At 69.1% G+C, this 56708-nt stretch carries 54 protein-coding genes and 1 other RNA gene (1 of these 55 running past the window's edge); 26 read left to right on the top strand and 29 right to left on the bottom strand.

Translation table 11 applies throughout. The annotated features are described in order from the left end of the window. Together C469_RS14880 and C469_RS14875 are read left to right on the top strand one after the other, a co-directional pair. Nucleotides 1–59, top strand: partial view of an SHOCT domain-containing protein gene (locus tag C469_RS14880; RefSeq protein WP_008008070.1) — the 3' portion only. 361 nt of this gene lie to the left of the window's left edge; the window shows 59 of its 420 coding nt (coding positions 362–420); its start codon lies beyond the left edge, outside the window; the stop codon is at nt 57–59. A gap of 51 nt (nt 60–110) precedes the next feature. Beyond that, a complete protein-coding gene (locus C469_RS14875; protein WP_008008069.1) occupies nt 111–791 on the top strand; it encodes a hypothetical protein in 681 nt (226 codons plus the stop codon). Between the two features lie 782 nt (nt 792–1573). Here the strand turns inward: C469_RS14875 and C469_RS14870 are convergent. From C469_RS14870 to C469_RS14855, 4 genes are all read right to left on the bottom strand, one after another. Continuing rightward, nucleotides 1574–2725 (bottom strand): ABC transporter ATP-binding protein, encoded by a 1152-nt coding sequence (locus tag C469_RS14870; protein WP_008008068.1) that lies wholly within the window; start codon nt 2723–2725, stop codon nt 1574–1576. Nucleotides 2726–2821: 96 nt separating this feature from the next. Beyond that, complete coding sequence (locus C469_RS14865; RefSeq protein ID WP_008008067.1) at nt 2822–3763, bottom strand: carbohydrate ABC transporter permease; 942 nt, start codon at nt 3761–3763, stop codon at nt 2822–2824. Continuing rightward, nucleotides 3760–4803, bottom strand: coding sequence for a carbohydrate ABC transporter permease (locus tag C469_RS14860; RefSeq protein WP_008008066.1), 1044 nt, complete (start codon nt 4801–4803; stop codon nt 3760–3762). Before C469_RS14860 ends, C469_RS14865 begins: the two co-directional genes overlap by 4 nt. A gap of 9 nt (nt 4804–4812) precedes the next feature. Beyond that, nucleotides 4813–5970 carry an extracellular solute-binding protein gene (locus tag C469_RS14855; RefSeq protein ID WP_049911489.1) on the bottom strand — a complete coding sequence of 386 codons (1158 nt, stop codon included), beginning with the start codon at nt 5968–5970 and terminating at the stop codon, nt 4813–4815. A 488-nt stretch (nt 5971–6458) separates the two neighbouring features. Between C469_RS14855 and C469_RS14850 the strand changes: the two genes are divergently transcribed. Then, nucleotides 6459–7508, top strand: coding sequence for an AAA family ATPase (locus C469_RS14850; protein ID WP_008008064.1), 1050 nt, complete (start codon nt 6459–6461; stop codon nt 7506–7508). Nucleotides 7509–7510: 2 nt separating this feature from the next. Next, nucleotides 7511–8143 carry a protein sorting system archaetidylserine decarboxylase gene (locus C469_RS14845; protein WP_008008063.1) on the top strand — a complete coding sequence of 211 codons (633 nt, stop codon included), beginning with the start codon at nt 7511–7513 and terminating at the stop codon, nt 8141–8143. 49 nt (nt 8144–8192) lie between these two features. Here C469_RS14845 and C469_RS14840 read toward each other — a convergent pair whose 3' ends face one another. Both C469_RS14840 and C469_RS14835 read right to left on the bottom strand, forming a co-directional pair. Continuing rightward, entirely contained in the window at nt 8193–8876 is a 684-nt protein-coding gene (locus C469_RS14840; RefSeq protein WP_008008062.1) for a haloacid dehalogenase type II, read from the bottom strand. A 58-nt stretch (nt 8877–8934) separates the two neighbouring features. After that, nucleotides 8935–9726, bottom strand: a complete 792-nt coding sequence (locus C469_RS14835; protein WP_008008061.1) for a pirin family protein — start codon at nt 9724–9726, stop codon at nt 8935–8937. Nucleotides 9727–9927: 201 nt separating this feature from the next. Between C469_RS14835 and C469_RS14830 the strand changes: the two genes are divergently transcribed. Beyond that, entirely contained in the window at nt 9928–10662 is a 735-nt protein-coding gene (locus tag C469_RS14830) for a superoxide dismutase (protein ID WP_008008060.1), read from the top strand. A 133-nt stretch (nt 10663–10795) separates the two neighbouring features. Here C469_RS14830 and C469_RS14825 read toward each other — a convergent pair whose 3' ends face one another. Then, nucleotides 10796–11758, bottom strand: coding sequence for a winged helix-turn-helix domain-containing protein (locus C469_RS14825; protein ID WP_008008059.1), 963 nt, complete (start codon nt 11756–11758; stop codon nt 10796–10798). 120 nt (nt 11759–11878) lie between these two features. Here C469_RS14825 and C469_RS14820 point away from each other — a divergent pair, with 120 nt between their 5' ends. Next, a complete protein-coding gene (locus C469_RS14820) occupies nt 11879–12298 on the top strand; it encodes a Rieske (2Fe-2S) protein (protein ID WP_049911469.1) in 420 nt (139 codons plus the stop codon). Between the two features lie 27 nt (nt 12299–12325). On the opposite strand, the gene C469_RS14815 is transcribed toward C469_RS14820, so the two are convergent. From C469_RS14815 to C469_RS14800, 4 genes are read right to left on the bottom strand one after another with little or no spacing between them, the layout of a single operon-like run. After that, nucleotides 12326–13141 (bottom strand): DUF7856 family protein, encoded by an 816-nt coding sequence (locus tag C469_RS14815; protein ID WP_008008056.1) that lies wholly within the window; start codon nt 13139–13141, stop codon nt 12326–12328. Beyond that, the gene (locus tag C469_RS14810; protein ID WP_008008054.1) at nt 13138–13476 is read right to left on the bottom strand and encodes a DUF7855 family protein; all 339 of its coding nucleotides are present in this window, start codon (nt 13474–13476) and stop codon (nt 13138–13140) included. Before C469_RS14810 ends, C469_RS14815 begins: the two co-directional genes overlap by 4 nt. A 51-nt stretch (nt 13477–13527) precedes the next feature. Further along, nucleotides 13528–13836 (bottom strand): DUF7854 family protein, encoded by a 309-nt coding sequence (locus tag C469_RS14805; RefSeq protein WP_008008053.1) that lies wholly within the window; start codon nt 13834–13836, stop codon nt 13528–13530. Continuing rightward, a complete protein-coding gene (locus tag C469_RS14800; RefSeq protein ID WP_008008051.1) occupies nt 13837–17880 on the bottom strand; it encodes an LAGLIDADG family homing endonuclease in 4044 nt (1347 codons plus the stop codon). A 222-nt stretch (nt 17881–18102) separates the two neighbouring features. On the opposite strand from C469_RS14800, the gene C469_RS14795 reads away from it, so the two are divergent. After that, entirely contained in the window at nt 18103–18348 is a 246-nt protein-coding gene (locus tag C469_RS14795) for a hypothetical protein (protein ID WP_008008050.1), read from the top strand. Between the two features lie 16 nt (nt 18349–18364). Here the strand turns inward: C469_RS14795 and C469_RS14790 are convergent, their stop codons facing one another. After that, nucleotides 18365–18727 (bottom strand): TRAM domain-containing protein, encoded by a 363-nt coding sequence (locus C469_RS14790; RefSeq protein ID WP_008008048.1) that lies wholly within the window; start codon nt 18725–18727, stop codon nt 18365–18367. 180 nt (nt 18728–18907) lie between these two features. On the opposite strand from C469_RS14790, the gene C469_RS14785 reads away from it, so the two are divergent. Beyond that, nucleotides 18908–21250, top strand: coding sequence for a DEAD/DEAH box helicase (locus tag C469_RS14785; protein ID WP_008008046.1), 2343 nt, complete (start codon nt 18908–18910; stop codon nt 21248–21250). A gap of 526 nt (nt 21251–21776) precedes the next feature. Continuing rightward, the gene (locus C469_RS14780) at nt 21777–22529 is read left to right on the top strand and encodes an endonuclease NucS domain-containing protein (protein ID WP_008008044.1); all 753 of its coding nucleotides are present in this window, start codon (nt 21777–21779) and stop codon (nt 22527–22529) included. Nucleotides 22530–22601: 72 nt separating this feature from the next. Here C469_RS14780 and C469_RS14775 read toward each other — a convergent pair whose 3' ends face one another. The 3 genes from C469_RS14775 to panB all read right to left on the bottom strand — a co-directional run bounded on the left by C469_RS14775 (nt 22602) and on the right by panB (nt 27091). Further along, a complete protein-coding gene (locus C469_RS14775) occupies nt 22602–23588 on the bottom strand; it encodes a tyrosine--tRNA ligase (protein WP_008008041.1) in 987 nt (328 codons plus the stop codon). 102 nt (nt 23589–23690) lie between these two features. Further along, nucleotides 23691–25748 (bottom strand): DUF460 domain-containing protein, encoded by a 2058-nt coding sequence (locus tag C469_RS14770; protein WP_008008040.1) that lies wholly within the window; start codon nt 25746–25748, stop codon nt 23691–23693. Between the two features lie 536 nt (nt 25749–26284). After that, the gene (gene panB / locus C469_RS14765; RefSeq protein ID WP_008008039.1) at nt 26285–27091 is read right to left on the bottom strand and encodes a 3-methyl-2-oxobutanoate hydroxymethyltransferase; all 807 of its coding nucleotides are present in this window, start codon (nt 27089–27091) and stop codon (nt 26285–26287) included. 180 nt (nt 27092–27271) lie between these two features. On the opposite strand from panB, the gene C469_RS14760 reads away from it, so the two are divergent. After that, entirely contained in the window at nt 27272–27649 is a 378-nt protein-coding gene (locus C469_RS14760; protein WP_008008036.1) for a DUF5822 domain-containing protein, read from the top strand. Nucleotides 27650–27693: 44 nt separating this feature from the next. Here the strand turns inward: C469_RS14760 and C469_RS14755 are convergent, their stop codons facing one another. The 5 genes from C469_RS14755 to rnpB all read right to left on the bottom strand — a co-directional run bounded on the left by C469_RS14755 (nt 27694) and on the right by rnpB (nt 32482). Then, nucleotides 27694–28383: an HAD family hydrolase gene (locus C469_RS14755; RefSeq protein WP_008008035.1), complete on the bottom strand. Its 690-nt coding sequence runs from the start codon at nt 28381–28383 to the stop codon at nt 27694–27696. Next, nucleotides 28380–29540, bottom strand: coding sequence for an acyl-CoA dehydrogenase family protein (locus tag C469_RS14750; RefSeq protein WP_008008033.1), 1161 nt, complete (start codon nt 29538–29540; stop codon nt 28380–28382). Before C469_RS14750 ends, C469_RS14755 begins: the two co-directional genes overlap by 4 nt. A gap of 87 nt (nt 29541–29627) precedes the next feature. Beyond that, on the bottom strand, nt 29628–30653 hold the full coding sequence (locus C469_RS14745; RefSeq protein ID WP_008008031.1) for an AIR synthase family protein: 1026 nt from the start codon (nt 30651–30653) through the stop codon (nt 29628–29630). Next, the gene (locus C469_RS14740; protein WP_008008028.1) at nt 30650–31951 is read right to left on the bottom strand and encodes an alanyl-tRNA editing protein; all 1302 of its coding nucleotides are present in this window, start codon (nt 31949–31951) and stop codon (nt 30650–30652) included. The genes C469_RS14745 and C469_RS14740 overlap by 4 nt, the downstream gene beginning before the upstream one ends. A 110-nt stretch (nt 31952–32061) precedes the next feature. After that, nucleotides 32062–32482, bottom strand: an RNA gene (gene rnpB, locus C469_RS16120) — RNase P RNA component. 162 nt (nt 32483–32644) lie between these two features. On the opposite strand from rnpB, the gene C469_RS14735 reads away from it, so the two are divergent. After that, nucleotides 32645–33247 (top strand): TIGR00296 family protein, encoded by a 603-nt coding sequence (locus C469_RS14735; RefSeq protein WP_008008027.1) that lies wholly within the window; start codon nt 32645–32647, stop codon nt 33245–33247. Between the two features lie 31 nt (nt 33248–33278). Here the strand turns inward: C469_RS14735 and C469_RS14730 are convergent, their stop codons facing one another. Both C469_RS14730 and C469_RS14725 read right to left on the bottom strand, forming a co-directional pair. After that, nucleotides 33279–34436 (bottom strand): nicotinate phosphoribosyltransferase, encoded by a 1158-nt coding sequence (locus C469_RS14730; protein WP_008008025.1) that lies wholly within the window; start codon nt 34434–34436, stop codon nt 33279–33281. A 76-nt stretch (nt 34437–34512) separates the two neighbouring features. Further along, nucleotides 34513–36306: an Hvo_1808 family surface protein gene (locus tag C469_RS14725; protein WP_008008023.1), complete on the bottom strand. Its 1794-nt coding sequence runs from the start codon at nt 36304–36306 to the stop codon at nt 34513–34515. A gap of 206 nt (nt 36307–36512) precedes the next feature. Here C469_RS14725 and C469_RS14720 point away from each other — a divergent pair, with 206 nt between their 5' ends. The 6 genes from C469_RS14720 (at nt 36513) to C469_RS14700 (ending at nt 40334) form a co-directional block, all read left to right on the top strand. Beyond that, nucleotides 36513–37091 (top strand): cysteine hydrolase family protein, encoded by a 579-nt coding sequence (locus tag C469_RS14720; protein WP_008008020.1) that lies wholly within the window; start codon nt 36513–36515, stop codon nt 37089–37091. A gap of 62 nt (nt 37092–37153) precedes the next feature. Next, the gene (locus C469_RS14715; RefSeq protein ID WP_008008018.1) at nt 37154–37993 is read left to right on the top strand and encodes an ABC transporter permease; all 840 of its coding nucleotides are present in this window, start codon (nt 37154–37156) and stop codon (nt 37991–37993) included. Between the two features lie 189 nt (nt 37994–38182). Continuing rightward, on the top strand, nt 38183–38773 hold the full coding sequence (locus tag C469_RS14710; protein ID WP_008008016.1) for a hypothetical protein: 591 nt from the start codon (nt 38183–38185) through the stop codon (nt 38771–38773). Nucleotides 38774–38929: 156 nt separating this feature from the next. Beyond that, nucleotides 38930–39019, top strand: coding sequence for an HVO_2523 family zinc finger protein (locus C469_RS17780; RefSeq protein WP_394295468.1), 90 nt, complete (start codon nt 38930–38932; stop codon nt 39017–39019). Nucleotides 39020–39146: 127 nt separating this feature from the next. Next, a complete protein-coding gene (locus tag C469_RS14705) occupies nt 39147–40112 on the top strand; it encodes a phytoene/squalene synthase family protein (protein WP_008008012.1) in 966 nt (321 codons plus the stop codon). A gap of 12 nt (nt 40113–40124) precedes the next feature. Further along, entirely contained in the window at nt 40125–40334 is a 210-nt protein-coding gene (locus tag C469_RS14700; protein ID WP_008008011.1) for a hypothetical protein, read from the top strand. Nucleotides 40335–40415: 81 nt separating this feature from the next. On the opposite strand, the gene C469_RS14695 is transcribed toward C469_RS14700, so the two are convergent. Then, a complete protein-coding gene (locus C469_RS14695; protein WP_321163697.1) occupies nt 40416–40973 on the bottom strand; it encodes a TrmB family transcriptional regulator in 558 nt (185 codons plus the stop codon). Between the two features lie 38 nt (nt 40974–41011). Then, entirely contained in the window at nt 41012–41212 is a 201-nt protein-coding gene (locus tag C469_RS17695) for a helix-turn-helix domain-containing protein (protein ID WP_321163696.1), read from the bottom strand. An 878-nt stretch (nt 41213–42090) separates the two neighbouring features. Between C469_RS17695 and hisD the strand changes: the two genes are divergently transcribed. Then, nucleotides 42091–43368, top strand: a complete 1278-nt coding sequence (hisD, locus tag C469_RS14690; protein ID WP_008008009.1) for a histidinol dehydrogenase — start codon at nt 42091–42093, stop codon at nt 43366–43368. 73 nt (nt 43369–43441) lie between these two features. After that, nucleotides 43442–44590 carry a mechanosensitive ion channel family protein gene (locus C469_RS14685; protein WP_008008007.1) on the top strand — a complete coding sequence of 383 codons (1149 nt, stop codon included), beginning with the start codon at nt 43442–43444 and terminating at the stop codon, nt 44588–44590. A gap of 7 nt (nt 44591–44597) precedes the next feature. Here C469_RS14685 and C469_RS14680 read toward each other — a convergent pair whose 3' ends face one another. The 3 genes from C469_RS14680 to C469_RS14670 form a co-directional block, all read right to left on the bottom strand. Further along, nucleotides 44598–44957, bottom strand: a complete 360-nt coding sequence (locus tag C469_RS14680) for a hypothetical protein (protein WP_008008002.1) — start codon at nt 44955–44957, stop codon at nt 44598–44600. 90 nt (nt 44958–45047) lie between these two features. Beyond that, complete coding sequence (locus C469_RS14675) at nt 45048–46025, bottom strand: hypothetical protein (RefSeq protein ID WP_008008000.1); 978 nt, start codon at nt 46023–46025, stop codon at nt 45048–45050. Further along, on the bottom strand, nt 46022–46474 hold the full coding sequence (locus tag C469_RS14670) for a hypothetical protein (RefSeq protein ID WP_008007998.1): 453 nt from the start codon (nt 46472–46474) through the stop codon (nt 46022–46024). The genes C469_RS14675 and C469_RS14670 overlap by 4 nt, the downstream gene beginning before the upstream one ends. Nucleotides 46475–46664: 190 nt before the next feature. Here C469_RS14670 and C469_RS14665 point away from each other — a divergent pair, with 190 nt between their 5' ends. Genes C469_RS14665 through C469_RS14650 form a run of 4 tightly spaced genes read left to right on the top strand, consistent with a single transcriptional unit; the run spans nt 46665 to nt 51306 of the window. Then, entirely contained in the window at nt 46665–48140 is a 1476-nt protein-coding gene (locus C469_RS14665; RefSeq protein WP_008007997.1) for an extracellular solute-binding protein, read from the top strand. A 12-nt stretch (nt 48141–48152) separates the two neighbouring features. Further along, nucleotides 48153–49160 (top strand): carbohydrate ABC transporter permease, encoded by a 1008-nt coding sequence (locus tag C469_RS14660; RefSeq protein WP_008007994.1) that lies wholly within the window; start codon nt 48153–48155, stop codon nt 49158–49160. Next, nucleotides 49157–50176, top strand: coding sequence for a carbohydrate ABC transporter permease (locus C469_RS14655; protein WP_008007992.1), 1020 nt, complete (start codon nt 49157–49159; stop codon nt 50174–50176). The genes C469_RS14660 and C469_RS14655 overlap by 4 nt, the downstream gene beginning before the upstream one ends. Before the next feature lie 2 nt (nt 50177–50178). Next, complete coding sequence (locus C469_RS14650; protein WP_049911468.1) at nt 50179–51306, top strand: ABC transporter ATP-binding protein; 1128 nt, start codon at nt 50179–50181, stop codon at nt 51304–51306. An 81-nt stretch (nt 51307–51387) separates the two neighbouring features. Here C469_RS14650 and C469_RS14645 read toward each other — a convergent pair whose 3' ends face one another. Then, nucleotides 51388–52464: a TrmB family transcriptional regulator gene (locus C469_RS14645; RefSeq protein WP_008007988.1), complete on the bottom strand. Its 1077-nt coding sequence runs from the start codon at nt 52462–52464 to the stop codon at nt 51388–51390. A gap of 266 nt (nt 52465–52730) precedes the next feature. On the opposite strand from C469_RS14645, the gene C469_RS14640 reads away from it, so the two are divergent. Together C469_RS14640 and C469_RS14635 are read left to right on the top strand one after the other, a co-directional pair. Further along, the gene (locus C469_RS14640; RefSeq protein ID WP_008007986.1) at nt 52731–54176 is read left to right on the top strand and encodes a glycoside hydrolase family 68 protein; all 1446 of its coding nucleotides are present in this window, start codon (nt 52731–52733) and stop codon (nt 54174–54176) included. A gap of 189 nt (nt 54177–54365) precedes the next feature. Then, complete coding sequence (locus C469_RS14635) at nt 54366–54872, top strand: zinc ribbon domain-containing protein (protein ID WP_008007984.1); 507 nt, start codon at nt 54366–54368, stop codon at nt 54870–54872. Here C469_RS14635 and C469_RS14630 read toward each other — a convergent pair. Beyond that, the gene (locus C469_RS14630) at nt 54869–55471 is read right to left on the bottom strand and encodes a TetR family transcriptional regulator C-terminal domain-containing protein (protein WP_008007982.1); all 603 of its coding nucleotides are present in this window, start codon (nt 55469–55471) and stop codon (nt 54869–54871) included. The genes C469_RS14635 and C469_RS14630 overlap by 4 nt on opposite strands. 302 nt (nt 55472–55773) lie before the next feature. Here C469_RS14630 and C469_RS14625 point away from each other — a divergent pair. Continuing rightward, a partial coding sequence (locus tag C469_RS14625; protein ID WP_008007980.1) for an MATE family efflux transporter occupies nt 55774–56708 on the top strand: 935 nt, incomplete at its 3' end.

Below are 56708 nucleotides of genomic sequence, written 5' to 3'. Positions count from 1 at the left end.
ACCTCGCCGAGCGCGTTCGCGACGGACTCCGGCGCGAAGTCGAGCGGGTCCGCGAGTGATCCCGGCCGCGACCGTCATCGTTTTGCGCGGCGCTGGCGAGAGCTTCTGACGTGTTCCTCGACGCGCTCCGGTACCCGCTCGCGGACCGACCGCGGCTGGACGGCACCGCGAAGAGCCTGGCGGCGCTCCTCGTCTGCGGGACGCTGGTCCGGTTCGCGGCGCGCCTCTGGCCCGATTGGTCGCTGGTGGCGCCGCTGCTGCTCGCCGCCGTTCCCCTCCTCGCGTGGCTCGGCCTCCTCGGTGGCGTCCTCGCGGGCGACGGATTTCTCCCGCTCGCGGGGACCGTCACGTGGCGGCTCGCCGGACGGCTGCTCGGCGCCGCCGCCGTCTACCTCCTCCCCGCGGCCCTCACCGTGGCCGCGGCCGGCTACGTCGTCGCGAGCGGGACGGTTCCGGACGCGCTGGGCGGCGTGACCCTCGCGGCCCTCGCGACCGTCGCGCTGCTCGTCACGGTCGTCTGCAGTTACCTCTTCCCGGCGGCGGCCGTCGTGAGCGTTCGAGACGGGCTCCGTGCCGGGCTTCGACGGGACGCCCTCCGCGGTACCGCGTCGAGCACGTACTTCCTCGCGTGGGTGGGCGCCACCGTGCTCGTCGTCGTCGCGTGGAGCGCGCTCGCCGCGACGGCCGCGCGGAGCGCCGCCGCGCTCCTCGCGCTCGGCTGGTGCGCGTACGCCCACGTCGCCGCCGCGGCGCTCGTCGCCGAGGGCGTCGATCGGACCACCTACTGGTGAGGGGGACTCCCAAATCGGAAATCGCTCCGCCGTAACGTCTTTTTCAGACGTATTCTCGCCGGAAACGCCCGGTTGCTGAGGGCCGCTTCTCGATCGACTGCGGGAGTACGTGGAGCACTGTGGCCGATCGGTTATTTATAAGCGATCAAGTGGTGTTGCTGTCGGCTGTTTATATGTGGTTGATTGTGGATCGATGGGGAACACCTCCAAAGCCCCAGCCGCGAGGACCTCCGAACGTCGTTCCTGCTCGCTTCGCTGCGCGGGCTGCGACGTTCGTGGTCCCGCTCGCGTTGCTCGCGGGACTCGCGCGGCNGGACCTCCGAACGTCGTTCCTGCTCGCTTCGCTGCGCGGGCTGCGACGTTCGTGGTCCCGCTCGCGTTGCTCGCGGGACTCGCGCGGCTCGCTGTGCTCCTCGCTCAGTCGCTACCGCTCCTTCGCTGCGGTGCTTGCATCGCCGTGCTTCGTCCTCGCGACTGCCCCTTTGAGTCCCACCCGACCGCAACCGCACCGCCGGAAGACGGTCGCCTCGCTCCGCTCGGCGCTGCGACCTCGTACGGGCTGCTCGCGCCCGATGGGCGCTCGCAGGCGCGCCGACCGCATCGTTTTTATAAACAATCGTCGCTGAAGCTTGCGATCGTTTAAATATTGAATCTCACCACCGATCTGCAACACTCACTCCCGAAATTGCTCGCCGCTGTTGCTGTACTGACCATCGTGAGTCAGAACGCATCATCTGCCGAGGTTCAACGGAGCGAGAAACCCGAAACGGCCCGCGTCCCGGTCAGGCGAGGTCGACCTGATCGGCGGCGTCCTCCATCGACCGGTTGTGGAGCGCCTCGCCGGTGAGGCCGTCGAAGATGTGGATCGCGTCCTGCGGGATCCGCGCGACAACCGAGTCGCCCTCGCTGACCCGCGTGAACCCGTCGATCGTCGCGACGAGCGTCTCGGCGGACTCGGGGTCCGCGTCGGGGTCGAAGTGCAGGTACACCGTGTTCTCGTCGCCCATCGGCTCGACGACGTCGACCGTCATCTCGAACTCGTGTGCGTCGCTCTTGCTCTCGACGAGCTTGATCGCCTCGGGTCGGATCCCGAGAACGAGGTCGGTCGCCTCGCCGAGGTCGGCCCGCACCTCGTCGTCGATGGGGTACTCGAAGACGTCACCGACGAGCCGGTCGCCGTCGAGGGCCACGTCGAAGAAGTTCATCGACGGCTCGCCGAGGAAGCTCGCGACGAACTGGTTGGCGGGCTCGTGGTAGCACTTCAGCGGCGACGCGATCTGCTGTAGCTCGCCGCCGTCGAGGATGGCGATCCGGTCGCCCATCGTCATCGCCTCGGTCTGGTCGTGCGTGACGTACACCGTCGTCACGCCGAGGTCGTTCTGGAGTCGCTGGAGCTCCGTCCGCATCTCCGCGCGGAGCTTCGCGTCGAGGTTGCTGAGCGGCTCGTCCATCAGGAACACCTCGGGGTCGCGGACGATCGCCCGGCCGAGGGCGACCCGCTGCTGTTGGCCCCCCGAGAGGTCGCTCGGCTTCCGGTCGAGTAGGTCCGAGATACCGAGCATCTCCCCCGTCTCGCTCACCATCCGGTTGATCTCGTCGTCGGGGAGGTCCGTCGACTCCTCGAGCCCGAACGACATGTTCTGTCGGACGCTCATGTGCGGGTAGAGCGCGTACGACTGGAACACCATCGCGATGTCCCGGTCCTGCGATTTCACGTGATTCACGACGCGGTTGTCGATGCTGAGCGTGCCGGAGGTGATCGTCTCCAGGCCGGCGACCATCCGGAGCGTCGTGGATTTGCCGCAGCCGGACGGACCGACGACGACGAGGAACTCGCCGTCGTCGATCGACAGCGAAACATCATCGACCGCGACGATCTCCTCGTCGCCGTCCTGGAACGTCTTCGTTATCGAGTCGAGTTCAAGCGTTGCCATATCTGTGAGTTGTGGTCGGTGTCGAGTGGTCGTTCGTGCGCCGCGCCGCGTCTTCTCTCGGGCTGTCCCCGTCGCCGGACGGGACCGGCGTGTGGGTCACGCCGCCACCCCCTCGGCGAACTCCTCGCCGAAGAAGATGTACACCGCCAGCGTCGGCAGCGCCGCGAAGAACGCCCCGGCCATCCGGAGCGCGAAGTCCTGCCCCTCCAGCGAGCTCCCGAGGCCCGCTAAGATTAACACGACGGGCGCCGCGGGGCTCGATTCGGTCGAAACGATCACGAGCGTGAAGAGGAGGTCGTTCCAGATCTGGGTGAACTGGTAGATGAGGACGACGGCGAACATCGGCCCCGAGAGCGGGAGAACGATCCGCCGGTACACCCGGCGGAGCGTCGCGCCGTCGAGGCGGGCCGACTCGATCATCTCGTCGCTCATCGTCTTGTAGTACGTCCGGAACAGGAGCGTACAGATGGGGATCCCGTAGGCGACGTGAGTGATCACCAGCTCGACGATACCGACGTAGTCGTCGTCGATCCCGAGCGCCCAGACGAACGACAGCACCTGGTCGAGCTGGGCCCACTGCGACCAGAACTGGGTCAGCGGGACCAGCACGGCCTGATACGGGATGAAGATCCCGGCGATGATGAGCATGAGCACCACCGCCTTGTACGACTTCTTCCACGTCGGAATCGTCAGCCCGTACGCGGTGATGCTCCCGACGAACGCCGAGATCACCGTCGCGGGGACGGCGTACAGCAGGCTGTTCCCCATCCCGCGCAGCAGGGTGTCGATCGCCGTCTGCCACTTCTCGAACGTGAGTCCGGACGGTCCGGGCGGCGCGAACGGCGCCGTCTGGATGATCGCGGTGCCGGTTTTGAACGACGTGACCAGCCCGGATTCGATCGGGACGAGGTAGAACGCCGCCGCGAAGACCAGGACGACGTACAGGCCGGCGCCCTCGACCGTCATCCGATCGAGGTTCCGGCGCAGCCGCCCTATCGTCGTCGCGCCGCCGTCGGTTCGAGGTTCGCTGTCGCTCATAGGTTGTCCCTCCGGTATTCGTAGACGAGGTAGGGGCCGATGACGCTGAGCGCCATCCCGAACAGGACGATGGCGATCGCCGACCCGTACGCCCAGTTGAGGTTCGCGTAGGCCTCACGCACCATCTTCGTCGCGAGGATGTCGGCGCCGTTCGGCGGCCGGTACCCCCCAGACAGGGAGTAGAGGAAGTCGAAGGCCTTCATGCCGAACACCATCAGCACCACGGCGGCGCTGATCGTCGCGCCCTTCAGCTGGGGAATGATCACGCGCCAGTACATCTTCAGGGTCGACGCGCCGTCGACCTTGGCCGCCTCGTAGTGCTCGCGGGGGATCGCGCGGAGGCCGGCGAGGTACACGACCATCGCGTACCCCGAGAACTGCCACATCAGCGCGAAGATGACCGCGTAGAGGACGATGTCCTGGTTGCCGAGCCAGCTCACCGGACCGAGTCCGAACGTCCCGATGACGCTGTTGGCGATCCCGTTGTTGTAGTTGTAGATCCACAGCCAGAACTGGGCCGTCACCACGAACGAGAGGCTCATCGGCAGGAGGTAGATCGTCCGGAACGAGTTCTCGAACCGGATCCCCCTGTCGATCAGGATGGCCAGCACGAGGCCGACCGCGAGCGTTCCCGCCGTGAACGCGATAAGCAGGATGAGCGTGTTGACCGCGGCGTCGATGAACCCGGAGTCCGCGAGCGCCCGGGTGTACATCTCGAAGTCGAGATCCGAGTAGTCCGGCGCGTTCTCGAAGCGCTGGTAGTCGGTCAGCGAGATGAGGAGGTTCCAGATGACCGCACCGTAGACGAACAGCCCCATCAGCAGGAACGGCGGGAGCCAGAAGATCGACGACTCCATGAAGTCGCTCCCGAAGCGCCGGTCCAGGGCTGCCTTGAGGCGCGCCGTCGCGTCCCGGTCCGGCTCCGTCGGCGGACCGGTCGCGGGGCCGTCGCTCACGACGCCGCCGTCGGCGCGGACCTCGTCGCCGTCCCCCGAGGAGGGCCTGATCGTCCGGTACAATCGACGGTAAAAATCGAGCATCCGTGGAGCTCAGTTCGACACCGCGTCCAGGAAGCCCTCGGTCGCCGCGTCGACGTTGTACGGGCCGGTGAACTCCGAGGAGATGACGTCGTTGAGCGCCGTCATCGTCTCGGAGGGCACGCCGAGCCCGTGCTGGAGGTTCGGCGGCCGGTACTCCGCGTTCGCGAAGTCGTCGGCCGTCTCCTGGAGGTACGGACCGAACTCCTCCATGCTCACGTCGGTGCGGGTCGGGATCGACCCCTTGAACTGGTTGAACGCGATCTGGGCCTCCGGACTGCCGACGAAGGCCGACCAGGTCTTGGAGGCCTCGGGCGTCGGGTTGTCCGCCGGGTAGATGAACGAGTCGAAGTGGAGGGTGTACATCCCCTCCGTGCCGGGGAACGTCTTGAAGCCCCAGTCGTCCTCGTAGTCGAAGTCCTCGGCGTTCCGGAACGCGCCCGCCGCCCAGTTGCCCTGGTGGATGAAGGCGGCGTCGCCGTTGATGATGTTCTGGTTCGACTCGGTCAGCGCGATCGAGGACGCGTCGTCGCTGATGTAGTTCTCCAGCATCTCCGCCGTGGTCTCGAACGCCGACCGGACGGCCTCCTCGTCGCCGTTGCCCTCGAGGAAGTCCATGTACGGCTGATAGCCGCTCTCGCCGAGCAGCACGGCGCCCCACAGCTGCGTCGTCGTCCAGGTGCCCGCCATCGCGTGGGTCATCGGGATCGCGTCGGTCTCGGTCGAAACCGTCTCCAACGCGTCGACGAGCGCCGAGGGGCTATCGAGCGAGTCGACGTCGACCCCCGCGTCCTCGACGACAGAGACGTTGTAGAAGAGACAGTTCAGCCGGTGGGAACCGAGCGGCACGGCGCGGAAGCTGCCGTCCTGCTGGTGGAGCTCGACCGCCTCCTCGACCATCGCGTCCTCGAAGCCGTTCTCCTCCCAGACGTCGTCGACGCTGCCGAGGACGCCCTGATACCGGAGGAGGTTCGGACCGGGCCAGCCGGCGAACGACCCCGGCGGGTCGTCGCTCTGGAGCCGGTTCGCGACGACGGCGTCGAGGTTCTGGTTGCCGCCGCCGCCGATGGGGTTCATTTCGAGGCCGGTGTCGGAGTGGGCCTCGTTGAACGCCTCCTCGAGCGCCTCGGCCGCCGCGGCGCCGTCGCCGCCGGTCCAGCCGTGGAGCACCTCGACGGGGTCGCCGGAGCCGCCGTCGCTCCCGTCGCTTCCGTCGCTTCCGTCACTTCCGTCACCGCCATCGCTTCCGTCGCCGCCGTCGCCGGAACAGCCGGCGATCCCCACGGTCGCGAGGGTACCCGCGCCGGCCACGTAGTGGCGTCGGGTAAATCGATTCTCCGAATCGGCACTGTTGTCACGTGACATGTGTCCACGGGTTCGGCTGCCCCATACTTAACGATTGATGTTCATTTACTCAAAATATTATTAAAAAACAGAGAGCGTACTAGAACGTCGTACACTGCTTCTCAACGATCGAGAGGCGATAATCGCGATAGCTCAGAGATCGCCGTCGACCGACTTCTCAACGATTTGAGCCGGGGTGATCGTAACAAATTGTCGGTGTACCCCCGGTCGACGTCCCCGACCGGTGGGGCGGGATCGTCGGCTCGGCGCGCCGACCGACCGATTCTTGAGCGCTCGTCCCGGACGGACACGATATGGAGGGACCGCTGTGGATCGACGCGCACGCTCCCGCGCTCGACGAGATCCGACAGGACGAGGCCCGTGAGCGGCTGGAGCGCGCGGTCGACGAGCCGATGAACCTCGTCGTGCAGGGACCGCCCGGGGTCGGAAAGACGGCGGCGACGCGGGCGCTGACCCGGGCCGCCCACGACGACCCCGAGAGCGACCTGATCGAGATCAACGTCGCCGACTTCTTCGGCCGGACGAAAAAGGAGATCCGGACCGACCCCCGCTTCGAGGGGTTCCTGCAGGGCCGCAGCCGGATGGCGAAACGCGACATGATAAACCGCGTGCTGAAGGAGTCGGCGTCCTACGCGCCGATGTCCGGCGAGTACAAGACGGTCCTGCTCGACAACGCCGAGTCGATCCGGGAGGACTTCCAGCAGGCGCTCCGGCGCGTGATGGAACAGCACCACCGCACCACGCAGTTCGTGATCGCCACCCGGCAGCCGTCGAAGCTCATCGCGCCGATCCGCTCGCGCTGCTTCCCGGTGCGGGTGCGCGCGCCGACCACCGACGAGGCGATCGACGTGCTCGAAACGATCTGCGACCGCGAGGGCGTCGACTACGACGGCGACGGGCTGGAGTTCGTCGCCAGCGCGGCCGGCGGCGACCTCCGGGAGGCGATCCTCTCGGCGCAGGCGGCCGCCGTCGAGGGCGGCGAGATCACCATGTCGACCGCCTACGAGACGCTCGGCGAGGTCGGCGACGACGACGCGATCCGAGAGGCGCTCGCCGACGCCCGCGCCGGCGACCTGAAGGACGCGCGCTCGACCCTCGACGACCTGCTCGACGACGGCGGGTACGACGGGGGGGAACTGCTTCGGGAGACCCTGCGCGTCGCCCGCGCCGGCTCCGAGTACGGCGGCGACGACCTCGCGCGGCTCCACGTCCTCGCCGGCGAGGCCGACCTCGACCTCGTCGACGGGCTCGACGACCGGACCCACCTCGTCCACCTGCTCGCGGCGTGGGCCGCGGGACGCACCGAGCTCCGACCGGACCTCCGAGACCCCGTGGGGGCCTGACCGTGTCCCGGAATCCCCCGCTCGCGAGGGTCCTCCCGTTCGACGTCGTCGACGAAGCGTGGCGGCTCGCGCTCGTTCCCGCCCTCCTCGGGGCCGCGATGCTGCCTCTCCTCCCGCCGGTCGGCGCCGGCCTGCTCGCGCTCGCGCTCGGCGTCCTCTGGTTCCACCGCGACCCCGACCGGTCGGCGCCCGACGCCGAGGGGGTCGTCGTCGCCCCCGCCGACGGCACCGTGAGCGTCGTGCGCGAGGAGGGCGAGCGCCTGCGCGTCGGCGTGTTCATGAACGTCACCGACGTGCACGTGAACCGCGCCCCGCTCGCGGGCGAGGTCCGCGAGGTGCGGCACCGCCCCGGCGCGAACCGGCCCGCGTTCGACAAGGAGTCCGACCGCAACGAGCAGGTCGCGATCGACTTCGGCGAGTACGAGCTGCTCGTCATCGCCGGCTGGTTCGCCCGTCGGATCCACCCGTCGGTCGAGCCCGGCGACGCCGTCGACCGCGGCGAGCGCGTGGGCCACGTCTCGTTCGGCTCTCGGGCGGACGTGATCCTCCCCGCCGACGTCGACGAGCGCGACCTGCTCGTCCGCGAGGGCGACGCGGTGCGCGCCGGGGAGACGATCATCGCCGAGCGAGACTGAGCGTTCGGAGCCGGCATCGATATCGGCCTCCTGAATTCGGCCGACCGACTCAGACCCCGAGCGCGTCGGCCACCTCGTGGATCGATTCGACCGTGAGATCCGGGTCGCCGGCGAACGGCTCCCACGGCGTTCCCTTCCGGTTGAGGCGCACCGCCTGCATCCCCGCGTGCGATGCGCCCAGCACGTCGAACCAGCCCGCGGTGACGTGGACGATCTCGTCGATCGGTGTCCCGGTTCGAGCGGCGCCGTGGCGGTACAGCTCGGTCGCCGGCTTGAACGTCTCCACCTCGTCGGCGCTTATGGCGTCCTCGACGAGGTCGCCGATCCCGGCGTGTTCGACCATCGAGTCGAGCATCTCCGGGTTCCCGTTCGAGAGCACGTACGGCTCGTAGCCGCCGTCGCGCAGGCGCTCGATCCCCGACCGCACGTCGTCGAACACCTCCAGCTCGTGGTACACCGCGAGGATCTCGTCGCGCTCTCCGGTCGATAGATCGACGTTGTGAGCCGCCAGCGCGTACGTCAGCGCGTCGCGGTTCATCTCGTAGAAGGGCTGGTAGGCGTCGACCGCGTTCGCGACGAACGTGTACGCCAGCGACCGCGAGCGCCAGAGCCGCGACACTGGCTCCGGATCGGGAACCCGGTCGGCGAGCGCCGCCTCGGCCGCCTCCACGTCGACGAGGGTGCTGTACGAGTCGAAGGTGACGGTCTGAACGCGGTCCGGATCGAGTGGCATTCGGTCGCCCCTTCGGCGTCCCGCGGTATCATACCTCGCTCTCCGTCGCCGAGCGGATTTATAAGACGAACGGCCCCTGCTGGCGGATCGGCTCTCCGTGCGGGCGCCCGGAGACGGCGACGAACCGGAGCGCCCCGTCTCCGTCGTTCTCGACCGTCACGTCCCGCGCGTCCGCGTTCGGAAGCACGTCGCCGCCGCCGAACTCGCGGCGGGCGTCGACCCCGGTGCTCGCGTCGGCTCCGGCTTCCCTGACCGTCCCGCTCCCCCCGACGCCGTAGAGGAACCCGGACCACTCCTCGGGAATCTCCCACGTCCATCCGTCGCTGACGTGCACGTCGAGGTACTCCATCGGGGTGTACAACTCGATCGGCGACCCCTCGCCCACGACGGTCGTGACGGTCGCGCCGTCGAGCTCGACTGTGGGAAGCTCCTCGGCGCCCGCGTCGACGTAGTCCGGGTCCGCCTCCTTCTCCTCGCGCGGGAGGTTCACCCAGAGCTGGAGCCCGTTGCAGGCCTCGCCGTCGGCGGGGAACTCGGAGTGGCGGATGCCGCTTCCGGTCGTGATCCGCATCGCCTCGTCCTCGCGGGCGGTGTGCTCGACGCCGAGCGAGTCCGCGTGGTCCATCCCGCCCTCGATCATGTACGAGACGATCTCGAACCCCTTGTGCGGGTGCATCGGGAACCCCTTGTCCGGGTCGATGTAGAACCGCTCGAACAGCACGAACGGGTCGAGGTTGTCGGGATACCCGCTCGTCGGGAACGCGCGGTCGGAGTTCACGCCCGTTCCGTGCCGGACCGCCTCGCCGGGGAGCGGCTCGACGCCGCCCGCGGCCGCCTCGTCTGGTGTCATACTCGATCTGACGAGTCCGGCACAGATAAGGCCCGCGTCGCCGGTAGTGACTACCTAACAGATTATGTATGTATAATACACAAAAGATTTCAAAACACGGTGTAAAGCGTGACTAAACGCCATATTTTTATTGAAGATATCTTACTGAAGAACGCTACAGAGAACGCTCTTACCCGTCCCGTGCATAGACAGGAATGTAACATGAGCTACGAACTCGATCCGTTACCGTACGAGTACGACGCGCTGGAGCCGCACATTTCCGAGCAGGTGCTGGAATGGCATCACGACACNATGAGCTACGAACTCGATCCGTTACCGTACGAGTACGACGCGCTGGAGCCGCACATTTCCGAGCAGGTGCTGGAATGGCATCACGACACGCACCATCAGGGCTACGTAAATGGATGGAACGCGGCCGAAGAGACGCTCGAGGAGAACCGCGAGTCGGGCGACTTCTCGTCGTCGGGTGGCGCGCTTCGGAACGTGACGCACAACTCGTCGGGCCACATCCTGCACGACCTGTTCTGGCAGAACATGAGCCCGGAGGGCGGCGAGGAGCCCGAGGGNCGGAACGTGACGCACAACTCGTCGGGCCACATCCTGCACGACCTGTTCTGGCAGAACATGAGCCCGGAGGGCGGCGAGGAGCCCGAGGGTGCACTCGCTGACCGGATCGCGGAGGACTTCGGCTCCTACGAGGCGTGGAAGGGCGAGTTCGAGGCGGCGGCGTCCGCGGCGTCCGGCTGGGCGCTGTTAGTGTACGACACGTTCTCGAACCAGCTGCGGAACGTCGTGGTCGACAAGCACGACCAGGGCGCGATCTGGGGCGGCCACCCAATCTTAGCGCTNGGCGAGTTCGTCGACAACTTCTTCGAGGTCGTCGACTGGAGCGAGCCCGCGACCCGCTACGAGCAGGCCGTCGAGCTCTTCGAGTAACGAAGTCGATCGATCGGTCCGGATTCGGCCGATCCACCCGAGGTATTCTCCTGTCGCCCGCCGGGTCGTCCGGCCCGCCCGACGGGCGCTTTCGTTCCGCGAGCGACGGGTACGCAGACCTACTCTCTCCGACTCACACCACCAGCGTCGTCTCCACCACGTCCACCGATCCGTCGACGACCACGCGGAGCTCGTCGCCGCCGCAGGGGAGCGAGAGCCGGACCCGAAGCGGGTCCTCGGAGACGACCGTCGTCCGCTCGTCGCTCACGCACCAGTCGAACCCCCAGAACGGCTCGGTGTTCAGGTCGACGCCGCGCTCGGAGAAGAACAGCAGCGTCTCGGCGTGGTCCAGCAGGGTGACGCCCACCGTCGACCGCAGCCGGTAGTTACAGCGCCCGCAGACGTGTTCGACGGCGACGTCGAGGTCCTCCTCGTCGGGGTCGCGGACGAGCGTCGTCTCGACCGCCCCGGTGCACTCCGGACAGACTCCGTCCGCGGCCAGACAGTAGTGGTGCCGGACGTAGTGGTGGAACGCCTGCAACAGCTCGTCGGTCGTGCGGTCGTCGAGCCCGCCCGAGGGGAAGGGGTAGCTCACCTGGATCGTGCCGCAGTCGGCACAGCCCACGGTGAGCGTGTCGTCGACGTACCAGCCGTGGAGGTCGCCGTCGCAGTCGTAACAGGAGCCCTCGACCGGGAAGAACCCCACCTGCGCGCGCTCGGTGAGGGTCCCGGTGAAGATGGCGCTGACGACCTTGCGACCGGGGTATCGGAACGCGTAGCCGTCGTCGCTCCGCTTGACGAAGTGGCCGGTGAGCTGACGGAGGTGGTAGTTGAAGTTGGCGCTGTCGTCGATGTCGACCCGCTCGAAGAGGTCGGTGAAGCTCACCGGGGCCTCGTCGGCGCCGAGTTCGAGGAGGGCGCGCAGGATGTCGACGCGCGTGTCGTTGCCGAGCGTGGCGAACACCTCCGCGGGGAGCACTCGGGACTCCGTCCGGAGGGCGGCCGTCAGGTCGCCGTCGGCGTCGGTCTCGCTCTTCGCGGCCGCGTCGGTCTCCGTACCCGCGTCCGCGCCGGCGGTCCGATCGAACTGACTCACACCGGATCCATGCGGCACGACCGGATAAAACCCATCGAACGGGGCGAGAGAACCGACTTCCACGCTTGCCCGATCGACCGGTCGGCAGGCTTTTCGACCGGACGCCCCTACGCCGATTCCATGTCTGACGCCACCGCGATCGCCGACCGTTCCGAGGTCCCGGCGGGAGGCTCGCACCGCTTCACCGCCGAGGACGCGTTCGGAAACGAGACGGAGGTCATCCTCGTCCCGTGCGAGGAAGACCCCGGCGTCAGGGCGTGGGTCAACAACTGCACGCACGAGGACCAGCGCTTCGACACGGGCCGCGGCGCGGCGATCCGCGACGGCGAGATCATCTGTCCGCGACACGGTTCGATGTTCGACGCCTGCTCCGGCGAGTGCGACAACGGAGAGGCGTCGGGGACCGCGCTCCCCGGCGTGGAGATCGCGGTCGAGGACGACACCGTCCTCCTCACCGACGAGCACTACGACTACCTGCACGACGGCGGCGTGAACGACGGCGACGACGGACCGGGATCGACCTCGCACGTCTCGTTTTGAGCCGGCGCCCGCTCCGATCGAATACCGTCAGGGCTCCGTCCGTCGATACGGCCTGACCGCCGGCGCGTCGATCACCGATTCCGGCGCCGCGCCGCCGTGGTTGACGATCCACCTGACCGCCTCCGTGCCGAGCGCGACCGGTTCGTCCAGATCCGCGATCCGGACCGCCGCCAGGGACGCCGCGAGGGGCGGGCCCTCGTACGCCGTGGGCTCTGCGCCGGCGTCGGCGGAGTCGGCTCCCGGAACGACCGACAGCGCGTCCCGGAACGCCGGGTACACCTCCCGCGCGAGCTCTCGGCGAGCGTCCCGGCGTCGGTTCCGTAGTCGGTCCCGGAGTTCGAGGCGTCGCTCGCGGGCGTCACGCGCGTCTGCCGCTCGCTCCCGGGCGCGCTGGAGCGCCTGCTCGGCCGCGATCCGCTCGCTCTGTGCGGCCGACAGCTCCGCGGCCGCCGACTCCAAGTCGCCGAGCGCCTCGTCGGTCTCCGCGTCGGTCTCTCGCCGCGCTTGCACGCCCCCGCGGAGGGCCGCGACGCGCTCTTTCAGCCGATCCTCCTCGCCGCTCGCGGCCGCGACCCGACGCCGGGGCGCGTCGAGGTCGACCGGTTCGATCTCGACCGCTGCGATCGCGTCGCAGATCTCGATCAGCTCGCTTTCGATCGAGGACGCCAGCCCGAGCGTCCGGGCCGCCGCGGCGAGCTCGCGCCGGAGGTCCGCCTCCGTCGGAACGCGACCGAGCACGGCGGTCGGATCCGGAACCGTCGGCTCGGGAGCGGTGGTGGCGGCATCGACTTCGGGCGTTTCGTCGAGCCGGCCGCGGTCGCCCCGCTCGTCGGTTTCGCTCACAGTTCGTCGCCCCGCATCGAGTCCGGATCCGGATGGTCGGTCCCGGCGGCGAACGCGGCGTACGGCGTCGATTTCGCGTCGCGGTCTGCGTACGCGCTCGCCGCCTCGCGGACCGGTTCGTCGAGCGCGACGAACTCGTTGAACGGCTCCGTCCGCTCGATCTGTACCTCCCCGCCGTACGACTCGCGCAGTCGGAGCGCGAGAAACGCACCGTACACCGTCGCGTCGAGCAGCGCCGCCCGCCCGAACCGTCGCGCGACCGTCTCCTCGTGGCGCCGACACAGGTTTCGGAGGCCGGTGCGGGCCGCCGCCGAATACGTCACGACCAGCAGCACGAACGCGGCTGATCGGTTCCGGAACTTATCGGTTCCGAACTGATACGCAGATCACACTCGTTCCACGTCGAACTCGGGGACGGGATCGCTTTCTGAGTTTGTCATGTTGTTTAAACTATCCCCGCCGGCGAGCGCGAGCACGCGTTCTCGAGCCGCGGGTGCCGAGGGCGCGACCACGACGGTCCCGTCGACGGGCTCTTCGCCGACCGCGCGGAACACGTCGTCTTCGCCGTCGAACTCGGTGGCGTACGTCCGGAGGGTCGCCGCCACCCGTCGCTCGGTGTCGGCGAGGTCGGCGTCGCCGTTCTCGAACGCGCGGAGCGCGTCCTCGACGTTCCGTATCGCGGAGATCCGGTCCATCTACGTCGTTCGGAGGTGACCTTGTTGGGGTTCGTACACTTCGCCCTTCGTGCGGAGCTTCTCGATCTCCTGTTCGGCCTTCCCGGGGTCCATCCCGATCTCGCCGGCGCGGTCGAGCACTTCCTCGACGGGTGCGCCCTCCTGGTACTCCTCCTCGATGTCCGCGATGAGTCCCTTGATGTTCTTGATGCGGTCGCGCTGGCTCTTGGAGGTGCCCGTCTCGACCACGTCGGCGTCGAACTGGCCCGTCTCCGGGTCGATACCGATGTCCTTCAGACAAGACTCCACGATGTCGGTGGCGCGGTCGGCGTCCTCCCGCTCGACGGTGTCCGAGAGCCGGAGCCGCGCGCTCGCCTCCGCGAGCCGCACCATCGCCTCCAGCTTCCGGGCGGTGACCGGGACCGGAGCGTCCTCATCGGCGCCCTTCGAGCGCAGGTCGACGTAGAACTCCTCGATCAGCTCTTTCGCCTCTTCCGTCATCGTCGGGAAACAGGAGCGCTTCGCGTGGGCGATGTACTTCCGGAGCAGCTCGGCGTCGATCTCCGGGGCGACCTCCTGGGTCACCTCCGCGACCTGTTCCGGCGTGAACTCCGAGCTCGCCAGCTCCTCGCGCTGCGTGTTGATCTCCCCGGCGTAGTTCGTCTTGATGATGTGTTTCGCCAGCCGGGAGTCGTGTTCCGGGTCCGGGCTGTCCGTCACCGTGAAGATGAGGTCGAACCGGGAGATGAGCGCGGGTTCGAGGTCGATCTGCTCGCCGATCGGCTCGTACTGATCGAACCGGCCGTACTTGGGATTCGCCGCGCCGAGCAGGGAGCACCGCGCCTTGAGCGTCGCGTTGATCCCCGCCTTCGAGACGGAGATCTTCTGCTGTTCGAGCCCCTCGTGCATCGCGGAGCGGTCAGAAGAGTTGTGCACGACGAGCCCGTTCGCGACGAAGTTGTGCGTCTCCTCGACGGTCAGGTCGTACACCTTTGGTCGCTCCCCGTCCTCGATCCGCGCCAGTATCGACCGCAGTTCCGCCTTCACGGCGTTTACCTCCTCCACGACGGCCTCGCGCAGGTGGTCGAGCCGGTCCGTTTCGACGTCGCCCGACAGCCAGCGCGACACGGTCGCCTGACTCACGTCGAGCCCCGACACCGCGTCCGCCTGACTGACGCCGTACGCGTCGAGCGCCGCCGATAGTTCTGTCCGCGTCTCGCCGACCGGACCGCGGTCGAGTAGCTCGCGAGACCGTCGCTCCGCCGTTTCGACCGGTCCGCCGATGACGTCGGCGAGACGCTGCCGAAGCACCTCGCCACGGTGTTCGGTCGACTCCGGCAGCACGGTTTCGACGGAGTCGACGCGACGCCACTTCACGTCACCCCGGACGAACTCGCGAAGGTCGTCGAGGTCGGTCTCTGCGACTTCGGTGAGGACCTCGCGGAGCCGATCGGTCACCAGCCGACGAACCTCGTCGTTTTCGCCCCACTCGCGAGAGATCTGCTGCTGTGACAGCGCCGTCCCCTCGGCCAACTCGGACTGCGAGACGTGGTATCGGCCTCGCAGCTCCGCGAGCCTCTCCCACGTCGATTCCTCGTCGAGTCGACGCCGGTCGTCAGCGGCCGTCTCCAGTCTGTCATCGAACGCCGTGAGTATCCGGGCAGCCCGATGGAGCGACGCGTTCGCGTTCCCGTTCTCGAAGTCGTGGTACGTGACCGCGTTGAGTCCGCACTCGCTCTGGTGAAGCCGGAGCGACTCGCGAGACCGCGACAACACGTCGTCGATCTCCGGGACCACGTCGACAATCGTGCGGTCGCCGTCGGCGGCCTCGACGACGCGGTCGAGTGCATCCGCCTTTCGAATGGCTGTGAACCCGACATACCGCCGGTACGCCGTCAGCGAACCCGCGTCGGTCACGGTGAGGTAGTACACGTCGCGGCCCTCGTCGCGCTCGCGGCGTTGGAGCTGACTCGACACGCCGAACTGTAAGAGGAGGTTTCGCGCCCCGTCCAGTAGGTCCCGGCTCGCCGACGCTATCCGAACGTTGCCCGCCGACTCGTCGACGTGTCCCTCGCTGTCGGCCAGCGCGCGAACGAACGCGGCCTTCGCCGCGCGGTTTCCGGTCGAAACAGGTGTGGGGAAGCACTTCTCGTCGTATCGGCCGAGGTTCATCCCCGCGTCGAGGACGGCGTCGGCGTGCTCTTTCCCGGTGATGCGGACCGTCTCGGCGCCGCCGTCGCGTTTCTCGCTCGGCGGTCGCGTCGGTTCCGCGTCGAACGCCGTCCGCGCCGCGCGCTCGAAGTCGGCCAGCAGCTCCTCGTCGGTGTTGGTGAACCGGACGCCGTAGACCCCCTCCTCGCGGTCGTAGTAGACGTTCCCGTCGCCGGAGAGGTACCCGAGGACGCTCGCCGTCGCGGCGTCGATTCCCCCGCCGTTATCGACGGCCTCGGCATCGACGTCACTTCCCGTCGCCGCTACCGCTCCCGCGCCATCTGCCGCCTTCGTCGGAATCGCGCGAGGGACGTACACCCAGTCGCCGTCACTGAGCGCGGCCGCTTCACGCTCGACGCGCTCCCCGTCATCGAGGACGAAGAACGGATGGTCGGCCGTCGCGGTCAGCGACGCTCCGGTCTCCATCGTCACGCGTGTCAGTTCCGACGGCGCGTCGTACTCGTGTACCGCGGAGACGGGACGCTTCACCAGACGCCCGTCCTCGTCCATCGTCCAGACCGCGAGATCGACGTCGCGAATGTGGCGACCGTTCGACAGCTCCTCGATCTCGCCGTCTTCCGCTGCCTCCCGCGCCAGCTCGTCGATGCGCTCCACGCGCCCGTCGGCGAGCGTGACCAGCGCGTCGCCGGTGACGCAGTCCATCTTGTCCAGCTCGTCGACTGCGGCAATCCCCTTGTCGGCGAGCACGAGCGCGCCGGCCTCGAGCGACCACTGCTGTCCGTCGCCGAAGTCGTCGCGTACAGCTGCGGCCGTAAGTCCTGCAGCGGATGATCCTTTTCCAGATGTATAAACTGATCTTGGAGCAATATTCTCGACATAACTGATCATCTGACTTTTTCCAGTACCCGGATCTCCGATAAGAAGCATGTGCAAGTCTCCGCGGATCCGCGAGCCGTCGGGGAGGTGTTTGGTGACGCCGGAGAAGAGCTGGAGGATCATCGCGAGTTTCTCCTCCTCGTAGCCGTAGATGGCGGGGGCGATGGAGTCGACCATCGCCTCGTAGATGTCGTCGCGGTTGGAGAGCTCGATGATCTCGCGTTTGTCCGCCTCGGTGATGTCCATGTCCTCGAACTCCTCGTCCTCGATGGCGATGGAGACGCCGTCCATGTAGAGGTCGAAGATGGCGGACTTCTCGTTGCCCTGCTCGACCTGCTCGATGTGGAGGACGCCGACGCAGGTGACGTGGTCGCCGGGGCTCACCTTCCCGGTGATGTCGTCGACGATATCGACGTCGATGTTCTGGGGCGTCTCGCCGCCGCGGAGCCCCTCGGGCGACTCCTGGATGCGAAGCTTCTGGGAGTCGATGAACTCCGACTGGTCGAAGTTGACGCGGAAGGGGCCCTGTCGCTCGCAGCCCTGACACTCGTGGGGCTCCTGGAAGCCGCCGTCGCTCTGGGGGATGTACGTCATCGTGCCGCAGCGCTGGCACTCGAAGGCGGCCTCGGTCACCTTCGGGCGGACGTCGGTCGCCTTGCGGACGATGCCCTTGATCGAAACGAGCTTGCCGATGTGGTCGTCGTGGACGCGGATGCCGCGGATGTCGATGCTCTCGGGGAGGTTCTCGATCCGAACGTGTGCACGGCCGAGGCTGACGTCCGCGGGGAGGTCGTAGAGCCGCAGCGCCTCCTCGGCGTACTCGCGCATCTGCTCCGGCTTCGTGCGGAAGTCCTCGGCGAGGTCGCGGTCGAACTGGTAGAGGTCGTCGTACTCGACGTACAGCGAGCGCTGTTCGTTGGGGTACCGCTGCGCGAGCTGTCCGATCTCCTCACGGTAGTAGTTACGGTAGAACTGAATGAACCGCTCCGTGAGGTCCTGATTCCCGGCCTGAGCCATTACGAAACCACTTCGTCGCCATCACGTATGAACCTCATGCTCGGAGCGGAGGTGGTCCCGGTGACGGTCCGTCTGCGTTCGAACACATCTCGAGAGTGATCTGTGTCCGGGACTGACGTTCGGTCGACGACGTTCGAAATCGATCGCAGACTGTGACGCTTCGCCGCCCAAATCTGCCGTATCAGATAAATTCATATAAGTCTGAATAAACAGCTGGAACACATGTCAGCAGAGAACGACACCGGGAACCCGATCATCGTCGCGCTCGCTTCGCTTATCATCCCCGGACTGGGACACATCATCGGCGGACTGAAAGGCCGCGGCCTCTACTGGCTCGGCGGCTTCGTGATCTACATGCTGGTGTCTACCGTGCTGGTGTTCGTCGGAATCGGGATTTTCATGCTGCTCCTCGAGCCGGTGTGGCATCTCGGGGCGGCGATCGACGGGTACGTTCAGGCCAGCGACTGAGGGATCGGACTCCGTCCTACGCCTTCCCCACGTACGTCGCGTCGGCCGAGGTTCGACCCTCGTTGAACGAGAGCACCTTCGCGCGGATCACGTCGCCCTTCGCCACGTCACCGGGGATGTCCTCGGTGAAGAGGACGAACCCCTCCACCTTGCCGACGGCGACCTCCTTCCCCGAGTGGTGGTCGGTGAGCTCGGTGACGCCGAACTCGTACGTCTCGCCGACCTCGACCGGCGGGTCGCGCTCCTGGGCGGCCTCGTGGGCGCGCTTCGACTCCCGCGCCTCCGAGGAGGGGGAGCGCAGCCGACGAACGCCGACCAGCAGGACGAGCAAGGCGATCACGGCGGCGGCACCGATGACGACCGGCGACGACGGTAACATACCGGGCGGTCGACCCGCGGTCACGTAAACGCTCGGGGTCGGCGGCGCGGTTCGGGTCCGCCGGCGTCGACCGCGACCGCGCCGACCGCATGAGAAACGCCTTTGCGCTTGAGGCCCCCCGTTCGACGTGATGCGAACGACTCTCGGTTACCGTCGAGTCGCCCACGGGCGTGGTGCGGCGTGAAGGTCGCGGACGCGGTGCCGGAGTTCGCCGACGCCTTCGGGTTCGACGAGTTCAATCGGATGCAACGCGAGGCGCTGCCGGGGATTCTGCAGTCCGACCACAACGTGGTCGCCTCCGCGCCGACGGCCTCCGGCAAGACCGCGCTCGCCGAACTCGCGATCTGCAAGACCCTCTCGGAGGGCGGTACCGCCCTCTTCGTCGCGCCGCTGCGCGCGCTCACCAACGAGAAGGAGAGCGAGTGGGAGCGGTTCGAGGAGCTCGGCTACTCCGTGTACGTCGTCTCCGGCGAGCGCGACCTGAACCCCCGCCGCGCGGAGCGCGCGGACGTGCTCGTGACGACCCCCGAGAAGGCAGACAGCGCCACGCGAAAGCACGACTCCGGACGCTACTCCTTCATCACCGACGTGGACTGCGTCGTCATCGACGAGGTCCACCTGCTCGACAGCGAGAAGCGCGGCGCGGTGCTCGAAGTCACCGTCTCGCGGCTCCGCCGCCTGCAGGACCCGCGCGTCGTCGCGCTCTCGGCGACGATGCCGAACGTCGACGACGTGGCCGAGTGGCTCGACGCGCCCGCGGAGACGACCTACGAGTTCGGCGACGAGTACCGCCCGGTCGACTTAGAGACCGGCGTGAAGACGTACTCGCACGGCTCGAACGCGTTCGCCGACAAGTACCGGCGGCTCTACCGCGCGCTCGATCTGGCCGAGCCGCACGTGCGCGAGGACGGGCAGGCGCTCGTGTTCGTCTCCTCGCGGCAGGACACGGTGCAGGCCGCCAAGAAGGCGCGCGACGAGATCACCGACCGCGACATCCCGATCGACTCGCGGGGCGACTACGACTTCCACAACGAGGCGAAGGAGCTCACCAACGACACCCTCCGTCAGTCCGTCACCGACGGCGTCGGTTTCCACCACGCCGGGCTCGGGAAGGGGGACCGCGACCGCGTCGAGGAGTGGTTCAAGCAGGGGAAGATCAAGCTCCTCTTCTCGACGTCGACGCTCGCGTGGGGGGTGAACCTCCCGGCGCGCTGCGTCGTCATCCGCGACACGAAGTACCACGACCCGCTCGAGGGGGAGACCGACATCTCGCCGCTCGACGTGCTCCAGATGCTCGGGCGCGCGGGCCGTCCCGGCTACGACGACGTGGGGTACGGCTGGGTCGTCTGCGACCGCGCGGACGCAGATAAGTACCGGACGCTGCTGAAGGAGGGCAAGGAGATCGAGTCGCGGCTCGCCGCCGAACTCGAGTCGCACCTCAACGCCGAGATCGCGATGGGAACCATCCGTGGGTTAGAGGACGTGATGGAGTGGCTGGAGACCACCTTCTACTACGTCCGCGCCGAGTCGAAGCCCGACGAGTACGAGTTCGCCACCCTCCGCGACCGCGTCCGCGACACCCTCGAGTCGCTCGTCGACGACGGGTTCGTCGCGGCCGACGACGACCTCGCGATCGAGCCGACGGGGCTCGGTCGCCTCGCCTCGAAGTACTACCTCCGCTTAGACACGGCCCGTCGCTTCCGGCGGCTCGCCGATCGGGAGACGCTGACGGTCGATTCGGTACTGGAGACGGTCGCGTCGGCCGGCGAGTTCGACTCGGTCTCCGCGCGCTCGGCCGAGTCGGACGCGATCGACCGGATCCTCGACGGCCGCGACACCGACCTGGAGGACGGTCACCGCAAGGTGTTCGCCATCCTGCTCGCGGGGATGGCCGACGCGATCCCCTCGGACCTGCGCTCGGACGCGTGGGTGATCCGGCAGAACGCGCTCCGCCTGCTCGCCGCGCTCTCGGAGTTCCTCGACCGGTTCGCCGGCCCCCGCGCCGCCAACCTCGCGTGCCGCGTCGAGGCGCGCGTCGAGCACGGCGTCTCCCGCGAGGCGGTCGCGCTCACCGCGATCGACGGCGTCGGCTCCGGTCGCGCGGAACGGCTCGCCGACGCCGGGCTCACCTCCCCCGCCGAGGTGGTCGACGCCGGCGCGAGCGAACTCGAGAACGCCGGGATGAGCGGCTCCGTCGCCGAGCGCATCGTCGACGCCGCGCGCGACTGCCCCCGGATCGACGTGGACTGGGGCGACTTCCCCGACGCCGTCGCCGTCGGCGAAAACGAGATGTGCGAGGTCGCCGTGGCCGCCGTCTCCGGGAGCGCTCGCGCGGGGATCCGGGTCACCGTCAACGACGTGGAGATGACCGCGACGACGACGTACCTCGACGGCGAGACGACGGTCCCGGTCGGCGTGTTCGGGCCGCCGGACACCGACGAGCTGGAGTTCGTCGTCGAGGTCGTCTTCCCCGACCTGCCGCTGATGCCCGTCAGGGCGACGCGGACGGTTCGCGTGGAGTAGGGAGCGTCAGCGTCGGAATCCGACCCCGTGAGTCGCCGCTGGCGACGGGATATTTAAACAGCGATGAGCGACAGCGACGATCGTTTATAAATAGCTGTGCGGTGGCGCGCCTCCGAGCGGGCCATCGGCCCGCGAGGAGCCCGCGAGGGAGTCGGTCGCCCGGAGCAACGCGGAGGGCGACCGACGAGGCTGGGGAGGCGTGAGGTGCGGCGCTGTGCGGGGTGGGACTCAAAGGGGCAGCCGCGATTCCCGCGAGCAACACGAGCGGGAATCGCGGCTGGGGCTTTGGAGGTGTTCACCGTCGATCTAGTGCCAGCAATCGTTTATAAACGAGCGACTGTGGATTTGGTTGCCTTCACCGTTGATCCGGAACCTTCGATTTATAAGCGATCGATCGGAACTCCGGAACCGTTCACCGCGCCGTCGATGAGGAACACCCCATATCGATCATCACCGACACCCGCTCTATATCCCTGATAAACCCCCGCTCCCGCCACTTTTCACCCATACCGCGGCCACCCGTCGTATGCCCGAACGACTCCGCGTGTTCGCCGGCGACTGTCGAGTGACCGAGCGCGGCGACCGCTCCCGCACCCACCGGGGGCGCGTCGTCGTCCTGATCAAACCGGACGACACCACCCTCGTCCACGACGCCGACGGCTACCAGCCGGTCGCGTGGCTCACGCGCCCCGACTCGGTCGTCGTCGAGAGCGACGGCGACGGCTTCTCGGTCACCGCTCGCGACGGCACTCGCCGACTCCGGGTCGTCGCCGAGGAGGCGACGGCCGGCCGCGCGCTGCCGATCACCGAGGCCGGACTCCCGGTCGGCACCTGCCCGGAGGACGGCGGGGTGCTCGTGCGGTCGCGCGGCGACGTGGTCTGTCTCGACTGCGAGACCCGCTGGGGGCTCCCGGCCGGCGCGAGCGTCACCGACGGGGTCTGCGACGACTGCGGGCTCCCGAAGATCCGGGTCGAGCGCGGCGAGCCGTTCCACCTCTGTCTCGATCCCGCGTGCGACCCGATGGAAGCGGCCGTCAGCGACCGGTTCGACCGCGTCTGGGACTGCCCCGACTGCGGGGGCGACCTCACCGTCGAGTTCGCGCCCGGCCGCGTCTACCTCGCCTGCGAGCACCGCCCGGAGTGCGAGACCACCTTCTCCATCCCCTCCGGCGTCGTCGTGGACGACTGCGACTGCGGGCTCCCGGTGTTCGAAACGGCCGCCGGCCGCGGCTGTCTGGACGGGAGCTGCGAGTACGAGGGGCACGCGACGAGCGAGTAGAGACGGCGCCGAAATGCGAGGAGAGACGACGCCGAAATGCGAGCAGAAGCGACGAAAACCGACCGAAGTCACCTACTCTGCGAGCTGCTCGCGCCCCGGCGCGATCAGCCGGTCGAGGTACTCCGCGAGCGCGCCTTTCGCGTCCGCCGGATGAAGCTCGCCCGACTCCAGTTCCGCCTCTAACGCGTCGTAGCTGTCGTACTCCAAGTCGCCGCCGTACTCCTCGGGACGCTCGACGACGACCGTGTCGAACCGCGGGAACACGTGGTACTCGAACACCTGCAGGACGGGGTTCTCCCGCGCCTCGCCGTCGTCGGTCGGCTCGGGGTCGGCCGTCGGCGGGCAGTAGGCGTCGTTCACCTTCGACTCGATGTCGTCGCGGGAGTCCTCCATCGAGATGGTGACGCCCGTACTGGAGGACATCTTCCCGCGGCCGGTCCCGAGGTCGGCGATGAGCGGCGTGTGGAGGCTCGTCGGCGGCTCGCGGTCGATGCTCGGGAGCACGTCGCGCGCGAGCATGTGGACCTTGCGCTGCTCCATCCCGCCGACCGCGAGGTCGACGCCGAGGTACGGGATGTCGAGCGCCTGCATCAGGGGGTACACCGCCTGCGACACCTTCACGGAGTCGCCGGAGGTGATCTCGGCCATCGCGCGCTCGGCCCGCGCGAGCGTCGTCTCGAGCTCGAGCGAGTGGAGGTCCAGCGTGTAGTCGTCGTCGAGCTGGAAGTCGGAGCCGAGCACGAACTGCGTGTTCGACTCGTCGAGCCCGTAGGCGATGAACTGGTCGCGCATGCGTTCCGCGGTGTGGCGGATGTCCTCGAACGACCCCTTGTCGTTGAGGTAGGCGTGCACGTCGGCGAGCAGCACCGTCACCTCGAAGCCGGCCTCCTGGAGGTCGATGAGCTTGTTCGCGGTGAGCATGTGTCCGATGTGGAGGACGCCCGAGGGCTCGTAGCCGACGTACGCCCGCTTCCCGTCGGGGTCGTCGGCCAGCGCCTCGATCTCCTCCTCGGTGACCACCTCGGCCGCGTTCCGGGTGATCCGCTCGTAAGCGTCCATGCTTCCGACTGTGCGGTTGTCGGTCATATGACTTCTGGATGCGTGTGGACGGGTGGCGAACGGGTGGCGCGGGGGAGAGCGCTCGCCGCGAAGACCGCCGAACTACTCCTCGGTCTCCGGGAGCGTCTGCCCCGCCCGATGCTCCGAGATGATCCGGTCGAGGTGCTCCTGTTTCTCGGCCTTCCGCCGCCGCTCGGCCCGGCGCTCCCAGTCGTCGACGGCGGCCGCCACGGCGTCCTCGCTCGCGACCGCCAGCTCGTCGACCTCGCGGACCGGGACCGCGTCGACCGGGAGGACCGGCACGTCGTGGTCGAAGAGCACCTGATCGGCCACGTCCGAGAGGTTCCCGTCGCGGACCACGGCGCGGGGATCCGTCTCCGCAAGCCGCTCTGCGGTCCGCCGACCGGCCCCGGAGGCGTCCCGGAGGTAGACCACGTCGCCGGCGACGAGGCCGTACGCCTCGTCGGCGGCCTCGATCGCGTCGAGGGTGAACTGCTCCACGACCTTCACGCTCGCGAGCCCCTGGTCCGCGGCCACGTCGTCGAAGTTCGAGTGGTCGAGCCGCCACAGTTCCTTCAGCGTCTCCACTTTCCCCTCCAGCTCCGCGACCCGTTCGCGTGCCTCGTCCCGCTCGCGCTCGAGCCGGTCCGTCTCGCGTTCGAGCCGCGACACCGCCCGTCGGCTCCGCGCCTCGACGCGCTCCTCGCGTCTCGCCTCCTCCAGCTCCCCTTCCAGCTCCGCGATCCGCTCGTCGCGGTCGGCGAGGTCGTCCTCGAGCGACTCGGCGTGCGACTCCAGCCGGTCGACTCGCTCGCGGAGCCGCCGGATCGTCTCCTCCTCCTCGGTGCGCTCGGGCTCGGTGGGGTCCGTCTCGTCGGCGTCCGCGTCGCCGTTCCCGCCGCCAGCCCCGTTGCCGTCGTCCTCGCTGAGATCAGCGATGACGGCTTCGACCGACGACCCGCCCGCGACGACGCCCGCGATCACCGCCTCGCGATCGAGCCGCGGCGGGGTCTTCGCCGCGACGCGCTCGAACTGGTCCTCGTGGTCGTCGTAGGCGTACAGCGCGGCCGCCAGCGCGTCGCGCTCGTGGTCGTTGTCGTAGTTGCTCTCCCGGGTCCGGTGGAGCTTCTCGTCGACGGGCAGGTCCGTGGTCGGGCGCCAGCCCGCGGCGTCGAACGAGCGCCGGAACTTCTCGACGGTCTCCGGCATCGGCTCCACGTCGGCGGCGACGATGATCGGGCGGCCCTGCTCGATGATCCACTCGGTCACGTCGGCCGTGTCGGCGGTCCGCGAGGAGTAGAGCGCGTGGACGGTGCCGTCGAGCCCGACGACGGCCGCCGCGGTCGTCGTCCCGGGGTCGATCCCGACGATCACCCGGTCGCGCCGCTGTACGAGTGGCTCGTACTCGATCCCGTCGCGGCGCTCGCGCTCGACCTCGACGCGCACGTCGCCGGCCCGCGAGTTCGACACCGGGATGTCCTCGGGGCGGGCCTCGACCGCGAACGTCGCGTTCGCGTAGCCGCCGTACTTCTCGGTCACGTCGCGCTCGAAGTCGAGGTTCGCCTCCTTCAGCTTCGACTGGACCTGCCGCGTCCGCTTCCGGACGTTGCCGTGGATCCGGCGGGTGTAGCGGTCCTGACTCCACCCGCCCTTCCCGGTCGAGCGCCCGCGGGACACCTTCACCCGCGTCTCGTCGGTGAACGCGGTCACCTCGTGGCCGACGTTGGCCGCGGCCAGCCGGGCCGACGCCTCCGCCTCCTTCATCGGCTCCTTCCCGTACGGGATCCCGTGTCTGGAGGCGACCCGCGAGAGCGGCTCCGGGCGCTCCGCGCCGGTCACCTGCACCAGCCGCGTGCCGTCGGGTAACGACCGGAGGAACCCCACGAGCTCGTTTTTGTTCGCCGCCAGCTCGTAGGCGTTGTCGGTGGCGACGTACAGCGGCTCGCGGTCGTCGATCAGCCGACAGAGCTTCCGGAACGACACCACGTCGCGGGTCACCCGCGCCATCGGGCCGTCCATGTCGGGCGCGTCCGGGTCGTCGTCGTCGACGGGGTCCAGGATCACGAGGGCGTAGGAGGGATCGTCGCCGCGGACGTCGCCGCTGTGCACGTCGACGCCGAACACCGGCCGGTCGCGGGCGCGGATGGTCCGGGTTGTCACGCGTTCACGTAGGCCGTTGGCGCGTATATACCCCACGCCGGGTGCGGCGGTTTCGACGCGGGATCCGGCTCTGTAGCTCCGTGCGGATCCGACTTTTGACCGATAGGGAGAGTGGGTAGAGCAGATCGATAGTGACGATGCGGTATTTAAATAACCGTGAGTGGGAGCAACAATTATTTATAAACGAGCGGTGCGGTGGCGCGCCTCCGAGCGGGCCATCGGCCCGCGAGGAGTCCGCGAGGGAGTCGGCGCGGCGCTTATAAGCGCCGCGCCGACGAGGTTGGGGAGGTGTGAGGCTGCGGTGTTGTGCGGGACGGGGTGGGACTCAAAGGGGCAGCCGTGCTCGGCGAACCCCAGCGATGCAAGCACCGCAAGGAGTGAGCGAAGCGAACGACTGAGGAGCGCAGCGAGCTGTGGGAGCCGAGCACGGCTGGGGCTTTGGCAGTGTTCACCGCAGAGTAGTTGATCGCATAGTACCGAGCGGCTGGGGCTTCGGAGGCCTTCTCCGCAGCGCTGTTCGCTTATAAATATCCGACTCAGTACAAATCCTCGAGCTCCTCCTCCACGTGCGAGTGCTCCTCGGCGGGGAACTCGCCGCTCATCACCGCCTCTTCGTACGCCTCGACGGCGTCGAGCATCTCGCCGCGCACGTCGCCGAACTGCCGGGAGAACGGGGGCGACCACTCGCCGAGCCCCACGGCGTCGTTAATCACGAGCACTTGGCCGTCGCAGTCCGGGCCGGCGCCGATACCGATCGTCGGGATCTCCAGCGCCTCCGTCACCGCGCCCGCGAGGTTCGCGGGGACGTGCTCCAACACGAGCGCGAACGCGCCGGCCTCGACGTGCTCGCCGGCCAGGTCGACGATCTCCTCGGCGGCGTCCTGGTCGGTCCCCTGCCGGGTGTAGCCGCCGAGCCGGTTGACGTGCTGGGGAGTCAAGCCGAGGTGCGCCATCACCGGGATCCCGATGTCGGTCATCCGCCGCGTCGTCTCGACGGTGTGGGGACCGCTCTCGATCTTCACCGCGTCGGCGTCGGCCTCCTTCAGGAGCCGGCCGGCGTTGCGGACCGACTCCGCCTCGTCGACGCCGAACGAGAGGAAGGGCATGTCGGCGACGACGAGCGCGTCCTCGGTCGCGCGGGCGACCGCCGCGGTCCGGCTCGCGACCTCCTCGAAGGTCACGGGGAGCGTCGAGTCGTAGCCCAGGACGGCGTTCCCCATGCTGTCGCCGACGAGGACGACGTCGATCCCGGCCTCGTCGACGACGGCCGCCGTCGGGGCGTCGTAGGCGGTCAGCATCGTGATCGGCTCGTCGCCCTCCCGGAGTCCCCGCGTCGTGGTCATACGTCGAACACGCCCGGGCAACCCGTTAAAGTCGCCGGAATCCGGCACATCGGGTCCCTCCCGGACCACCTCCGGACCACTCTCGACTACCTCTCGACCACCTCTCGACAATCTCCGGACCACCCTCGCACGCGCCCGCGGACCGTCACCGATTTGCACGTCCGCCACGGACGACCCGTCGTGCAACCCGTCGAGCGCGCCGAGTACGAGGGCGTCGACTACGGCTGGGTGATGCAGACGACGTTCGTCGTCACCATCCTCGTCGGCGCTCCGGTCGTCGCGGTCCTCTCCGCGTTCGTCACCCTCGACTCGTGGGGAGCCCGCGCCGCCTTCGCCGTCCGAGTCGGCGCCCCCATCTGGTTCGTCACCGCCGTGGCCGTCGCGATCTACGCGCGACGCACCGACGCGGGCGACGGCGGGGTGACGGAGTCGGTCGACGCCTCCGACGCTGACGACCGCGAGATCGACGACGCGGGGGACGGCGCTGAGGCTGATGACGAGGACGACTCAGACGACGGCGATAAGGGCGGTGACAAGGACGACACAGCCGACCGCTGAATCGCCGATTCCGCTTCTGAACCGGTTGTTTTCGCCGGTCGCTCTCACCGATCGATCAGGTCCGCTGCCCACGCGAACGGGACGCCGGCGCGCTCCGCCGCCACGGCGTCGCGCCGCGAGTCGCCGACGAACAGCGCGCGTCCCGGCTCCGCGCCGAGCCGCTCGACCGCCGCGAGCACCGACTCCGGCTCCGGCTTGTGCGTGTCGACCGTGTCGCGCCCGACGATCGCGTCCGAGTCGAGCGCGTCGCCCAGTCCGTGGGTCTCCACCGCGACCCGGCAGGCCTCCTCGCAGTTGAGCGAGCAGACGCCCGCGGGAGGGCCGCGGCGACCGCCCTCGCCCCCCTCGCCGTCCCCGATCAGCCGCCCTCCGAGCGGGAGCAGTGTCGACTCGCGCGCGCCGACCCGCTCGTGGGCGGCGATGGCCTCCTCGACCGGGTCGCGGATTCCGTACTCCCCGGCGGCTTCGAGCAGGCCCCACAGCTGATCGGTCGGGGGGATCATCGCGTGTTCGGCGTACACCTCCAGGACCGACTCCGCGACCGCCCCCCAGTCGACCGCGAGCTCGACGAGAGTGCCGTCCAGGTCGTAGACGACGGCGTCGTACGCGGCGAGGTCGATCGGCCGGTCGACGCTCGGGACGGCGCCGGCGGCGCTTTTCGGGGCGTCCCCGTCTGTCTCGCCTATCTGCTCCTCGCCGCTCGTCTGGTCCGCTCGTCCGTCCTCCGTCGTCATTCGCCCAACACCCCCCGCGCGATGATCGTCTTTTGAATCTCCGTCGTCCCCTCGTAGATCTCCGTGATCTTCGCGTCGCGGTAGAACCGCTCGACGTCGAACTCGGTCGTGTAGCCGTACCCGCCGTGGATCTGGACGGCCTCGTTGGTCACCGACATCGCGGTCTCGCTGGCGCGGTACTTCGCCTTCGAGGCCGCGACGCGGTTGTCCTCCCCGGCCTCCGCCTGCCGGCACGCCTCGCGGACGAGCAGACGAGCCGCCGAGATGTCGGTCGCCATCTCCGCGAACGTGTGCCGGATCGTCTGGATGTCGTCGATCGGCCCGCCGAACTGCTCGCGCTCCGCGGCGTACGCCTTCGCCTCGTCGAAGGCCGCCTGCGCCAGCCCGACCGCCTGCGACGCGATGCCGATCCGCCCGCCGGTGAGCGTCCGGAAGGCGGCCGAGAGCCCCGCTCCCTCCTCGGTGAGTCGGTTCTCGGCCGGGATCCGGCAGTCGTCGAAGGAGATTCCGGTCGTGTCCGAGGCGCGGAGCCCGAGCTTCTCCTCCTTCTTCCCGACCTCGAACCCCTCGGCGTCTGCGGGGACGAGGAACTGGGTGATCGACCGCTCGTCGTCGCCGTCGGTCTTCGCGAAGACGATCGCGACCCCGCCGCGTTTCCCGTTCGTGATCCACTGCTTCTCGCCGTTCAGGACGTACTCGTCGGTCGCCGGGTCGTACTCGGCGGTCGTCGACATCTCCGCCGGGTTCGACCCCGCGTGGGGCTCGGAGAGACAGAACATCCCGACGGGCCGCCCCTCGGACGCCATCTCCGGGAGCCAGCGCTCCCGTTGGGCTTCGCTCCCGAACTCGGCGATACAGGAGGCCGCGAGGCAGTGGACGGAGAGCGCGGTCGCGACCGCGAGGTGGCCGTACGCGAGCTCCTCGTTGACGACCGCGTACGTCGTCTCGTCGGCGCCGAAGCCGCCGTACTCCTCGGGGACCGTCAGGCCCGTCAGGCCGAGCTCGGCGAGCCCGTCCCACACGTCCTCCGGGAACGACTCGGCCTCGTCGGCCTCGCCGGCCCCGGGCCGGACCTCCTCGGCCGCGAACTCGCGGACGAGGTCACGGATCGCCTCCTGTTCGTCGGTGAGCGACGAGCCGACGCGTGCGCCAGTCATACCCTTCGGTTCGATCTCACACTGAAAAAGGTGAGCGATCGGGGAGGGGGTCGGCGCCCGGCCTCTGCTCTCCCGTCGCTTTCCCCGCTACTCCCACAGCGGGTACAGCTCGTCGCGCGGCGCCTCGTCGATCCGGTCGCCGTCGAGGAGGACGGTCCCGGAACCGTTCCCGTCCTCGCCGCCCTCGACCCCGCCGTGAGCGTCGCCCTCGCCGTCGGTCGCCCGCACCTCGCCGATCTCGCCGACCGCGATCCCGGCGGCCGCCAGCGCGTCGGTCGCCTCGCCGACTCGCTCGGGGGGGACCGCCGCCAGCAGCGCGCCGGAGCCGAACGTCGCCAGCGGGTCGACGCCGAGCGCGGCACAGCAGGCCTCCGTTTCGGGTCGAACCGGTACCCGGTCGCGTTCGACCGCCAACTCGACCCCGCTCGCGCTCGCGGTCTCGACGAGCGCGGTCAGTAAGCCCCCCTCGGTGGGGTCGTGCATGGCGCTCGCGGCGTCGCGAGCGGCGGCCGCGTCGGGGACGACGCTCACCTCGTCGAGGAACCCGGCGGCCGCGTCGAGCGTCTCCTCGGGGACTCCCGCCTCGGCGCACGCCTCGCGGAAGTCCGTCGCGAGGATCGCGGTCGCCTCGATGCCGGCGCCCTTCGTCAGCAGGAGCCGGTCGCCCGGCTCGGCCCCGCCGCTCGACACGAACCGGTCCGTGGTGCCGAGCGCGGTCATCGAGCAGAGCGGGCGCTCCAGCGACGGCAGCACCTCGGTGTGGCCGCCGACGATCGCGACGCCCAGGTCGCGGGCGGTCGCGTCCACCTGTTTCGTGACCGTCCGCCGTCGAGCGGGGTCGTCGTCGGGGAGGAAGAGCGTGTGCGTGAGCCACCGCGGGTCCGCGCCGCTCGCGGCCACGTCGTTGCAGGCGACGTGGACCGCGAGCTCGCCGACCGCGTCCGCCGCCAGCGACAGCGGGTCCGCGGCGACCACGAGGGTCGACTCCGCGCCCGCGAGGTCGATCGCGGCCGCGTCCTCGCCGTAGGCGGGTCCCACGTCGACCGCGGCGTCGTCGGCGCCTGTCGCCGCGAGGACCTCCGCGAGCGCGTCGGGGCCGAGCTTGCCGGTCATCGGTCGCGAAGCCACGCGACGACGGCCTCCGGGTCGGCGTCGAGCCCGCCGCCCTGCGCGAACGTCGGGCCCCCGCCGCCCCCGCCGCCGAACTCGTCGGTGACGGCACCCACGACCGCGCCGGCGTCGGGCGCGGTGTCGTCATTACTCTTGCCGACCGCCTCCTCCGCGACCGCGGCGACCACGAACGGCGCGTCGCCGGTTCCGACCGCCGCGATCGCGTCGGGCGAGCCCGCCGCGGCGAGGACGCGCTGGGCCGGCTCGCGCAGGTCGTTCGGGTCGGCGTCGTCGACGGTCCCGACCGCCCACGTCGCGCCGTCGGCGTCGGCCTCGATCGTCGGAAACTCCCGCAGCCGCGCCGCGAGCAGGTCGGCCGTGGCGGCCTGCAGGTCGGCCTCCAGCTGGTCGGCCCGCTCGCGGAGCCGGGCGACCGCGTCCGGGAGGTCGCCGATCCGCGCGTCGAGGGACGTGGCGGCGTCGAGCGCCGCCGCGTGGACCGCGGCCTCGTGGTCGATCGCGGTCGGCCCCACCGCGAACTCCACGCGGGTCACGCCCTCGCCGGGGTTCGACCGGTCGAGCACGGAGACCGGGCCGATCTCGCTCGTGTTCCGCACGTGGGTCCCGCCGCAGGCGGCCACGTCCCACGTCGGCGCGTCCCTCCCGCCGCGGGTTCCGTCACGTCCCTCGTCGCCCTCTCCGCCGCGCTCGCCGACCGTCACGACCCGGACCGCCTCGCTCCCGCTCATCGCGCCCTCCTCGGTCTTCGTGTTGAACGCGATCCCGTCGAGCGCGCGAGCCTCGTCGTCCGGCAGCGTCTCCCACGACACCGGCAGCGAGTCCCAGACGGCCCGGTTCGCGAGTCGCTCCAGCTCGACGAGGTCCGCGTCGTCGAGGGGCTCCGCGGTCGTCAGGTCGACGCGCACCTTCGTCTCGGAGATGTCAAAGCCGGCGTAGCCGAGGTCCTCGCAGGTCCGGCGCGCCGCGCCGTAGAGCACGTGCGAGGCGGTGTGCGCGCGGGTGCAGTAGGTCCGGAACGCGTCGTCGACGATCGCCGTGACCGTCTCGCCGGCCTCGGGAAGCGCCCCGGCGCCCTCGTCGAGGACGTGGACCACCCGACCGTCGCGCTCGATCACGTCTTCGACGAGGGTCCCGTCGACGGTCCCTCGGTCCGCCGGCTGGCCGCCCGACTCGGCGTAGAAGTACGTCTCGTCGAGGACGACCTCGCGGCCGTCGACCGATTCGACCGTCGCCTCGAACTCCCGGACCGCGGGTTCCGCCGGCGCGCGTGACGCAGTCATTGGCGGTCCGTGGTGGCGGTCGGATAAATAGGTGGGCGCCTCGGCGATCGGCCGTAACCGAGCGCGGTCGACGGCGCCGGCGACACCCGCGGCTCACGGGGGCGAAAGCGGACTGAGGGGAGTAAGCCCCCTTCGGTTCGTCCCGACATTCGGCTGAGCGTCCGCGCCGTGGCCGGACTACCTTGTGGCGCGGACTTGCACCGGCGAGGATTCGCCGTTCCATCCGTTCCCACCCGTCTGTGACGTGGCCGAGCCGCGCCGACGTGACGAAGCCACGCCGACGCGGCGGAGCCACGCGCCCTCTCCGGGTTAACTCCCTTCCCTTGCGGGTCGGTTCGCGCGTTCGCGGGGGTACCCGCGAACGCCGACGGTCGCCGAGGCGACCGAACGCGGATCATCGGTCGGGGCGGGGGGTGTCGTTGCTGTTCCAGAGCCAGCCGTCTCCGACTCCGGGCGTGTGCCCGGTCGCCCGTCCGGCCGGTGGGGGGACTTTCCTCATGCCAGAGGCACGGGAGTCGGGCTCCCTCTGTCCGAGCGCGTCTAGCCGACGCCCGCGAATAAGGGGTTCGGTTGTCGAGGGTACGGTCGGCTTACCGGCCGATCGCCCGCCGTCTCGATCCCCCTGTCGAGCGGGTGCGAGCGGCCGAGCCCCCAAGGGAAGCGTTCAAGTCGTCAGCAACGTAAGGGACTATCATGTCCGAGGCTCAGACCGTTCAGCTGTCGTACGACGACGGTGCACGAGCGGTCGAACTCGCGCGGGAGGCGGTCGAGTCGTTCGTCCGACACGGACAACGCGAACAACCCGGAAGCATGCGCGAGGCGTTCTACGCCAGAACCGGGGCGTTCGTCCGACTGGAGTCCACGAGAGGTCGCGGCCGGCTCCGGGGCTGCGCCGGCGCGTGGGAGACCTCCGATCAGCTCGGTCACGCCATCGTCGAGGCCGCCATCAAGGCCGCTTCCGGCGACTCCTGCGGCTCCGAGGTCGAGCCCAAGGAGCTCGACAACATCACCGTCTCCGTGTTCGTCGTCTCGAACACGGTGCTCACCAACGACCCCCTCGCCGACCTGAAGATCGGCACCCACGGCGTCGCCGTCGACGGCGGCAACTCCCACGGTTGGCTCTACCCGACGGTCCCCGTCGAGAACGGTTGGTCCGGCGCCGAGTTCCTCTCGCGCGCCTGCCGGAAGGCGAAGCTCGCCCCGAACGCGTGGGAGGACGAGGAGACGATGGTGACGCTCATCGAGGGCCAGGTGTTCCGAGAGCGCGCCGACGGCGGCGCCGTCGAAGAGCTGTAACGGCCGCGACCGACTCCTTTCCGACGCTCCGCTACTCCGCCCCGTACCCCACCGCCTCCGCGTCCGCGAGCGCGCGCTCCGCCGCCGCGTCCAGGTCGAACGCGTCGTCGTCGACGACCTCGCCGCCGCGGATCGCCGGCTCCATGAGCGACTCGGCGCCGTCGGGCCCCGCCCGGTCCGCGAGCCCGACCGCGTGCGCGCCGTCGGCGGTGCGGTACACGTCTTTCGCCCCCGAGAGCTTCCCGCGCTTGGCGGCCGGCTCCCCGTCGACTTCGACGATGTCGAGCGCGAAGTCGACCGGATCGGCGTTGGAGACGTAGCCGCCGACGCCGAAGCCGTCGACCGCGTCGCGGAGCTCGCGGAGGTCCGCGGGACCGAGCCCGCCGGAGACGTAGACGTCGACCTCGTCGTGGCCGCGGGCGTCGAGCTCCCACTGGACCTCCCGAACGATGTGCCTGAAGTCGCCGCGGCGCGAGCCGGTGGTGTCGAGCCGGACGCCGTCGAGCCGGTCGCCGAGCGCCTCGACCGCGCGCAGTACCTCGTCGACCTCGTCGGAGTAGGTGTCACAGAGGGCGATCCGCGGGACCGCCTCGTCGACGGCCTCGTCGAAGGCGCGCCACGCGGCCTCCTGTTCGCCCCGGCCGAAGCAGATCGAGAGGGCGTGCGGCATCGTCCCCGACGCCTCCCGGCCGAGCAGGTCGCCGGCGGCGACGTGCGAGAAGCCGTCGAACCCGCCCGCGAGCGCGGAGCGCTCGACCGCCGCGGTCATCGAGGGATGGACGTGGCGCGCGCCGAAGGAGAGCACCTGCGAGTCCGGGGCCGCGACCCGGCAGTCGAGCGCGGCGGTCGCCATTCCGGAGGCGTGCGAGAGGAAGCCTAAGAGCGAGGTCTCCAGCCGCGCGAACGCGAGGTACGGCCCCTCGATCCGCATCACCGGGCCGCCGTCGAACAGGCGGCCCTCCGGGACCGCGTCGACGTCGATCTCGCGGCCCTCCAAGAGCGCGATCGCGTCCTTCAGCCCGGCGAACAGCTCGAAGTCGCCGTCGGGGAACTGGTCGGCGGTCACCTCGGCGACGACGCGGGGGTTCCGGCCCGCGTGCTCCAGGGCGGTCTCGGTCCGCTCGAAGTACGCGTCCGTCGCCCGGCCTCCGCGGATCGCGGCCGCGTCGACGATGTCGAACTCGGTCATATCCGACGGTTCGACCGCCGGGGAGGAAAAGCCACCCGGGTCGCGCGGGCGGACGCCCCCGGTCGAGCCCGCCCGTTCAGGGCCGCGTGCGGCGTGCGAGGAGTCCCACCGCCGCGAGCAGGGCGACGAGCGCGACCGGGGCCCCGAACCCGGGCACGCCGTCGCCGGTGGCGGCGTCGGGCCCGGCGGAGTCGTCGCCGTCGTCGGAGTCGGTCCCGCTCTCCCCGCCGGAGTCGGTCCCGTCGTCGGAGCCGTCCGCGTCGGTCCCGTCGGCCCCGTCGCTCTCGTCGTCATCGTCGGTCCCGTTCGCGTCGTCGCCGTCGTCGGTCGAGGGGACCTCGAGGTCGGCGTCGGGACGGAGCTCGAGCACGTCGGCGGGCTCGGGCCCGTGCGAGACCGTCACCGTGGTCCCGTTCCGCTCGACGCCGTAGGCCCCGCGGAAGTCGCCGTCTTCGACCTCGTACACCTCGCCGGCGGCGTAGTCGTCGCCGCCGTGGGCGGTCAGCATGCGCAGGTACGTCTCGCGGAACTCGGTCGCGTCGGCGGCCGTCTGCCACTCGGTCACCCAGACGTACCCGTCCTCGCCGTCGGTCGCGTCGTCGCCGTCGGTCGCGTCGTCGCCGTCCGCAGTGGCGTCCCCGTCGTTCCGGTAGGGATACAGCTCGTCGCCCGCCCAGCCGTCGGTCGACTCGTGAGCGTAGTTGTAGTTCGGACGGGTCCGGAGCCCCTCGTCCGGCTGCGTGTGGATCTGGACGTTCTCACGGACCGTCGCGTCCGGGTCCAACACGGCGTGGCGGTACTCGTAGCTCTGGTACCAGAACATCACGAACATCGACGCCTCGCCGGCGGTGTCGGCGCCGTCGACCCCCTGGTCCGGGTACGTCTCCCACCCGTCGGTCGCCGTGTCCTCGAAGGCGACCTCGCTCGTCTCGTAGTCGGGCTCGCGGTGGATCACTTCCGAGGTCGCGGTCGGCGGCTCGTTCATCGTCTCGTTGACGGCGCTCCACCCCCCCTCGTCGACGAGCTCCTCGACGTAGAGCGCGCCGCCGGAGTACGGCTGGAGCACGGTCTGGAGGATCCCGAAGTTGTAGTCCGGGGTCGACCCGCCGCCGCCGTCGGAGTCCGGCGGGGCGAGGCAGCTCCACTCGGCGGCGCAACGCGCGTCGTACTCCTCCTCGATGTGGACCGCCTCACCCTCGATGATCCCGTCGACCGCCAGGTCGGCGTCCTGCGTGGTGCCGACGTATCGGGGGCTCGTGAGGTCGTGATACTGGTCTTGCATCGCGTGGACCAGCTCGTGTGCCAGCGTCGACGGGTCGATCTGCGGGTTCTCGCCCTCCGGGACGACGAGGACGATCTCCCCCGCGCTCGGTGAGTAGAACCCGGTGACCGCGCCGCCGTAGACGCCGTCGATCGCGTCGGACGCGTTCTCGTCCTCGCCGACGACGAACAGGGCCTTCCACACCTGGTCGTTCCAGCGCTGGAACGCCGCGTCCGAGCCGCCCGCGCCGCCGCTCGCGGAGTCGTTCGTGAACTCGGAGCGCGTGACGGTCTCGACCGGCACCTCCTCGCGGAAGGGTCGCTCCCGGACGTGCTCGACCCGCGCCATCGTCAGGTGCGTCAGCGCCTCCAACTCCGACTCGGTCAGCCCGTCCGTCTGGTTGAACGAGAGTTCGTCCTCGTAGTGGGTCCCGTTCCAGCAGCCGACGAGGTCGGTGCCGTCGCCGACGCCGCACTCGGCGGCGGTCGCGCTGGTCGGGGCGTCTCCGGGGATCGCGGCCGTCGGCCCGGCGGCGACGGCCCCGCCGGCACCGATCGACAGGAGGGCGATCGCGGCCGCGACGAACGAGAGGGTGAGAACCCGTCGCATAGGTGCGATTACGGCCGACCCGATAAGTAGTTTGTCGGTGGGTGCGCGGAGGGCGGAACGCCGGCGGTCGGGTCGGAGGGCGGAACGCCGGCGGTCGGGTCGGAGGGCGGAACGCCGGCGGTCGGCGCGGAGGGCGGAACGCCGGCGGTCGGGTCGGACGCGAGGGGCGCCGGTGGTTTTTGAGTCCGGGCGTCCAACCCCCGCGCATGCCGTACGAGCCGACCGAGACCGCGGTGATCGTCGTCGACATGCAGAACGGGTTCTGTCACCCCGACGGGAGCCTCTACGCCGAGCCGAGCGAGGCGGCCGTCGAGCCGGTGACGGCCCTCGTCGACCGCGCCCGCGCCGCCGGCGCGAGCGTCGTGTACACCCGTGACGTACACCCGCCGGAGCAGTTCGACGGGGCGCACTACTACGACGAGTTCGACCGGTGGGGCGAACACGTCGTCGAGGGGTCGTGGGACGCCGAGCTCGTCGGCGACCTCGAGGTGCGCGACGGGGACCACGTCGTCGAGAAGCACACGTACGACGCGTTCTATCAGACGAATCTGGAGGGGTACCTCAACGCGCACGGGATCGACGACCTCCTGATCTGCGGGACGCTCGCGAACGTCTGCGTGCTCCACACCGCCGGCAGCGCCGGCCTCCGCGACTACCGGCCCGTCGTCGTCGAGGACGCGCTCGGCTACATCACCGAGGAGCACCGCGAGTACGCCGTCGATCACGCCGACTGGCTGTTCGGCGAGACCGCGACCCGCGACTCGATCGCGTTCGAGGAGAATTGACGGCGAATCGGGAGATAGCGGCTCTCAAGATTTAATGACTCCGAACGACAATCATCTAACAAATGTCCCTCCGTGCAGTCGCCAGAAAGGACTTCAACGACTCGATCCGTTCGGGAGCGTTCCTCGCGACCACGCTGCTGTTCGTCTTCGTCTCCGGGTTCTGGGCGGCGATTCAACACGTTCCGCAGATGTACTCTGACAGCGGCGTCCCGACCAGCACGCTGGCGCTGCTCAACAGCATGGGCCAGCCGATGGCCTTCTTCGTCCCGATGCTGGGGTTGGGTATTTCCTACGCTGCCATCGCCGGCGAGCGCGACAGCGGGAGCGTCAGGCTCCTGCTCGGCCTGCCGAACTCGCGCCGGGACGTCGTTCTCGGGAAGTTCATCGGGCGGTGTGCGGTTTTGAGTATCGCCATCCTCAGCGGCTATCTCCTCGTTGCCGTCTTCGCACTGGCGACCTACGAGTCGTTCGCGGCCGTCAAGTTTGTCCTCTACACCCTGTTGACGGTCTTCTACGGTGCGGTCTACGTCGCGATCGGCATCGGATTCTCGTCGGTGATGCGGACTCAGCAGACGGCGTTTATCGGTGCGGCAGCCCTCTACGTACTCTTTCAGTTGGGATGGAACGTCGTCACGGCGGTTCTGCAGACGGTCACCGTCGGCTACACTCCCCCGGACTCAGGCGCCCCGCCGTGGCTGATCGTCGTCTACGCGCTCAATCCGACGGCGGCGGTCGACTACGCGACGCGGGCGGTGATCCCCGCCTTCGACGAGCTGATGTCGTACCCGGTGTCGGCCTCGTTCTACCCCCCGAAGTGGGCCGGGTTCGCCATTCTCGCGGCCTGGATCGTTCTCTCGCTCGGGTTCGGCTATAATCGGTTCCAGTCGGCGGACATACTGTGATCGCAGCTGAAACCGATCACCTGCTGGAATCCCCGGCGTCAGGCCCGGACGCGTCAGCGCGCGGTTGCTCCAAGCGAGAGGCGATCCGTCGAGTCGGATCCGAGACGGCCCCACCAAACGTTCGGACCTCGTTATCAGCCGCGTGAATCGGCGTGTAACCCTTTTTACTACCGACGGGGACCGTCGCGTATGGAACTCTCTCGACGCGGCATGCTCGGCGGGGTCGGGGCGGCGCTCGCGGTCGGCGGCGTCGGGTTCGCCGGCGCCGTCTCGGTGACCGACGGCGACGCGCTCGGCGGCGGAACCGGGGGCGACGAAGGCGCGCTCGGCGGGGACGCGCTCGGCGGAGACGCGACCGGCGATGACGCGACCGGCGATGACGAAGACGATCAGACAGGGTCCCTCCCGGTCGATCCCGACGCCCCGTTCGAGGCGCGGCTGCTCCGCGACGGCGACGACGACCGGGGGCTCTTCGGCGCCGGCGATCTCGACCGCGTGCAGGGCGTGATCGCCGAGGAGGGCGACCACCTCGTGTACGTCTCGCTCGGCGACGTCGGGATCGACGCGCTCCAGACGGGGCTGGCGGACGCCGGCGCGACGGACGAGCCGAAGGGGTTCGCGGTGTCGATGACGCTCGACGGGAGCGAGGTCAGGAGAGTCGAACTGGACAGGGCGACGGTGTCGGCGCTGACCGACGAGGAGTGGGGCGGCGTGTTGACGCTCCCGTTCGGCGACGCGTCGGTCGCGGAGTCGGTGTACGACTCGCTGGCCGACGTCTGACGGGCGGGCCGGGGGAGAACCGCGTCGCCCGCGATGGCGCGGAAGACAGCCGTTATGCCCGTCGGGTCCGTTCGAGCCGGTATGAGCGACGCCGAGGAGGGTGGAGACGGGGTCGAGGGGGAGCCGACGGCGGACCCCGGCGGGCGGCCCTGTCCCCTGTGTGAGACGCCGATGTACCACCGCCACTGCAAGTACGTCTGCCCGGCGCACGGAGTCGTCTACGACTGCTCGGACACCTTCTACTGACGCCTCGGTTCCTCGATCGCCGAACACCGAACCACGCTGTGCGAACTGTTATGTTCTTGTGGTCCGATCTGTATGTTATGATCGGCGACCCGCTCTCGATCCTCCCTGCCGACTACCAGAGGTCAGCATGGTAGAGCAGACGCAGGTTGCCCAGGGGAAGCGGATCCAGCGCCGGACCGGGAAGACGTTCCACGTCGCGACCCGGCTGCTCCCGGAGCGGATCCGTCACCCGACCTACGTGCTGTACGGTTTCTTCCGTATCGCCGACGAAGTCGTCGACGCCGCGGACACCGCGCCGCCCGACGAACAGCGGGCGGAGCTCGACCGACTCCGCCGGGCCGCGCTGGGCGAGGAGGCGGCCGACGACCCGGTGTTGGAGGCGTTCGCCGCGGTGTGCGAGGAGCACGACATCCCGGACGAGGACGTGCACGCGTTCGTCGACGCGATGGCGAGCGACATCGACACGGACCGGTACGAGACCTACGAGGAGCTGGAGTCGTACATGGACGGCTCCGCGGCCGCCGTCGGCCGGATGATGACGGCGATCATGGAGCTCGACGGGGAGGCCGAGGCGAAGGCGCTCCCCCACGCGACGAAGCTCGGCGAGGCGTTCCAGATGACGAACTTCATCCGCGACGTGCGCGAGGACGTGGTCGAACGCGACCGGGTGTACCTCCCGCTGGAGACGCTCCGCCGGCACGGCGTGAGCGAAGAGCAGATCCTCGACCTCGAGTTCGACGGCGACGTCGCGGCCGCGGTCCGCGAGGAGCTCGCCCGGACCGAGCGCCTCTACGAGGAGGGCGTCGCGGGCATCAAGTACCTCCCCGAGGACTGCCAGCTCGCGGTGCTGCTCGCGGCGGTGCTGTACGCGGACCACCACCGACTGATCCGCGATCTGGGGTACGACACGGTGTCGACGACGCCGGAGCTGTCGTTCGCCCGCAAGATCTCGCTGCTCGTCCGGACCCGCTGGAAGTGGCAGTGGAACCGGGACCCCGAGGAGGTGTTCTACGAGATGTGCGGCGGCTTCGACGCCGCGCGCGAGCCCCGCGAGCACGGACCGCACGGACCGGGCATCGCCCAGTCCGACTGACCCGGAGCCGCCATGAACAGGTCCCGGTTCGTCGGCCTCGCGCTCGCCGCGTTCGGGCTCGTCTTCCTCTCGTTCGTCGTCCGCGGCACGACGCGGCTCGTCGCGTCCTACGAGGTCGCCGTGGCGCTGTCTGCGCCGATCCTCTTCGCCGCCGCCGCGCTGCTGGTCGGGCTGGTCGCGCTCGCGACGCTGGACGTGACCGGGATCCGGCCGTTGGAGTGATCGGTTCCGTCGAGATTGGCTCTGTTGAAATCCGCTTGTTCAGACACGATATCGAATGAAACGGCCGTTCGCTGAAGGAGGCTATTGATCGGATTCGGTCGAAAGGGTGTCGAGTCGCCAAGTGAAGATAGCTCGCAACACCACAACGAGGCTGTTGTGCTTGCCTGTCCCCCAAATTCCCATCTCGTGGATACTATCTGTCGGATCTCGGTCGGCGATGACACTCACGAGGGCAGTTCGCTTGTCGGTGATAAGCAGGCTTCCAGCTCCCTCATCGCCCCACGCCCACAGCGTCTCAAAGAGTTTAGCCGAGGGAATCTGCTCCTGAATCTCGGCCTGAACGGACTCGGAAAGGCCCGCGAGATAGATATCGACGCCACGCTCTTCAGCCGCCGCTAGATGGTCGAGGTGGTCGTCAGTAAGGAGTTCGTCGACTGTCATGTAGATGACTTCGTTTTCGGCGTCGTCGATAAATTCGAGGAGACGACTGGTGACGCCCTCACGACCCGCGACCGTCCATACTCCGAATTCCTCGGGCTGTCGGCTGGCGGGTTCGAGATGTTCAAACAGTTCGCTTAACTCCGTGATGGTGTTCTCACGTTGGAGGTCAAGCTTGCGGAGTGCGCTCTCTCGTGACACCGGCGTGAATTTCTTGGGTGACGTGTGTTGGATATCGACTAATCCAGTTCGTGAAGGGCGTCAACGGCGTCGTAGACGCGGGTTCGAGGCACGTCGCCGATCTCTGCGACGTCCTTTGCGGTGCCAGTTCCGAGTTGGAGGAGATAGACGAACGTGTAGGCTTCGTACTCGCTGAAGCCTAACTCTTTGAGCAAATTGGCACACTCGTACTCGAGTTGTTCGGTCGACTTTTCCGCCATACCCCCTTGTAGGAGCCAATATGGCAAAAAGGGGAGAGATAGTTCACTCTCAGTGGTTTCCGGGAGCCCCGTGCCGGATTTGGGTATCACACACTGGATAAGATGTAACTTGCACTGACCGCGGATGAGTTGGAAGTATCAGCTGTAGAGGATTTCAACAAAGCCTCGAGATCCACAGAGTAGTTGTTCATAAGTCGAGTTGCGGTGTTGCTAGCGGCTGTTTATACGTCGGCGACGACGCGGTGAAGACCGGCAAAGTCCCAGCCGCTCGCTTATAAGTAGTTGCTGGCAGATCGGCAGTGAATATCTCCAAAGCCCCAGCTGATCGCTTATAAGTGGCTGCTGGCGACGAAGCGTCGACGAACACCGCCAAAGCCCCAGTCGCGACGACTCGCGCGGTTCGTTGCGGTCCTCGCTCGCGTTGCTCGCTGCGGTCCTTACGTCACCGTGCTTCGTCCTTCCGGGAGACTTTGTCTCCCGTCTTCCCGCTCGCGTTGCTCGCGGGAATCGCGACTGCCCCTTTGAGTCCCACCCCNGTGCTTCGTCCTTCCGGGAGACTTTGTCTCCCGTCTTCCCGCTCGCGTTGCTCGCGGGAATCGCGACTGCCCCTTTGAGTCCCACCCCGCATCGCACTGCCCCGCACCTCACACCTCCCCAGCCTCGTCGGCCGCCCTCCGCTTCGCTCCGGCCGGCCGACTCCCTCGCGGACTCCTCGCGGTCGCCGACGGCGACCGCTCGGAGGCGCGCCACCGCACCGTCATTTATAAGCGATTGTCGCTGTCGCCCATCGCCGTTTAACCCTCGTCTCCGCGATAACGAGGGCCGACCGCCGGAGCGAGAGTCGGAACGCCCTTTTGACCGCGGCTCCGAGTGCGGGTATGGACGTACGAACCGTCGCCGACCTCTCGCCGGCCGAGCGCCTCGCGTTCTTCGAGCGCGACGCCGGCGTCGACGCGGTCCGCGACGACGTGAGCGAGATCGTCGACCGGGTCCGGACTGAGGGCGACGTGGCGCTGCGGGAGTTCTCGGAGGAGTTCGACGGCGTGACCGTCGGCAACATCGACGTGACGGACGACGCGGAGCGCGCGCACGCCGAGCTCGACGACGCGAACGACCCGGTCCTCGACGCGGTCCGCGAGGCGGCCGCCAACATTCGCGAGTTCCACGAGCGGCAGCGCCCCGAGGACTGGCGCGACGAGTTCGGCGACCGCGAGCTGGGCCGGCGGTTCCGCCCGATCGACCGGGCGGGGGTGTACGTGCCCGGCGGCGCGGCGGCGTACCCCTCCAGCGCGCTGATGGGCGTGCTCCCGGCGACCGTGGCGGGCGTCGACCACGTGTCGGTCGCGACCCCGCCGGCCGAGGAGCTGAACCCGGTCACGCTCGCGGCGATCCACGAGGCCGGCGCCGACGCGGTGTACCAGGTCGGCGGCGCGCAGGCGATCGCCGCGCTCGCGTACGGCACGGAGACGGTGACGAACGCCCAGAAGGTGGTCGGCCCCGGCAACAAGTGGGTCACTGCCGCGAAGGCGGTCGTGCAGGGCGACGTGGAGATCGACTTCCTCGCGGGGCCGAGCGAGGTGCTCGTCCTCGCCGACGAGACGGCCGACCCCGACCTCGTCGCCGCCGACCTGGTCGCGCAGGCCGAACACGACCCGAACGCCTCCGTGGTCGCGGTCACCGACGACGCCGACCTCGCCGACGCGGTCGCCGCCGCGGTCGACGAGCAGGCTGCCGGGCGCGAGCGCGAGGAGACGATCCGGGCCGCCCTCGACAACGACGCCTCCGGCGTCCTCCGCGCGCGCTCGATGCCCGAGGCGGTGCTGTTCGCCGAGGAGTACGCGGCCGAGCACCTCTCGATCGTCGCCGACGACGACGAGGCGCTGTTAAATCGGATCACCAACGCGGGCTCCGTCTTCCTCGGACCGTACTCGCCCGTGGCCGCCGGCGACTACGCGACCGGGACGAACCACGTGCTGCCGACGAACGGCGGCGCGAAGCGCTACGGCGGGCTCTCCGCGGACACCTTCCTCCGGTCGTCGACGGTCCAGCGGCTCGACCGCGACGCGCTCGACGCGCTCTCGGAAACGATCACGACGCTCGCGGAGGCCGAGGGGTTGGAGGCGCACGCCGAGAGCGTCCGGAAGCGATTCGATTGACATCCTCCCCGCGGACCCGATCGACCGCGCGCTCCGCAGAAACGGTTATCTCGCACAGCGGCGTCTCGAAGGCATGATTCCGTCGCTGTCCGCGTTGTTCGAGGGGTTCTCGGCGGTCGAGGCGACGGTCGCGGTTCTCGCCGTCTCCGTCGCCGCCGCCCTGGCCATGGAGTTCGTCGTCCTGCGGGTCGCCCGCCGGTACGTCTCGACCACCGACTCCGCCTACGACGACATCGTCATCTCCTCGCTGCGCGCCCCGCTCGTCGTCACCGCCGCGCTCGCCGGCGTGTTCGCGCTCACGCAGGTCCCGGCGATCCGGTCGTCCGTCCTCGTCGACCCGCAGCTGCTCGACGCCCTGTTCGGCCGACCCTCGCTGTCGGTCATCGTCCTCGTGTGGGCTCACGCCGCGAACGGCGTCGTGAACCGGCTCGTCGCGGCCGTCAACGAGGAGGGCGGCCGGTTCGACTTCGCGCCCGTCTTCTCGAACGTCTGGACGCTCGCGGTGCTCCTCGGGAGCGTCGGGACCCTGCTGTGGCTGTGGGGCATCGAGATCACGCCGCTCCTGGGCGCCGCGGGGGTCGCCGGCATCGCGGTCGGCTTCGCCGCGAAGGACACGGTCGCGAACTTCTTCGGCGGCATCGCGTTGTACTTCGACGACACCTACAAGATCGGCGACTTCATCGTCCTCGACGACGGCACCGCCGGGACCGTGATCAAGGTGGGCGTGCGCTCGACGACGCTGCTCACCCGCGACGAGGTGCTGGTGACGGTCCCCAACGCGGCGCTCAACGCCGCGAAGGTCACGAACGAGTCCGCGCCGCAGCGCCGGCGCCGCGTCCGGGTCCCGATCGGCGTCGCCTACGGGACCGACATCGACGCGTTCGAGGCGCTCGCGATCGAGGTCCTGCAGGCGGAGCCGCTGGTCCTCGACTCCCCGAAGCCGCGGGCCCGGCTCCGGTCGTTCGGGGACTCGGCGCTCCAGTACGAGCTGCTCTGTTGGGTCAACGGGCCGACGCGTCGCCGGCGCGCACAGCACAAACTCAACCGCGCGCTGTACAAGGCGCTGGCCGCGGCCGAGATCGAGATCCCGTACCCGAAACGCGACGTGACGGTGACCACCGCGAGCGGTCTGGACCCCGACGGCGAGGGCGAACGAGCGAGTCCGCCGTTCGCCGTCGAGGAGCCGGCCACGGCGACTCGCAAGGGCGATCGGGCGCGGTGAGCGGGCCTCAGTCCCGTCGGCGGGCGGGCGGTTCCGACGCCGTCCCGACCGAACCGTCTCCGGGATCCGGCTCTCGATCGAGCGCCCGCCGACAGCGCTGACAGCGCGTCGCACCGGCGATGATCGGGCTCCCGCAGCCCGGACAGCGCCGCCCGTCGACGCCGGCGGTCGCCGACGCGAGCACGTCGACCGCCGCCGGTCTCGGCTCCTCGATCGCGCCGCGGGCCGCGAGGCGGTCGACGAGCGCGTCGTCCCGTAGCCACGCCAGGAACCGCCAGAGTCCGAGGTAGAGGAGGGTCGGCCCGCCGATCGCGAGCGCGGCGACCGCGAGCCGAGCTACGAGTTCAGCCGTGGTAACCGTACTCACGGTTGCGGATCGGACCGGAAGGGATTGTAGCTGTCGGCGGTGTTCGCGCGGGGAAGAGAGCGGGCCGCTCGCTCGGCGCCGTCGAACCGGTCAGGACCGGTCGGCGAAGACGATCGCGTCGCAGTCGGCGCAGGCGCGGACCGGTCGCTCCGGGTTCCCGCTGACGCCACCGGGGCCGCCACAGCAGTTCCGCAGGGTAGTCTCCCGGACCGGACCCTCACAGACCGGACAGGTGTCGAGGAACGCGCGGAGCGGCCGCGCCGCCTGCCGGGCGACCGCGTCGTCGACACCGCGCTCGCGGAGGACCTCGGCGGCGGCCGTCTCCGCGAGCGCGATCGGCCGGCTCACCCACGCGTCCCGGCTCCCCGCGAGCAGGACCCGTCCGTCGTGGACCTGTCCCTCGACGTCGGGACCCGAGATCGCCGCCGCGCGCTCGGCGAGTTCCTCGTCCGAGGCCTCGCGGAGCGCGCCGATCCGGTCGTACAGCGCCGCGCGGAATGACTCGTCGAGCGCGAGCGTCTCCTCGTCCGCGGCGAGGGCGTCGGCGTCGATCAGGGTCGCCATCGTGGCCTCCGGGTCGGTCTCGGTGCTCCCGCCGACGCCGTCGGAGTCGACGGCGGCGGCGGGGTCTCGGTCGTCGACTCCGTCGGCGTCTCGGTCGTTCGCGGCGGGGTCTCCGTCACCGGAACTCGGGTCGGGCTCGGAGCGAGCGTCGGTCACGTCCGGTCGGTCGTCGCGGAGCGAGTTAGCTCCGGCGGCGGCGAGCGAGTCCGACCCGAGGTCGTGGTCGGGGCCGATGTCGACCGGGAGCGGCTCGACGAGTCGTGGGGCGAAGCGCGGCGTCCCGGGGAGGACGTAGCCGCGGAGCCAGATCGCCGCCGCGCCGACGGCGGCGGCGAGGAGCCCGAGCGACCGGCGGCGACGGAAGAGCAGGGCGGCGGCGACCGCGACGACGACCGCGTTGACGAGCGTACACGGGAGACACCGGTTTTCCCCCGTGTGTTCTGGCTCGGCGACCGTGTCGAGGGCGTCCGCGACGACGGCCCGGACCGACGACATCCCGCTCATAGTTCGGCCGCCGCGTGCTGGAGCGGTTCGCCGTGGACCGCGCGGTAGACGCTCGGGAACGCCGCGAGGCCGAGGGGTTGGACGACGCCGCCGAGCAGCGCGAGCCAGAGCGACCCGGCCGCCACCGCGCCCGCCCCGACGCCGACGGTCGAGAGCGCGAAGAGGGCGCTGAAGTAGCCGACCCGGAGCGGGACGCTGGCGAGCTCCCCGCGGCGGGGCCACGCGCCGACGTCGACGGCTTTCGCCCGGAACAGCGCGATCGCGACGCTGCCGGTGCCGATCGCGAGCAGCCCCGCGATCGGGATCGCGTCCGGGTAGCGCGTCTGGAGGACGAGCACCGCGGCGAACGCGGGCGTCGACAGCACCGAGAGCTCGGCGCCGCCGAAGAACACACGTTCGAGCCACTGGATCGTCCTGTGCCGGACCAGCCCCGCGATCGTTGCACTCATTCCTGTGACCCATTCGACGCCCGGGATTCATAGCCGTTCCGACGGCGGACGCCTCGTCGTTTCCGACGAACGGTGGCGCGCTCGACGGACGGTCGGCCGGCTTCGCGAGCGCGCGAGCGACGATACACGTGTGAGTGCGACTATTGGCATCAATAATTATATACGGGTGTATTTTGTAACAACGGCTGTAATGGTCGACAGAGAATCCGATCACGAGGGCGGACGCGTGGGGGTATCGAGACGGAGATTCATCGAGGCGACTGGCGCCGCGGGGGCGGCTGTCGGCCTCGCCGGCTGTTCGGGCGGCGGCGGTGGCGGCGACGAGCCGATCCAGATCACGATGGACGCGGAGTGGGAGGGGATCTCCGACAGCGTCACCCAGAGCCTGTACGACGCGGGGCTCGACGAGTCGATCGAGGTCGAAATCCTGCCCGGCGACTTCGAGTCGGGCGCGCGGCGGTCCGAGTTCACCTCGGCGCTGGACGCCGGGCGCGCGAGTCCGGACATCTTCATGATGGACTCCGGCTGGACGATCCCGTTCATCGCGCGCGGGCAGCTCGTGAACCTGAGCGAGGAGCTCTCCTCGGAGACGCTCGATTACGTCGAGAGCGACTACCTCGGCAGCGCCGTGAGCACCGCGAGCGACCCGGGGAGCGGCGACCTGTTCGGGCTGCCGCTGTTCCCGGACTACCCGGTGATGCACTACCGAAAGGACCTCGTCGAGGACGCCGGCTACGACCCGGACGGCGAGAACTGGGCGACCGAGCCGATGAGCTGGCAGGAGTTCGCCGAGGTCGCCGCCGACGTCTGGGAGCAGAACGGCGGCCCCGACGGCGACGAGATCGACTACGGGTTCACCACGCAGGCCGACAACTACGTCGGGCTCGCCTGCTGTACGTTCAACGAGACGATGACCTCGTTCGGCGGCGCGTACTTCGGCGACCACGAGAACCTCTTCGGACCGATCGGCGACCGGCCGATCACGGTCAACGAGGAGCCCGTCCACGACACGATCCGCATGATGCGGTCGTTCATGGAGGGGTCCGACGCCGAGTACGCCCACCCCGACTTCCCGCAGATCTCGACGACCGACCTGCTCTCGTTCACCGAGGAGCCGGCCCGCGAGCCGTTCACGGGCGGAAACGCGATCTTCCACCGGAACTGGCCGTACGCGATCCCGATCAACCTCGACTCCGACAGCTTCGACGCGGAGGACTACGACGTGATGCCGCTCCCGTACGGCGTCGAGGAGGGTGAGGGCGCCTACGAGGGCACCGGCGGTCCCGCCGGGGCGCTCGGCGGCTGGCACCTGACGATCAACCCGAACACCGAGCGGCTCGACGACTGCGTCCAGGTGCTCGAGGCGTTCGCCAACGAGGAGGTCATGCAGACCAACTTCGCCGAGGGCGGGTACCTCCCGCCGGACCCGTCCGTAACGGAGGAGGCCGACCCCGACGACGTCGGGGCGCTCGGCGACTTCCTCGACACGCTCGCGGTGGCCGGCCAGAACACGGTGCCGCGCCCGGTCACCGTCGCCTGGCCCGACCAGAGCCCGCAGGTCTCCTCGGAGATCTCGGCCGCGTATCAGGGCGACAAGTCGCCCGAGGAGGCCATGTCCGACCTGGAGAGCTCGCTCGAGTCCGTCGAGTCGGACCTCGCCGAATAAGAGGAACCGAGCATGTCAACCGACACGCGAGCGGACGAGGGGGGATCGCTGCTCGCCCGCCCGCTCAACTGGCTGGAGACGCAGAGCGAAGAGGTGTACGCTTACGTCCTGCTGATCCCTGCGTTCGCGCTGCTCGCGCTCGTCGCCTTTTACCCGCTGATCGAGACGTTCCGGTTCTCGCTGCTCGCGGACGCCGTCGCGTCGGCCGACCCGTTCGGCGAGTTCATCGGGTTCGAGCACTATGTCGACCTGCTCACCGGGGACACGAACTTCACGCAGCAGTTCATCTCGGTGTCGCTCACGGACTCGTTCCCGTTCGTCGCCTTCGGCGCGCCGTTCCTCCAGCAGGCGATCTTCGTCACGCTGGCGTTCGCGATATTGAGCGTCTTCTTCGAGACGACGATCGGGTTCGGCCAGGCGCTGGTGCTCGACCAGGACTTCTACGGGCGGCGCTGGGTCCGCGTGTCGATCATCATCCCGTGGGCGATCCCGATCGTCATCCAGGGGATGATATTCTTCCTGGTCTTCAACCCGACCATCGGGTTCGGGACCGAGTTCATGCAGTGGCTGGGCGTCTTCGGCGACAACCCGCTGTCGAGCAGCACGGACTCGTTCCTGATCGTGCTCGTCGCCGACATCTGGAAGACGACCGCGTTCATGGCGCTGCTCATCTTGGCGGGGCTCCAGAGCATCGACCGGGGGCTCTACGACGTCGCGAAGGTGTCGGGCGCCTCCCCGTGGCAGCGCTTCCGGTACATCACCCTGCCGCTCGTGGCGCCGGCGCTGCTCGTCGCGATGCTGTTCCGGACGATGGACGCGATGCGGATCTACGGGCTCATCGACGCCACGGCCGGCTGTGAGACCGTGCCGTCGCTGACCTGTCTCGTGATCATCGCGCTTCAGGAGAGCCGTCGCTGGGCGACGGCCTCCGCGGTCGCGTTCCTGACGGCCGTCGTCATCAGCGGGTTCGTCCTGGTGTACCTGCTTGCCCTGCGCAACAGCGAGGGGGGTGTCGCATGACCGACCCCGCGCGGGAGACGGGCGACGTCGACGCCGCGGACGGCGTCAGCGCCGACGGCGGCGTCGCCGACGCCGAGACGGTCGACCCCACCGCCGACGAACCGGAGCTCGACCGCGGCCTCATCGAGGCGTGGGCCGCGAAGATGATCACCAACCCGGACCGCGCGTACCGGGCGTCGTTCTACGTCGCGACCATCTTCTTTTTGGTCACGACGCTGTTCCCGTTCTACTGGCTGTTCGTCGTCGCGATGACGCCGCGCAACAACCTCTCCGACGTCGGCCTCCTCTTACCGGCCGGCTTCAACCCCGCGGCGTTCATCGAGATATTCACCACGCTGCCGTTCCACCGCTACGTGTTCAACAGCTTCCTGATCGCGACGATCGCGACGGTGGCGGTGCTGCTCGTCGGGAGCCTCGCCGGCTACGTGTTCGGCCGCCTCCGGTTCCGCGGGCGCAACGTGATGCTACTCTTAGTGCTCGTCACGTCCTTCTTCCCGCCGGCGGCGTTCTTCATCCCGCTGAACCGGCTGTTCAACACGAATATCGACGTGTTGCGGCCGCTGATATCGGCCGGGTCGCTGTACAACACCCCGTACGCGATCTTCATCCCGCTGTCGGCGATCTTCCTGCCGCTGTCGATATTCATCCTGATGACGTTCTACTCGCAGATCCCCGACGGGTTAGAGGACGCCGCCCGCGTCGAGGGGACGACCCGGATCGGCGCGCTGTTCCGGGTCATCGTCCCGCTGTCGGCGCCGGGCGTCGCGACCGCGGGGGTGTTGACGTTCATCTCGGTGTACAACGAGTACTTCTTCAGCTCGCTGATGACCGACGGGCGGCCGGGGAGCTGGGCCCCGATGCTCGAGGGGATACTGCGGTTCCAGGGCGAGTTCGCGGTGCAGTACAACCTCATGGCGGCCGCGAGCATCGTCGCGGTGCTGCCGGTCGCCATCCTCGTCGTCGTCGCACAGGAGAAGATCGTGAGCGGACTCACCACCGGGGCGGTCAAGGAGTAACCATGGCATCAGTCAAACTAGAGGGAATCACCAAACGGTACGAGGACGTAACGGCAGTCGACGACATGAACCTGGAGATCCGGGACGGCGAGTTCGTCACCTTCGTCGGCCCCTCCGGGTGCGGGAAGTCGACCACGATGGAGACGATCGCCGGGCTCACGCTCCCCACCGAGGGGACCATCGAGATCGGCGGGCGCGACGTGACGGACCTCCCGCCGAAGGACCGGGGGATCTCCATGGTGTTCCAGAACATCGCGCTGTTCCCGCACATGGACGTGTACGACAACATCTCCTTCGGGCTCCGGCTCCGGAAGTACGACCAGGAGGAGGTCGACCGGCGCGTCGCGGAGGCCGCCGACATCGTCCAGCTCGAGGGGATGATGGACCGGATGCCCAAGGAGATGTCCGGCGGGCAGCGCCAGCGCGTCGCGATCGCCCGCGCCATCGTCCGCAACCCGGGCGCGTTCCTGATGGACGAGCCGCTGGCGAACCTCGACGCGGAGCTACGGGTCCACATGCGCACCCAGCTCCAGCGGCTCCACAGGGAGCTCGACACGACGATCATCTACGTCACGCACGACCAGGCGCAGGCGATGACGATGTCCGACCGCATCGCCGTGATCAACGGCGGCGTGCTCCAGCAGGTGGCGCCGCCCCTGGAGTGTTACAACGAGCCGAAGAACCTGTTCGTCGCCGGCTTCATCGGCTCGCCCGCGATGAACTTCATCGAGGGGCAGGTTATCGACGGCGGGTTCGAGTCCGAGTACACGCAGATCGACTTTGACCCCGAGACGCACGGCGTCACTCCGGGACAGGAGATCACGGTCGGCGTCCGTCCCGAGGACGTGTTCTTGGAGGAGGACGCCCGGAAGGCGAGCTCGCCGACGAAGGCGTTCGACGCGGTCGTCGACGTCCTCGAACCGATGGGGAAGGAGATGAACGCCTACCTGCTGTTCGACCGCGACGTCGAGGCGAGCGCCGAGGGGCGCGGAGAGGGGCAGCTCCTGATCAACCTCACGCCCGACACGGAGATCCAGGAGGGCGACGACGTCCGGATCGTGATGGACCGCGAGAACGTCCACCTGTTCGACCGGGCGAGCGGCGACGCGATCACGCACTCGCTGGAGTAGGCGAGACCGTCGCTCTCGCGGGCGAACGGTGAGGACCTTTTCTTCGGCCAACGGGCCGCGACGAGCGTCGCCTCCGAGCGGTCACTCCACGTCGACGACCGTGATCCGGTGGGCCTCGACGGCCTCGACCATGGCGCCCCAGCCGCCGACCTCGACCGGGCCGTCGTCGGTCTCGACGATGAGCCCGACCCGTCCGCCGTAGCTCGCGATGGCCGCCGTGCCCACGTCGGCGTCGCCGGTGACCACGACGTCCGAGAGGACGCCCTCGACGACGCGGTCGGCGCCGCTCTCGGTGTCCGCCCCTTCGACCCGGATTCGGACCGTCGCCCCGTCGCGCAGGAGGGGGCCGACGTCGCGGACGCAGTACCGGATGTCGATGTAGTCGATGGGGGGCTCGTCGTTACGGGCCGCGTAGATCGGCTCCCAGGTGTCCCACTGCGTCGTCAGGAAGTACCAGTGGAACACGTAGGTGTGGGTGCGGTCGTCGACGAGCACGCCGTACTCGTTGGTCGATCCCGCGTGGGGAGCGAAGCAGGTCTTGGTCCGGTCGACGATCACCACGAACGGGGAGGGGAGTCGGCGGTGTCGGGCCTCCGAGCAGACGTCGGCGAGGTCCTCGACGTCGGGGAGGGACTCGGTGTCGCCGTCCGGCGTGTGGATGGAGAGGTTGATCCGGACGCCGTTCTCGGTCGCGGCCCGGAGGGCGGGGCGGAGCCGCTCGAAGTGCTCGGCGCCGAGCGAGACGTTCACCTGCGTGTCGGCGTCGCGGATGAACTCGTCGGCGTTCTTGATCACCGTCTCGAAGCGGGTGACGATGCTGACGGTGGACTGCTCGACCGACGGCTCGTTCCACCGGCGCTCGATCTCCTCGGTCGCCTCGGTGAACCGGTTCGCGCGCGTCCGGAGGTCGTCGGTGATCTCGTCGAGGCTGTTGGCGCGGGCGTACAGCGACTCCTGCTCGTACGTCTCGATGTAGCCGGCGCTCTCCAGGTCGCGCAACACGTCGTAGATCCGGGGGTCGGGAACGCCGCTGGCGTCCGCGACCCGGGTGACTGGTGCGGATCCGAGCTCGAGGACGGTCACGTAGGCGTCCGCCTGATACGGCGAGAGGCCCGCGTCTTCCAGCGTCTCCGTGAGTTCCGTGCGATTCACGCTCATTCCCCGTTTCCGGTCGGTCGCCGGTCCGCGACGATTCGCCTCGCGCGGTCGACAACGATGCGGACCGGCTGCGATCGGCCGACTGGGTCGCTGCTCGCTCGGTTTCGCTCGGTACCTCGTTTTGCCATGCCTTGCACTACCACGGCTGTGATAAAACGTTTTATTTCCGTGCCGGCGGCGAATCGTCGCGCCGGTGGCCCGGGGACGGCCCCGCCGGCGTCGGTCCGACTGAAAAGGTTTTATTCGGTTCGTTGAGGAGGGGGCGTATGCACGAGACGTCGGGGAGCGACGGCGGTCGACCGCGAGCGCGGTGGACCAGAGAGCAGGCGGCGTCCATCGAGCGGCGCCGCGGGAACGTCGCGCCGGCGGCGGGCGCGCCCGAGATCGACCCCTTCCCGGAGCTCCACATCTGGGACACGTGGCTGCTCCGCGACCGCTACGGGGAGATCGCCGACGTGGGCGGGTACCGCCTCGCGTTCTCCCTGACTGCGCCCGCCGACTTACTTCCAGGTAAGCGGCACGACGTGGCCGAGATCCGGTGTTTCTACTCGCCGGACGGACGGGCGTGGCGCGACGCCGGGCCGGTCTTCGACGGGGGCGCGCTCGGCCAGCGTCAGTGGGCCGGCTCCGCGCTGTACGACGACGGCGACCTGTATCTCTACTACACCGCCGCCGGCGACGAGGCGGCCGACGAGATGACGTACACGCAGCGGATCGCGGTCGCGCACGGCGGGACGGTGGCCGCCGGCGAGGGCGGGGTCGAACTGTCGGGGCCGTGGACCCACGAGACGCTGTTGACGCCCGACGGCGAGTGGTACGAGACCGAGGCGCAGTCGCGCGGGATGACCTACACCTTCCGGGACCCCTGGTTCTTCGAGGACCCGGCGACCGGCGAGACGCACCTCCTGTTCGAGGCGAACGCGCCGGCGCCCGAGCGGCCGGGGGACGACGCGGAGACGACTCATCGCCGGGAGTTCAACGGCTGCGTCGGGATCGCGACCTCGCCGTCGGGCGACCCGCTCTCCTGGGAACTCCGCCCGCCGCTGCTCGACGCGGTCGAGGTCAATCAGGAACTGGAGCGCCCGCACGTCGTCGTCGCCGACGGCCGCTACTACCTCTTCGTCTGCAGCCACGTCCACACGTTCGCGCCGGGCGTGACCGGTCCCGACGGGCTCTACGGGTTCGTCGCCGACGCGCTCGACGGGGAGTACCGCCCCCTGAACGGCTCCGGACTCGTCGCCACGAACCCGCCCGAGGCGCCGTTCCAGGCGTACTCGTGGATGGCGTTCGCCCACGACGAGGAGGTGCTCGTCCAGAGCTTCCTCAACTACCACGACTTCGCGGGCGACTCGCTCGACGCGATCGCCGACCTCCCCGAGGCCGAGCAGCGCGACCGCTTCGGCGGGACGCTCGCGCCGACGCTCCGGCTCGCGGTCGACGGCGACCGCACCCGGCTGCGCGGGACGCTCGACGGGTGGCGGATTCCCACCCCGGACGAGCCGCTGCCGCCGGCCGACGAGTCGGAACTCCCCGACGGCGACGCGCTCGGCGGCCGGATCCGAGAGGGCGGAAGCGCCGGCGGCTACGCCGTCGGACCGAGCGGGACGGTCGACGGCGGATCGACCGACGGGCGGACGGTCGACGGGGAGGACGGCGACTCGCTCGGCGACGCCGAGAGGGGAGACAACGGCGGGTCTCACGGCGCTATTTAAACATATATTTAAAAGCCCATCTACGCGGTTGCGAGCCCGACCGACGCCGCCGAACGAAGTGACCGATCAGTCAGCCGGGATTCGGGGAGGCCGGACGCGATCGGCCCCGACGCGCGGCCGCGCGGACCGACGTCGTCCGGACTCCGAAGCGGTGGAAGGCTTTTACCTGACCGACCGGTAAGTCCGGGCATGGTTCGAACGACCTCGCGGAAGCGGCCCTGGCTCGCGGCGCTTCTCGGAGCGCTCGTGACCGGGTTCGGTCACCTCTACCTGCGTCGGTGGCGCCGCGCGGCCGGCTGGCTCGCGGTGCTGTTCGCGGTGAGTTACGTCTTCGTCGAGCCGGCGGCGATCGACGGGCTCGCGGCCGGGGAACCGGTCGACCCGCTGAGCGTCGCCCCGACCCTGCTCGTGGGCGTCGCCAGCGTCGCCGACGCGTACGTCCTCGCCCGCGCGCAGAACGCGGTCGCTCAGACGGGGGGCGCGACCGCGACGAGGGCGGGAGACGCGGCTGCGGCAGGGGCTGGGGCCTCATCCGGGGAGACGGTGAATCCGTCCGAGGAGGCGATCGACAGCTGTCCGAACTGCGGCAAGGAGGTCGATCCGACGCTCAACTTCTGTCACTGGTGTTCGGCCGACCTGCCGGGCGGTGCGGAGACCGGCTCCCGAGGCGGTGAACCCGAACGGTCGGAGCGCTAAGCGTCGCCCTCGCGGAGCGTCGCGTCGACGTACTCCTCCGCGGTCGCCCGCGCGCGCTCGTACTCGCCGACGTCGTCGAACACCACCGAGCGGGTGCGGGCGCCCTCGACGATCGTCAGCAGCGACCGCGTGACGCGGTCGGCGTCGACGTCCGCGAACGCGCCCTCGTCGATGCCGTGGTTGATGACGGCCTTGACCAGATAGCGGACGTACTCGTCGTTCTGCCGGAAGCGCTCGGCGAACGTCTCGTTGTAGGGGGCCTGACTCCGCATTTCAAGGAGGGCGACGGACAGGTCCGGGTTCTCTTGGGGCGCGACGAGCAGGCGGTCGAGCAGGAGGGTCAGACGGGCCTCGGGGTCGGTCGTCTCGACCTCGCGGATGGAGGCGACGAACCGGTTCAGGATGTAGTCGAGAAACGCCGCCAGCAGCTCCTCTTTCGTGTCGTAGTGGTAGTGCACCGCGGCGGTCGACTTGCCGTATTCCGCCGCGATCCGCTTGATCGTGAGGTCGGCGTACCCGTGCTCGCGGAGCGCGCGGTAGGTCGCTCCCATGATCTCCTCGTCCGCGTCCGAGAAGGTCCGCCCCGATGGTTCGGCCATGTCACGGAGGTTCCGGCTACGCGCGAATAACGATTGCGGCCGGACGCGTCGAGTTTCGGTGAAAACTTACCAAGAGGTCACTCGCGAACGGCGAGTACGCCGCTGAGAGATCGATACGCCTCACCGATTTCGGCCTTCCGAACGCTTTTGACTAACTAGTCAGTAAGTACGGTGTCGACCACGATGAATGACGGAGTCACGGCGGTCCCGACGGCGGCGTTCCGCACAGACCGCGAGGGTGGAGACGCCGGGGGCCACCTCTCGACCGACGGGCGACGGACGCGCGCGGAGGCGCCCCGCTGATGGGGCTCCTCGAGCGCATCGACGCCCTATTTAAAGGCCCCGAGGAGTTCGATCTCACGTCGGGCGGGATCGCGAAGCCGCTCTTCTTCCTCTCGATGCCGATCGTCGTCACGAACCTCTTCCAAACGGCGTACAACCTCGCGGACACGTTCTGGCTGGGGCAGTACAGCACGGACGCGCTGGCGGCGATCAGCTTCGCGTTCCCGATGGTGTTCCTGCTGATCTCGCTCGGGATGGGGATCTCCGTCGCCGGCAGCGTGCTCGTCGCGCAGTACACCGGCGCGGGCGAGGCGCGCGAGGCCGAGTACGCAGCCTCGCAGACGGTGACGTTCGCGGTGATCGCCTCGGTCCTCCTCGGCGGCGTCGGCTACTTCTTCGTCGGGGAGTTCCTCGACCTGATGGGCGCGTCGGCGGACGTGTTGCCCCTCGCGTCGAGCTACATGGAGGTCATCTCGCTGGGGCTCGTGGCCATGTTCGGCTTCGCGGTGTTCATCGCGCTCATGCGCGGCTACGGCGACACGATCACTCCCATGCTCGTGATGTTCGGCTCCGTCGTGCTCAACATCGCGCTCGACCCGTTCCTCATCTTCGGGTGGGGGCCGTTCCCCGCGCTCGGGATCGAGGGCGCGGCGATCGCGACGGTGTTCTCTCGGGCGCTCGCGCTCGTCGTCGGGCTCGCGATCATGTTTCGCGGGGTGCGCGGCGTCCGGATCAACCTCCGGGACATGGCGCCCGACGCGAGCTACCTGCGTCGGCTCCTCCGCATCGGCCTGCCGGCCTCGGTCGAGGGGACCGGGCGGGCGGTCTCGATGAACCTCCTGCTGTTCATCGTCGCGCTGTTCCCCGACCCGGTCGTCGCCGCCTACGGGATCGGCACGCGGGTGTTCTCCGTGGTCTTCCTGCCGGCGATCGCGGTCGCCCGCGGCGTCGAGAC

This window comes from Halorubrum lipolyticum DSM 21995, from assembly GCF_000337375.1.
GTDB classification, from domain to species: domain Archaea; phylum Halobacteriota; class Halobacteria; order Halobacteriales; family Haloferacaceae; genus Halorubrum; species Halorubrum lipolyticum.
This window is presented reverse-complemented; position numbering and strand designations above follow the sequence as displayed.

Bases quoted from the DNA above. Each gene is read 5' to 3' on its own strand.
- C469_RS14870 (WP_008008068.1), bottom strand. From the start codon at position 2,725: ATGGCAACGCTTGAACTCGACTCGATAACGAAGACGTTCCAGGACGGC.
- C469_RS14865 (WP_008008067.1), bottom strand. From the start codon at position 3,763: ATGAGCGACAGCGAACCTCGAACCGACGGCGGCGCGACGACGATAGGG.
- C469_RS14860 (WP_008008066.1), bottom strand. From the start codon at position 4,803: ATGCTCGATTTTTACCGTCGATTGTACCGGACGATCAGGCCCTCCTCG.
- C469_RS14850 (WP_008008064.1), top strand. From the start codon at position 6,459: ATGGAGGGACCGCTGTGGATCGACGCGCACGCTCCCGCGCTCGACGAG.
- C469_RS14840 (WP_008008062.1), bottom strand. From the start codon at position 8,876: ATGCCACTCGATCCGGACCGCGTTCAGACCGTCACCTTCGACTCGTAC.
- C469_RS14835 (WP_008008061.1), bottom strand. From the start codon at position 9,726: ATGACACCAGACGAGGCGGCCGCGGGCGGCGTCGAGCCGCTCCCCGGC.
- C469_RS14820 (WP_049911469.1), top strand. From the start codon at position 11,879: ATGTCTGACGCCACCGCGATCGCCGACCGTTCCGAGGTCCCGGCGGGA.
- C469_RS14805 (WP_008008053.1), bottom strand. From the start codon at position 13,836: ATGGACCGGATCTCCGCGATACGGAACGTCGAGGACGCGCTCCGCGCG.
- C469_RS14800 (WP_008008051.1), bottom strand. From the start codon at position 17,880: ATGGCTCAGGCCGGGAATCAGGACCTCACGGAGCGGTTCATTCAGTTC.
- C469_RS14795 (WP_008008050.1), top strand. From the start codon at position 18,103: ATGTCAGCAGAGAACGACACCGGGAACCCGATCATCGTCGCGCTCGCT.
- C469_RS14790 (WP_008008048.1), bottom strand. From the start codon at position 18,727: ATGTTACCGTCGTCGCCGGTCGTCATCGGTGCCGCCGCCGTGATCGCC.
- C469_RS14780 (WP_008008044.1), top strand. From the start codon at position 21,777: ATGCCCGAACGACTCCGCGTGTTCGCCGGCGACTGTCGAGTGACCGAG.
- C469_RS14775 (WP_008008041.1), bottom strand. From the start codon at position 23,588: ATGGACGCTTACGAGCGGATCACCCGGAACGCGGCCGAGGTGGTCACC.
- panB (WP_008008039.1), bottom strand. From the start codon at position 27,091: ATGACCACGACGCGGGGACTCCGGGAGGGCGACGAGCCGATCACGATG.
- C469_RS14755 (WP_008008035.1), bottom strand. From the start codon at position 28,383: ATGACGACGGAGGACGGACGAGCGGACCAGACGAGCGGCGAGGAGCAG.
- C469_RS14750 (WP_008008033.1), bottom strand. From the start codon at position 29,540: ATGACTGGCGCACGCGTCGGCTCGTCGCTCACCGACGAACAGGAGGCG.
- C469_RS14745 (WP_008008031.1), bottom strand. From the start codon at position 30,653: ATGACCGGCAAGCTCGGCCCCGACGCGCTCGCGGAGGTCCTCGCGGCG.
- C469_RS14740 (WP_008008028.1), bottom strand. From the start codon at position 31,951: ATGACTGCGTCACGCGCGCCGGCGGAACCCGCGGTCCGGGAGTTCGAG.
- C469_RS14735 (WP_008008027.1), top strand. From the start codon at position 32,645: ATGTCCGAGGCTCAGACCGTTCAGCTGTCGTACGACGACGGTGCACGA.
- C469_RS14730 (WP_008008025.1), bottom strand. From the start codon at position 34,436: ATGACCGAGTTCGACATCGTCGACGCGGCCGCGATCCGCGGAGGCCGG.
- C469_RS14725 (WP_008008023.1), bottom strand. From the start codon at position 36,306: ATGCGACGGGTTCTCACCCTCTCGTTCGTCGCGGCCGCGATCGCCCTC.
- C469_RS14720 (WP_008008020.1), top strand. From the start codon at position 36,513: ATGCCGTACGAGCCGACCGAGACCGCGGTGATCGTCGTCGACATGCAG.
- C469_RS14715 (WP_008008018.1), top strand. From the start codon at position 37,154: ATGTCCCTCCGTGCAGTCGCCAGAAAGGACTTCAACGACTCGATCCGT.
- C469_RS14710 (WP_008008016.1), top strand. From the start codon at position 38,183: ATGGAACTCTCTCGACGCGGCATGCTCGGCGGGGTCGGGGCGGCGCTC.
- C469_RS14705 (WP_008008012.1), top strand. From the start codon at position 39,147: ATGGTAGAGCAGACGCAGGTTGCCCAGGGGAAGCGGATCCAGCGCCGG.
- C469_RS14700 (WP_008008011.1), top strand. From the start codon at position 40,125: ATGAACAGGTCCCGGTTCGTCGGCCTCGCGCTCGCCGCGTTCGGGCTC.
- C469_RS17695 (WP_321163696.1), bottom strand. From the start codon at position 41,212: ATGGCGGAAAAGTCGACCGAACAACTCGAGTACGAGTGTGCCAATTTG.
- hisD (WP_008008009.1), top strand. From the start codon at position 42,091: ATGGACGTACGAACCGTCGCCGACCTCTCGCCGGCCGAGCGCCTCGCG.
- C469_RS14685 (WP_008008007.1), top strand. From the start codon at position 43,442: ATGATTCCGTCGCTGTCCGCGTTGTTCGAGGGGTTCTCGGCGGTCGAG.
- C469_RS14675 (WP_008008000.1), bottom strand. From the start codon at position 46,025: ATGAGCGGGATGTCGTCGGTCCGGGCCGTCGTCGCGGACGCCCTCGAC.
- C469_RS14670 (WP_008007998.1), bottom strand. From the start codon at position 46,474: ATGAGTGCAACGATCGCGGGGCTGGTCCGGCACAGGACGATCCAGTGG.
- C469_RS14665 (WP_008007997.1), top strand. From the start codon at position 46,665: ATGGTCGACAGAGAATCCGATCACGAGGGCGGACGCGTGGGGGTATCG.
- C469_RS14660 (WP_008007994.1), top strand. From the start codon at position 48,153: ATGTCAACCGACACGCGAGCGGACGAGGGGGGATCGCTGCTCGCCCGC.
- C469_RS14655 (WP_008007992.1), top strand. From the start codon at position 49,157: ATGACCGACCCCGCGCGGGAGACGGGCGACGTCGACGCCGCGGACGGC.
- C469_RS14650 (WP_049911468.1), top strand. From the start codon at position 50,179: ATGGCATCAGTCAAACTAGAGGGAATCACCAAACGGTACGAGGACGTA.
- C469_RS14645 (WP_008007988.1), bottom strand. From the start codon at position 52,464: ATGAGCGTGAATCGCACGGAACTCACGGAGACGCTGGAAGACGCGGGC.
- C469_RS14640 (WP_008007986.1), top strand. From the start codon at position 52,731: ATGCACGAGACGTCGGGGAGCGACGGCGGTCGACCGCGAGCGCGGTGG.
- C469_RS14635 (WP_008007984.1), top strand. From the start codon at position 54,366: ATGGTTCGAACGACCTCGCGGAAGCGGCCCTGGCTCGCGGCGCTTCTC.
- C469_RS14630 (WP_008007982.1), bottom strand. From the start codon at position 55,471: ATGGCCGAACCATCGGGGCGGACCTTCTCGGACGCGGACGAGGAGATC.